The organism is Caldivirga sp. (genome assembly GCF_023256255.1).
Classification (GTDB): domain Archaea; phylum Thermoproteota; class Thermoprotei; order Thermoproteales; family Thermocladiaceae; genus Caldivirga.
Map to the genome: position 1 here is coordinate 57,672 of NZ_JAGDXD010000055.1, position 41,133 is coordinate 98,804.

Below are 41,133 nucleotides of genomic sequence, written 5' to 3' on the forward strand. Positions count from 1 at the left end.
TTGGTAAACCCACAACATGCCCACATGGTAACCCAATAACTGGTAAACCTGAGGGAGTGAGGTTATCTAGGTCCTATCCAGGTAATGTGATTATAACTAATGTGGCTGAGTCAAAAAATGTATTAAGTTTCCTAATTCAACACAAGTTAAACATTAATGATAGGTTAACGGTTATAAGGAGAAGGAAGGGAAACGTAACCATTAAGATTAATGACAAGCAAATAACTGTTGATGAATCCATAGCTTCAGGAATAATGGTAGCTGAGGTGAAGTAACCATTAGCTAACTCAAACTTAATAAATTGTAGGTAATCTTTAAATTAAGCATCAGAAGCATACAAGTGCAGTGCAGTAATGAACTATTCAATGTCTTGGAAAGCTTACTTAATTTAATGTGCAATGGCGTTGAGGTTAATGAAGCACTGAAGACAGCATTATCCAGTATTGGTAATAAGCAATGTGGCAGCATAGTAAGCGATACTGTAAACCGAATACTAAGGGGTGAGGTTGATGCATTAAATGAGCCATTATTGAACAATTACCTACTTTACTTAAGGCCAAGAATAAGTAGGGAACTTAAGGGAACCTTAACTATAATCCTTAATATGGTTAATGAAGATAATATTAATGAGGCCTTAAGCTACTTGATGAGCAATGCATGCAACTTAGTGGATTATGATAGAGTGTATGCGATTGATTTAGCTAGGTTAATGACGCTAGCTAAATACGATAAGAATATTATTAATGCAATTAAATGTAGAATTAACCTGATACTACATGCGTCATTTGCTTAATTCAGGCGCCTTATTTGTTAGAACTGCTGCCAGCGCATTAGCCTGGGATTGAGCCTTAGCTAGTATTAGGCCTATTGATTCAGCAGTAGGTATGTTGGCGTTTACTGCTAGGTTACGTGCCTCAATCACAGCCCTACTGATTAATATGCTTATAGTCTCCGGTATTAATAGTGTGGAATTGACGGCGAGGTTAAGCGCCCATGATGCTGCCTGCTTAAACATATCCTCGTAGGTCTTAACATCTATCGCCAATTCTTCACCCTTAATAATGTATTTAGCGTTTAATAATGCTGCCTTAACCCTAAGTGACTCATAAACAGGCTTAACATTAATTAGCCTAAGTAGATCAGCTAACTCAGGGGTAACTGTATCACCAGGTTTAGCAACTTGAGTGTCCCTTGCAACCCATATTTTACCATCCCTGATCTGGGTCGGTATCTTAAGCTTACTGAACCTACTTAATACAGGACCTGGATTAATACCAGTATTACCAGCTGGAACTATAATATCAGTCTGAAGCACATCACCAGGCTTAGCGTATCTTCTAACTGAGTTATCTACAATAATTCTATAAAGATCAAATGGATTCTCATTAGTGAATATGAAGCCGTTCTCGCCACTTAAGTACTTTTCAATATCAGGGTTAATTGAATCACCATAAACCCTCCTTAAGGCTATCAAAAGCAGTTTATTCCTAAAAACCTTAACAACACCATGCCCCCTTAAAACCCTCCTATATTGATGAAGCATTGATGCTGACAAACCCTTTAACTCAAATACCAGTATTACACTATGTTTCTTTATTAATTCCTCAAGCTCCTCAAGCGCCTTAACTTTCCACTCTGGATATGGCTTAACCCTAACATACTTCTGCTGCCCAACTGAACTACTAGCCATCATTCACCGTCCGAAGGATTATTATTAAAACTTTACTGCAACCCGCTTAATCTAACCCAATATGCTTAATGCTACACCACTTATGCGGCAATACTGCGTCTTAATGAACATTCATGGTTTAAACATACGTAATAATCAGTATTACTAATGATGAACAGGGAGCATAACCAAGTGCGAATTATGATGCAACTTAAAACCTCAATCCCCAGAATTAAGGTAAATTAAGATCTCGCAACGAAGTTAATCATAATAGGAGCAGGAAAACACTGCGGGAACTAAGTAGAAGTGAACCCTCCTTCATGAACTCTGCTGTTGCTGCTGAGTAACCTCTTGAGCCACCTTAATAGCCTCCATTGGAGGCTTCGCTTCAGGTTTCTTCGGATATTCAAGCACCTTAATCTTAACAACTTCAACCTTCCTAAGTGGGTACACTTTCTTAGCTACATTAAATAAATCCACCTGCACCTTACCCATTATTGAATCCCTAATTAGTGAATCAAAGTCAGTCTCCTGGCTTATCCTATCTAACCTATCCATTATTGATTTCCTTATTAAGTGCTTATGAGTCCTAGTGCACCTGTATGTGGTTATAGCTAAAACCTCCATTCTTAATTTACCACCATCTTTAGTGGTTACATCCTTAATAACCATCACCTTACTTGAGCCTCTCCTGACAAGATTCCTAACGTAGTCCCTCGTTAATTCCATTCCATTGAACTGAGTAAAGGCTCTATCACCATCAACACCACTAACCCTAAACCTCAACTTAACGTTAATGTGAGATAAATCCTTCGTTAAATCATACAGCGTCGTCTCAACATTCCTGCCTATGGCCCTAGAAGGTTCATCAACCGGAATCTCAACTATAGCCTGACCCCCTAGGAAAGCCGGCGCATAAACAGTTAGCCACTTCTTAAAGGCCCACTTCCCTAATGGTATCCTCTGCTGTGCAGCAGCCTGTTGAGCCTGAGCCATCATTAAACCTACATACTATTAGTTTAAAAACTTTACCATAAGGGCATTACTGCTCCTTCTCAATTGATATTTTCCCGCCCTGTATCTTAACGTAAACGTACTCACCGACATCCATCTTCCCACCTAACTCATCCATCTCCTCTTCAGTTAGCATTAACGTTACCCTAGGTATTGGCACCTTTCCACCAAGCATTTGACTCAACATTGGTATTGATCTAAAGACGTTCTGCATCATTTCCAGCATGTCCCTACTTAAGGCTGATGATTCACCTGAACTCGCCGCCACTAATCCAGGATTCTCCCTCTCCTCAACAATATCAATTTTAAACATCTTTCCACCAAAGGGATCCATTACCAGAGTCTTACTGACCACATAGCCCTTGAATCCAGCCATAGTTAAGCAACATTAATTCACTTAATATACTTTCCGCCGGTAAATCAATCCTTGACTATGAACTAAGTAATGCCTTAATCATCCTCTTCAATTCCATTAACTTACCTTCACCACTCATTAGTGCCTTCATTATTAATTCGCCTAATTCAGGGTCCTGAACCATGGTTCCTATTGAATTTCCTATTACATCAGGGTCCATGTAAATCATCTTCACAGTCATTCCTCCGTCGATCGTGAAGTTTACTCCAGTTATCCATGATGCGTCATCTGATACTAGGAAGGCTATGAGGTTAGCCACATCCATTGGGTTACCAACCCTACCTGCTGGGTGTTGTGCATGATCAAGGGGGTTTAATGATGGCTTCCTTGGTGGATACTGCCACTCTGAGGTATCTATCCAACCTGGCGCTATTGAAACTACCCTAATCTTATACTTCGATAGGCTAATGGCTAGAGAGTGAGTTAACGCGACTATCCCACCCTTTGATGCTGAGTATGGTTCAGTGTTAGGTTCTGATTGGAAAGCCCTAGTGGATGCAACATTAACTATGACTCCACCACCACGCTTCGCCATTTCCTGCCCAGCATACTTAGAACATAACCATACACCAGTTAGGTTAGTTGATATTACCTTATTCCACTCATCCAATGTTTGCTCAAATATTGACTTACCACCGAAGCCTATTCCAGCATTATTAATTAACACGTCAATTCCACCAAACCTCCTGACGGCTTCATTAACCATGTTCTTAACATCACCTTCAACAGATACATCAGCCTTAACAAACACTGCATCCACACCATTACTCCTAAGCCATCCTTCCCTCCATTTACCTGCCTCCTCATGAACATCAACAATCACCACCTTAGCACCCTCCAACCCTAACTTATAGGCTACAGCAGCCCCAATACCCCTAGCTCCCCCTGTTACTATAGCTACCTTGCCACTTAGCTTACCGTTACCCATAATTAATAACCCTACTATACGCCTTTTAAATTATTCAATAACATTATTGAATCCTAGGTAACGTTACTGCACCCATTGATGCTGATGATACTAGTGAGGCGTACTTAGCCAGTAACCCACTGTTGTACCTTGGCGTCGGAGGCTGCCACCTGCTTAGTCTCCTCTTAATTTCTTCCTCAGGGAGCTTCAAGTCAAGTCTCCCATTCTCAACATCTATTAGTACCGTGTCACCCTCCTCAACAATGGCTATTGGGCCACCTACAGCTGCCTCTGGAGCAACATGCCCAATCATTAATCCCCTAGTTGCCCCACTGAACCTCCCATCAGTAACTAGTGCAACATCCTGCCCTAATCCTGCTCCAACTATTGCCGCAGTAACCCTCAACATTTCAGGCATACCAGGTCCACCCTTAGGTCCCTCATACCTTATTATTACGACGTCACCAGGCTTAATCTCACCCCTCCTTATCGCCTGGAATGCTTCAACTTCACCATTGAATGGCTTAGCCTTACCCTCAAACTTCATTATGTTAGTTGCAGCAACCTTAACGACTGCACCCTCAGGGGCTAGTGAACCTTTAAGTATCCTTATGCCACCCCACGGCTTAATGGGTGTTGACGGATCCTTAACTATATGACTATGCTCAACGTTAGGTAACTTGAAGCTCTTCAAATTCTCCTCAAGGGTTTTACCAGTCACTGTAATTACTTTACCATTAAGTAAACCAGCCTTCAGTAGCTTACTCATAATTAATGGTAACCCACCCACTTGATCCAACTCAGCCGGCACATAATCGCCACCAGGCCTGAGTGCGGCTATGTAGGGTACCTTCCTAGATATCCTATCGAAGTCATCTAGTGTTAACTTTACTCCAGCTTCATAAGCTATCGCCAACAGGTGAAGTATGGCGTTAGTTGACCCTCCTACCGCCATTAAGACTGTTATGGCGTTCTCAAAGGCTTCATAAGTCATTATATCCCTTGGCTTAATCCCCAACTCAGCAACCTTCATTAGTGCTAAGCCAGTTTCACGGGCGTAAATAATCCTCCTAGCTGAGGTTGCAGGGGGAGTTGCGCTCCCCGGTAAGGCAACACCCAGAGCCTCCGTTAATGCCGCCATTGTGTTGGCGGTGAACATGCCTGCACATGTACCGTAGGTTGGATGCGCATTTAACTCAATACTATATAACTCATCCTCAGTGATCTTACCGGCTATGAAGGCACCCACAGCCTCATGAACGTCCTCAATTGTTAATTTCCTACCACCGTAGAAGCCTGGTTCAGCGGATCCACCGTAAAGGTATACTGAGGGTAGGTTTAACCTAGCCATAGCCATCAATATCCCAGGAGTCGTCTTATCACACCCCCCAATGCCAACAAACCCATCAAAGGCATGAGCATTAACCTGAGCTTCAATCGTATCAGCTATGACATCCCTACTGACTAGGCTATACCTCATGCCTTCTGTACCCATCCCAATGTTATCATTAACCACTATTGTTGGTACAGTCAACGGTGCACCACCACCAGCCTTAACACCTTCCTTAACATATGATGCCAATTGAAGAGTATGTATATTACATGGGCCAGCCTCACTCCAAGCTACTGCTACAGCCATTAAGGGCTTAGCAATATCCTCATCCGTTAAGCCAATTGACCTTAGAAAAGCCCTATGGGGAGCATTTAAGACACCATCATACCTGTCGCTACTCCTAATCTTAACCTTAATGGACACCATATATTTAACCCTAATGGGTTGTGGTTTTTATGTATTAAGGTAGTATATTTAAGCCCTATGATATGTAAAGGTAATCCCTCATGATTGTTCTTCGTTAAATTAAACCATGATTATTTACAATATGTTGGTTAACTTAAATAAGAATTAAGAATACTGATTTTAACTGATTAAAAATTCATGGGTAATGTGGTAAAATCTTGGTGGAAGCCCTTGCAAGTCATGGTTTCCAGGTTAAAGCCATTATTGAGCCTATAAGCAGAAGAAGGAACCCTATTATGAAGCCACCCATTAGGGCTGTGAAGAAGCTTATTATTGATATGATTAAGAGGACTGCACCTATTGCGTGAACCATGCTCTCATTCGTTAATCCTCCCAGCTTAGCGGATAAAACTAGGGCTACCACACCAATTATGATTCCTATGATGGATAATATGACTATGGGTATGCCTAGTAAACCAATAAATGGTATGAAGGTAAACACCGCTGAGAACACGAATTCAATAATCGCACTGACTAGGATTATTACACTACCCGCCAATGAGAATACGTACGCTCCTCGTGGTGTCTTAGACTGCATTAAGTCTCTCTTTCAGCGTCTATTTAATAAATATTCGCATACAAATATTAGTCATTTTATATTCACTTAATTCAATATTCAATGCTTCTCGTTCACTTGCTTAGATTCATTCATTATTTTAGAAGAATTCAATAGGAATCTTATCTTATACTGACCGCTGACTGAAGGTAAAGTACATTGTATACGTCTCTTCTCTTAACCACAGCGAAGGTGAATATGTGGTCTACTTGCCCATCATTAGCCACAGCCCTCACGTACTTAACCTCATCAGGGTTATTGGACTCAACACCATCAATGTTAAGTAACTTAACGTCATTAACACTTAAACCCACGTTACTCAACTGCCCCTTCACGCAGTTTATTATTGAGTCAAAAGCCACACCCTCACAGGCACCACTCATGAAGGCCTCCATCACCTTACCGTGAATTAACTGAACCCTCCTACGTAATTTCTCATCTATTTCAGTACCCATAATCTGAACTTTAGGTAGCCCCATTTTATGCTTAACTAGGCTTCAAATTAATGCCAATATGGGGATCACCATTGATCAACCCTGTATATGTATGGTCTCTTAATTTCCCCGTAATCAATGCCCCCTAGGTTCATCATCATGTACGTGTTTGGTACCTTAAAGACTTGGGCATTAAGGCATTTAAGCTCGTTGGGTTTTGCGTAGATTCTCAGGCTTTTAGCCCCATTTACCTTAATAATATGGTTAAGCAGAGTTAACGCTGATTCACAATTAATTGACGCGATTTCCTCAACATTAACTACGCCATCATCGATACCGGTTATTAGAGCGTAGGCTACAGTATCAGTACCATTAGTTAACTTAAGCGTGTTTACATTAACACCCCTAGTTAACCTTAACCAAGTAGCCTCAATCACTTGATCCCTGACGTAGTCACTATCCCTAACTAACACCCCATCAAGATCATAAGTCTCACTATTGTAGATGCGCAATAAGGCATCTGCATCAGACTCGCTGGCACTACTAATACTCCATTCCTTATTATTAATCTCCCGTAGATCAATGGCTGGTACTATACCGTACTCTCTAAGGTAAATATCCCTGAACCCAATCTTCCTGTATATTGAGTAGGCTATGCTACCGTATGTTGTGAATAGGGCTAAGGCGTCGTAATCACCCTTCAACTCATCAACAGCATATTCAAGCAGCTTGGTTGCATAACCCTTACCCCTGTATTTACTACTGGTGCACACTCCAGCAACACCACCAACCTTAATGATTTCACCATTAAGCCTGATTAAACGATTAAGAATGTAGAGTATTGATGCAACTTCACTACCATCCTTCACGATGAAGATCCAAGCAGGCTTATAGTAAGGGTACTTGGTGAACAATTCCATTAAACCTCCATTGCATGCGTACTTAACGAGACTACACGCATCGTTGAAGCATTCACAGAGTAATTTAAGTGCGAGACATTGTTCATCACTTGAAGCATCCTTAGGTGAAATCTTAAGTATCATTGGTTTCACCATTCACTAGTTAGCGTAAAAGCGTTGCTACATGTGCATTAACCAATAGAACCTACTAATGATTAAGGCTTATTCACTATTTCCCTACGCTGAGTCATGGGTACCCTTGTCCTACTCCATGAGGTTACAATAGCTATAATTATTAATGCTAAGGATGCCCTAAAGGCTATGTGGAGACTATTAATGAAAGGATCCATTAGGCTTGGGGTTAATTCTGATGCACCAACGAATATTTGAAAGGCAATACTCCTCGGTATTGCTGATGACGACACAATTATTGCAATTATGAAGCTAAGCATCATCCCAATGTTACCTATAGTCCTATTAGTCCCTGAGGCTATACCATACATGCTGGATGGCACGTCTAACATAACCATTTTGCCGTTAGATGCGAAGAACATAGCGGCCCCAACGCCGCTTATTGATGATATTAAGACTACGTAGTATAGGGGTGTTGTTAACGTGAGGAGTGTGTCATATAGTACGTAGGCTATGGCCTGGAGCGTTAAACCTATGGAGGCCACAACCCTTGTATCGAATCTATCAGCTAACCTACCACCCAAGGCCGCTGATAGTGAACCCAGTAGGTAGCCTGGTATTAGCCATAGAGAAGCCTCGAATGGGTTAAGCCCCCTCACGCCCTGCAGATACATTATTACCAGGAATAACACGGCGTAATTAGCCATGAATTGGAAGAAGTAGGATAGGCTTGATAGCGTGAACATTCTTATCCTAAATAGGTTTAAACCAATTAATGGGTACTTAGCCCTGGACTCTATAAGTAGGAATGAGGCTAAGAACACTGAGGCAATGGTTAACATTAAGCCCACGGTACTGTTATAACCAACTCCAGCATAAGTTATTCCAGCCATTGAGTAAAGCCCGAGGGATAGGCCTAGGGTTACTGAGCCGGGAATATCGAAGCCTTGCTGTGTTTTAATGCCCTTATCCTTAAGGTATATTAAACCCATTATAAAGGCGATTACAGCTATGGGTACATTAATGTAAAATATCCATCTCCAACCTATGAAGGTAGTTATCACGCCACCGATTAATATACCAGCAACTGCCCCGAAATTCCAACCCATACTAGTCGTACCGAATACAAACCCCCTCTTATTCGCTGGGAAGTAATCACTGGCTATAGCCATAGTGTTACTTGTCATTAGTGAACCACCGAGGGCTTGAATAGTCCTAAACCCTATTAATTCTACTGCATTTTGTGATAATCCGCATAATGCACTGCCAACACCGAATAGAATTATACCTAGGTTAAACATTATTGCCCTACCCTTTATGTCACCCAACTTACCTAGTTGCGTTGAGAATATTGTTACGGCTAATATGTATATTAAGATGATCCATATTAATGTGGATAAGTTAGTATGCAGAGCCGTGAGCATTACAGGTAATGCCAACACTACTATGGTACTATCTAGGGCTACCATGAATGAGGCTAACGTTAATAGAAGCAGTGCAATAAATTGAACCTTATCCATATTGATTCAGCATAGGTTAGTCTTTTAAAGGTTACTCAGTTACCTCATTAAAATTAACCTATACGTAATAATAGTCCCATGGTTCCTCATCACTCCTGAAGACTAAGCAACCATAATTATCGCACTGTATTGAGGCGTAGGGGTTACCTGTTGTCTTATCCCTCACGTCACTCATTGCTGGTAATTTAACACCTATAATGGATTCAATCTCCTTAGTAATCTCATCAACATAATCATCATTAATTACTAAGTCACTCAATCTAAGATTATGGAGCCTTACGAGTAGGGTGGATAATTTACCGTTTACCTTTTTGGCTAAGTCTAAGTCATCCAGGGTTGGCGCATCAATGGCCTTATACACTGCAGTTAACTTAACAGCATGGTAAGCGTTATTAAGGGCCCATGTTAAGTTACCGAGCAGTGTATTCTCGTACAGTAGCGCTATGTTGTTGAGTATTAGTTGCCTAAGTGTATCAATGGTCCATGTTGTTATATTGAACTTAAGCTCCAGCGGTGAGCCGCAAACAGTCTTGGAATCCCTTATTAACCATATGCATAATGGGTCACCGTAGTAGCATCTATTGGTTAATGTGTCTACATCAGTTTGAATTAATGAAATGAAGCCGTTAATTTCACTAATCCTTGAACCACCTAGCGCTAGAACATTAACATCACTGAGGTATCTGGAGAAATCCCTAGGCCTATTTACTGATCCAAATAGTAAAACCGTAGCGCCACTACTACATAATTCATTAATTATGCTACTTAACATGGGTTATTGCCCCTAATGGGTGCTAATTAAATTTACCTTAATGATGCCTACGGCTGAGCCTATTGAGTAGTTTTTAATGATGCAGTTATTTTAACGTATTATTATTTAAGTATTCAGTTTTGCTTTAAAAGATAAGGAGGTGACTCATTCATGAGGTTAACTGTCCAGAGGAGTATACCGTTTCCCCGCATAAGCCTAAGTAGGCTCATTAATTATTTAATGTACATTAAGGATAATGGAATGGCCAATGTTAATGACTTGAAGGGCTCCGGCCTAGACTTCGGTAAGGGTAAGGGGGACATAACTAGGTTCTTCGAGAAGCTTGGGATAGTGAACGTGCAGGATAATACTGTTTCGCTAACAAGCCGTGGGGAGGAATTGGTAAATAGCATTAGGGAACATGGAATCATAGCTTTCCACGAGTACTTGGCAAGCGAACTACCACAGTATAGGCTGCTGATTGAGGTTTTAAGGGATTTAGGCAAGGCCAAGGAAGATGATGTTTTAGTGGAGTTAAACAAGAGAATTACCTCAGAGTCGCCGGCGGCGTGGGTTAATAAGGTTGCATTAAGGTCTATGCTGGGTTTACTGCAAGACCTTGGAGTTTTAATCAGGGTTAATGGGGCAATAGCCTACGTAAATGATGGTTTCACAGACCCCTTAGAATGCTTAAGTAGGGTTTCGGTGCAGGTTAATGGGCAATACTTAGTTGGCGTTAGGGAATTAGGCAACTGCCTAGGTAAGATTATTAACCCATCATCATTAGCCGAATGTGGAACATTAATAACCGCCCCAGATAATACCTTACTCAGGTTCAGTAGCATGGAGTGCGTAGCTAGGTTACTGAGGACATATCAGGTTAACATTATTTAGGGTGTAGTGCAGTCCATTAATGCTAATAACAACCTTCCCGTCACTGCACGATACTGAATAATCCTTAACTTGACTTAACTTAGCCTGCATTAACTTACCATACTTAATGCTCACTAATGAACCATCACTCAACTTAATTAAATCCAAGTGATCCCTGTGAAGGGACTTAACCAAGTAGTTAACGCCACTAATGTTAACTACATCCCCCTTACTTAACCCAATTAAGTGTATTGAGATTGACCTCTTCTCAATTCTCTTATCCCCTCTATAACCCACTACCTTACTGGTTTCCTGCATGAAACTCGGTAATTCCCTATGCACGTTAAGAGCTATGGATCTTGCTAGTCTCTGATTAGTAACCTTTATGTCGAAACCACCGTTAACGTCCTCAACCTTGATAACCCTACCCCTATCCTCACCCTTAGCAAGCGTCATCCTGACTATGTCCATTACCTTTACTTTGAATTCCCCTACATCACCACCAATAAGCCTCAGTTGAATAATCGCCTCCTCCTTCTCCATTAGTTCAGCTCTGCAGGATGGGCATAGGTCTTTCTTAAACGTTAACTTAACGGTGTACTCCTCATCGTAACTACCGGGTATTAATTCGCTTGCCTTACCCTTAACCTTGATTTTAGCCTCATCTCTGAAAACCCTAATGTTCATTTCATCAACAATACCCTTAACTCTTATTTTCGATGATATTAACCTTTCAAGACCCTTAATACCCTTACTCCATCTACCGTTAATGAAGTATGCACCACATCCATAGCACATGAGTACGTTGACCTCATTTGGTGCTTCAATTATTCTATGGGTTAACCTATAGCAGTCTGGGCAAACACCTTCAATGAGTATGTCAGTCTCCCTACCGCAGACAGGGCATATTTTCCTCAGCATTACGGTTAAACTCAGGTAGCCTTAGCTTAAATAACTTTACTAAGCATTAATAATTAACTCTATCATTTAAATTAAGGCCATGATTATAATGATGATTTTATGCTGCCTTTAAGTACCTCTCATATTCCCATGGAGTTATTACGTTCCAAGTCTCCTTCCAATTGTACACTGATAAGTACTCACTCCACTCCTGGTTCTTAACATTAACGTATGCCTTAGCGGTTTCACTTGGTAGGAAGCTGAAGGCTTCGCTCTTAGCGAACTCCTCCACTGCTTCACCTAGGTTAACTGGTGTTTCAGCAACCCCCTTTAGATCGTAGGCTATGTCCGTTATTGGTGCTGGAGGCTCAATCTTATTCTTAATTCCATAAATGGCAGCCTTAATCATCGCTGTGAAGGCTAAGTATGGGTTCATGCTTGGGTCAGGGTGCCTATATTCAATCCTATTAACCCTCCTATTATAGTAAGGTATCCTAATCATCGCTGACCTATTGGCATAACCCCAGACTATCCTGGTTGGCGCCTCATGATGGGGTACAAGCCTCTTATATGAATTAACAGTTGGGGCAACTAATACACTTATTGCCTTAGCGAACTTCAATATACCTCCAATGGCGTAGCGGCACTGTTCAGTTACCTCCTCAGTGTTTGATTGAAAGAGATTAACCCCATCCCTCCATATACTAATGTGCGTGTGGGCACCACTACCGTTAATTCCCCAGAAGGGCTTAGGCATGAATGTTGAGACTAAGTTGAATTCACTGGCAACATCCCTAGCCATCAACTTGTATACAACTATCATGTCAGCTATCTTCAATGGATCATTAACTGGAATGTTTATCTCGTATTGCGACGGCGCAACCTCATGATGAACCTTGCTCCATCCAATACCTAAGGCTTCAAGGTTCTCAAGTATCTTAGATATTGGGTTAAGCAGCATGGAATTGTTCCTACCTTCAAAGTATAGGCCATCATCAGCCAACTCAGGTTTACCCCCATTCTCCTTAATAATGAAGAATTCAACCTCCACCCCCATTTTAACGTATGTATCTTCTGCAGCTAACTCCTCAAGGGTCTGCATCAGTACGTTGCGTGGGTCAAGTACATTAGGCTTACCTGAGTCGTCAAGGACGCTGAGAAAGACATCGACTATTTTTGAACTATTCCAGCTTTCAATGAACATTGACCTGAAGTCTGGTAAGGCAACGAAGTCACTCTTATTAACGGTGGCGTAAGCTTGTATTGATGAACCATCAAAGGGCATTCCATCAGTTAGTATATCCTTAGCCGCATCTATGGGCATTAACTCAGCCCTAGGCCTACCATGTATATCTATTAGTATTGGTTTTACGTACTTTACCCCCGCTGATTTCAGTATCCTCCATACGTCCAGCGGGTCCATTTTACTTAGAGTTTCCTTCACCGAACCCTGTGGCACGATACTCCTCTGGGTTCTCCTTATAAACCTTTACTGTCTAGTTAACTAAAAATCACGTTAAATATATTGCCTATTAGGATAATTTATACTTGCTATTATGGTCAGAGTGTCCAGTGTTTCACTTGGCGTTAAGTTATCCTTTTACAAGTATGGATACAGTAAACCATTCCTCATCCCGTAAACTAAGTCGGAGTATTCCACAAGTATCGAATCATGAGTTGCCGCTACTATTAATCTACCCTGTCTAGACACCACCTTAAGTAATTCACTAACCTTACGTGCATTATCCTCATCTAAACCCACAGTAGGTTCATCAATTAGGATTATTCTCCGCCCCCTAATTAATGCAATGGCTAACTCAACCCTCCTCCGCTCACCAGTGCTTAATTCAATTATTTTCCTATTACCCAATTTACTTAAACCAAGCCACTCAAGTAGGCTTTCTATGTGCATACTGTGATTGCTCATTGAAGCTAATTTAATCGATTCATCAACCGTTAAGTCATTGATAAGTACCTCACCTACAGGCAGGTAGAATACGAGGTTACTCACCTCCCTCCTATTATCCTTAACCTCAAGGCCCATTACCTTAATGGACCCCTCATAGGGAACCCTACCGGCAATAGCCTTAAGTAGGGTTGTCTTACCACTGCCACTAGGGCCATTTATCGCAACAAAGAGTGGTTTATTAATATTGAACGACACGCCTCTTAATGCCTCAACAGTATCCCCTTTACCCTTATACTTAACCTTAACGTTAATAGCCTCAAGCATTGGCTGGTATTCTCCAGCTGCTAAATAAAGCATTTAAATTTAGTGCTAGGGGCCAATACATATGAGTCAAGGGGAGGGTGAGAAGAAGCCGGAGGAGAAGCCTAAGCTACTGATACCGTCCTTCCTTAGGCCTGATGCCTACGTTAAGGAGGAGAAGAAGGGTGCTAGGGAAAGGAGACTTAGGGTTAGGAGGAGTAATGATGTTGAGGAGGGCAAGGCAATGCTTAACCCACAGGTTGCGTCAGAATTAGGCATCACTAATAGGGTTGAGTTAGTGCTTGTTGGTGGTGGATCAAGGGAGAGGAGGTACGTAATGAACGCCGTTGTTAATGATAGGGTCCCTAAAGGTGAAGTTTGGTGTAATGCGGAGGAGATGAGGAGGTACGGTATTGCAGACAACTCAATAGCCACAGTTAGGGCCCCAAGGTAAATTAAAGTAACCTAGACGCTTAATGGTGGTTTAATCACCATGACGATTCCAAGTTCACTTACTTATGGGGTTGCATACGTGCTTGTTCTTTCATCACTAATGGTGGCAGGTATTGAAGACTATAGAAGTAGGTTAATTAACGATAAGTACTGGATACCAGCTATCATAGCGGTACCATTGGTTATTTACTCAGTTGTCAGCAACACGATTATTGAAGGAGAATACATTATTGACGTTATGATTGGAATAATACTTGCAGCCTCAATATATGTGGGTAGGTTCATGGGTGAGGCTGATTCAATAGCAATACTACTCATATCACTAGCAACGCCACCACCGTTAATTCTTAATCCTGTACTCCTAATCCTTAACCTACCCATTATCTCAATTCTAATAAACTCATTTATTCCAACAATGGCCCTAATGTTAATTAACGTTTACATTAACGTTAAGAACAGTAGCAAGTGCAGTAATGACTTAAACCTGACTCAGCTAATCCTATTAAGATGCTCCAGTGTTGAGTCAATACTCAGAAAACCCCTTGCCTACTCAAGCCCAGGTAGTTCACTGATAAGGGCTGGAAGCGATGCAGAATCCTACGTTGCTAACCTACCTAAGGATGCATGGGTCTGGATGCAGTACAATTACCCTTACGTGTTTATACTGGCAATATCCTACGTAATTTACATAGTGGTTGGCAATATAATAGCTAACTACGCATTAATGCACACCTTAATATCCCCATTAATTAGCCAAAACATAATCTGAACCAGTTAACTTAGTTACTTCACTCAATATACCCAGTTCCTCCCTGGTAGCTAATGTAATAGCCTTACCTCTCCTATTGAGCCTAGCTGTCCTCCCTATTCTGTGTATGTATGTTTCAGGATCCCTAGGCACATCAAAGTTAAGTATTAAACTAACATCAATAATGTCAAGGCCTCTTGATGCTAAGTCCGTGGAAACCAATGAAACCGAATCCAATTCCCTAAACCTACTAAGTGTACTTTCCCTAGCCTCCTGTCTCATACCACCGTGTAGTAAAAGCACTCTTAAGCCATCATTACGTAACTGTCTATATAACCTATAAGCCCTCTCCCTAGTGTTAACAAATATTATCGACTTATCCCTAACCTCCCTCCTAGTTAATTCGTACTTACTCCTCCATGAGCCATCCACTAGGTAAACTAATTGATCAACCATAGGTAACTCATACTCATGACTACTCACCCTTATGAACAGTGGGTTCCTTAAAACCTTCTTAACAACACCATGAACATCACTGGGTAGTGTGGCTGTAGCGGCATGGGTCTGCTTCCTATTGCTAGTTAGGCTTGATATAGTGTACACATCCTTTATGAAACCCATGTCAAGCATCCTATCCACTTCATCAATAATGAAGTACTTAACATTACCTAGATCTATGAGCGATCTATCAGTTAGATCAAGCAACCTACCTGGAGTCGCAACTATTAGGGAAGCATCCTTAAGAGCCTTGACTTGGTTACTATACCCAACGCCACCATAGACAACGGCACTATTAAACCCCATGTACTTGTTGAAGATTAGGAATTGGCTCATAATTTGAAGCGCAAGTTCACGTGTCGGCGAGATCACCAATGTCTCATCTAGGTCACCCTTCATCATATTCATGGTTGGGAGCAGGTATGCGGCTGTCTTACCACTTCCAGTCCTAGCCTGCATCGCCACATTAAAACCACTAAGTATCTTAGGGATCACATGCTTTTGAACCTCAGTGGGTTCATTAAAACCATATTCACTTATTGCCTGCTTGAGTTCCTCCTTAAGTAAGTTGAAAACCATGATTCCTCGAACCACTTAACCTAGGTATTAATAAAACAGTCCCTTTAAACACTTTAAGGCAAGCACAATAATGTATTACTAATATATAGAGACTCCAACTAAATATATTATGATTATTTTACTCATATTGGTAAAATATACATTGTAACACCATAGAGTAATACTTATAAATAGGCTACTCTAGTATAATAACAGAGAGTTAAACTCGGGTTTTCGTTTAAAAACAAACGTTTTTATTGCTCCTCAATGAAGTTTAGGTTCATTAACCATGCTTACCTACATTAACACTACATTCCATTAGAATTACCAGCAATACTTATAAATAAGCTAAGTAAATGCCCTAAAGTAGGTGGGGATTGTGGAGGAAACAGAATAGGCTTAGGTAAGTACATTTTCAAATGCCCTAAGTGTGGGTATGAGACTCAACCTGAAGCAAGTAACTTCACATGTCCAAGGTGTGGTTCATTAATGGAAGCTATTCTGGTTGAGATACCTAAGGATATTAAACTTAGGTATAGAAGAAGACTGGGTGTCTGGTCTTATTCATCATTGTTGCCTGAACCTAAACATAGGATTACGCTTAATGAAGGTGGAACCCCATTAATAAGAATCAGTAGGGGCTTATTCGGTAAGTTTGAGGGTCTTAATCCAACTGGCTCATTTAAGGATAGGGGTATGGCTGTTGGGGTTAGTTTAGCTAAGGCAATAGGGGTTAGTAATGTTGTTGTGGCATCTACCGGTAACACTGCAGCCTCAGTGTCGGCTTATGGTGCTAGGGCTGGGTTAAGGGCTATAGTGCTCCTACCTAGCGGTAAGGTGGCTAGGGGTAAGTTAGTGCAGTCAATTATCCATGGTGCAAGCATAATGGGTGTCGAGGGTTACTTTGATGATGCGTTAATGGAGGCAATGGGCATGTTTAAGGCTGGTAAGGCATACTCCTTAAACTCAATAAACGCCTGGAGGCTTGAGGGGCAGAAGAGCATAGCCTACGAGATTTATGAGGACATTAAAGTGCCGGATAATGTAATAGTGCCTGTCGGTAATGCAGGCAACATATACGCAATATGGAAGGGATTCTGGGAGTTAATGCAAATCGGGTTAATAGATAAGATACCCAGAATGATTGGTGTTCAGGCTGAGGGTGCATCACCACTTTATGAAACCTGGAGGAGAGGCTCCAGTGAACTAATTGAGGTTAAGGAACCTAAGACTGTGGCGTCAGCAATAAGGATTGGTAAACCAGTAAACTGGCTTAAGGCTCTTAAGGCAGTTAATAATTCGAATGGAGTGATGGTCACGGTTAATGATGAAGAGATTATGATTGCTAGAAGCAAGTTAGCTAGGAGGGGTGTGTTCGTTGAACCAGCCAGTGCATCCACGTATGCTGCTTACGTTAAGTTGATTAAAAGTGGCGTGATAAGTAATGGTGAACTTACTGTACTAGTGTTAACTGGGCATGGTTTAAAGGACCCTGATTCAGTTAAGTAGCGGCTAATGCGTAACAAGGGATATTAACGTCATGGCTTCCATTAAATCGCCGCTTAATTTAATTAAACCACTTAAGTATGCTTGAACTGGGTCTATTTGCCCATTAAGTAACTTAACTAGGATCTCCCCGGGAACTTGAATTGTTAAGGTTGGGTTACTGTAAGTACCCTTATTGATTGATAATGCCCCATTATTAATCATTACATAAAATGGCTCATAATCGTTACCCTTAAATTGAAACACCTTAACACCTTTAACACTACTTAATAATCCCTCGGCCTCCTTAGCCTTGGCCTCAATTAAGGCGTATGGATCGTTACCAGTACTCATACCTAAGTATCTTAGGTCCGCTTATTAAACGTTACTTAAAATCACAATTACTCACAACGTCTAATAATCAATGTAGGCCTATTGCATGTTAATTAATGGACCCTTAACTTAAGGGTTAGAATCCTATTAATTGCTTAAATCCAAGGAGCGGCAAATGCTACCTATGCCTTACTAAGTCCTTAATGTGAATGTTCCTCTCAGCCACCGTTCTACTAATGAGTGGTAGAGGATTAATTAAAGGCCACTTATAGATTACTATATCGAGTATTTCACTCTCATCATAATTCACCGCGAAGTAACCCACTGGTCTAACATCACTCCTATTTATCATACTCTTAGCTATCTCCCTATTAACAACATCACCTATAAAGGGGTGAACAAGTATTGATCTATCGAAACCAAATGAAAGATACCTAGCTGACACCGTAAAACCCCTGTGTTCTGTTCTTCTAATGTCCAGGAAGTGGTGGGCTATTAATTCATCGTCAGTTATTATAACTAAATCAACCTGCTCATCAAACCTAACCCCACTAAGTCCCCATATCCTATAGAGCGCTTCGTTATATGAACCACTTATATACTTGCCGTAAGCCTTAATAACCTCAACGTACCCACTCATGACATCGCCATGCTCTAGGTATGGGAATGGTGAAAAACCCAGCAGCTTCATACCCATGGGTTCAACCTCATCAGCCTCCACCTCCTCGCAGATACCGTTAATCCAAGGTATCCAATTGAAGAATTCTTGTAGGTAAAGTCCATTGCTTATTCTTAATCCAACACCACTTTCCTCGAATTTTTTAACTACATCACCCGTCAATATGATTGAACCATCTAATGTTATGTAGGCTGACTTTACTAAGCCGCCTGCATTATCAACTATGCCTAGTCTTAACCATCTACACACCATGGTCCTTAAGTCCTCGGGTAATCTTGCCACAGCGTGCTGATACTGCATCATTATGTACACCAAAATGTGCTTTTAGAGTTTATGGCCATGCATCATCAGGGTAAAACGCAACCCTCATAACTTTACTCCCCTTACCCCAGGCTCTAGCCATGGCGCTTGTATTGAATGAGGACGCAATATTACCCTTAGCATCTATACCTATTACACCGACTAGCCCATTACCATACTTTTCAGTAACATAATCCACAACTCTCTTCAATGCTTCCCCTATGCTTAACCCATTCTCAACTAGGTACGCTGCCTTAATGCAAACCATGTTTCTCACTATTACCTCCCCCAGTCCTGAGGCTGAGAAGGCTGCAACCCCATTTTGAGCCCAATACCCTGCCCCAGGTATTGGTGAATCACCAACTCTGCCATCAAGCTTTAACCATACGCCACCTGTTGATGTTCCAGCAGCTAGGTTACCATCCTTATCCAACGCCACCGCCCCCACAGTATCACCTATTCCTAATTCACTAATTAGCCTAAGGTTACTACTAAAGTAACCTCTTCCACTCATGTAATCCTTAAGCGCATCCTCGTATCTCCTTGACTTAGCGTCACTGTAGAGTTTATGGCTTGGGGTGTATAATTTCCATAACCTAGCTAGTTCCGTTGCTCCATTCCCAACAATTAAGACGTGGCTTGTCTTTTCCATGACTATTCTAGCTAACTTAATTGGATTGGCTACATTCCTAACAGCAGCCACGGCACCAATCCTCATTGATTTTCCATCCATTATACCAGCGTCCACCTCCACGTTACCACTTATGGTTAAGACTGAACCCCTTCCAGCATCAAAGAGACCTGAATCCTCCATGTCTGATACTGCAGCCTCAACAGCATCCACGGCGCTTCCGTTTTGCAGTGCCTTAAGTCCATTAGCTGTTGCGTCCTCAAGCTCCTTCACATACCTAAGCCTCTCCTCATCATTACTAAATCTATATCCACCTGCACCACCGTGAATCACTATTATTGGTTCCACTTGAGGGCGGTGAAATGAACCTTATTAAATTAATTAGTCTTAGGAACCTGGTACACAGGCTCCTTAATCATTTTAAGCAGTATCATCAGTAACAGTGATATCAACCCAATGACTAAGTAACCCACCTTAATGCCGAGAGCTAACCCTATTGGAATAGTTAATACTGATGATACCCCGTAGGCTACCGCTAAAGTAGGCATGTAGAGTATTGGGCTTGAAATTGATGCAAGCAATTGAAGAATTATCGAGTAAATCATCATTGATGATGCAGCCACGGCAATTAACGTGAATTGATTATTGAAGATGTACGTCAATACTGATGATGCAGCTAACGCAATTATTGAAAGCCTCAATGAGTATGATGCCCCCCACCTCTTAACCATTAGGTGCGCTGGTATTATTGATAATGGAATTGATAATACGTATACTGAACCAAGCCAATACTTAGACAGTAGTATGGCTGAGGAAACAATGTAAGGTAGTGAGAATGACATGAATACTGCTATTATGAACATTGCTTGGTTAGTTATAGCGTATCTTAACCCGGTTCCTTTGGGTTTGAAGTAAATGGAGGATAGGGATAGGTAGAATGACAATGAGAGCATTAGTATGGTTACGGTTATGAAAAGCGCACTACTATTAAGAACGGATATTAGGACTCCTATTACTAAACCCATACCGAATAAACCTGAGTAAACGTACATTATGTAGTCTATTAAACCACTATTACTCAATATTATCCCAATCACCCCTATTAATGCCATGAAGTAGAGGCCCATTCCTAAGCCTAACAATGAATTACCAATATATGAATTGCTTAATGCATGAATGAAACTACCTATGGCACCTATTGATAAGGCTATTGAAAGTGTATTACTGGCCCCTAACCTTGAGACTAGAAGTAAGCCTATTAATTGCGATATAGTAAATGTGACGGTGAACAATACACCAGCAGTTACACTAGTTAGCCTAAGAGAAGCTAGGAAAAGTATGTATCCAGCTAGTGCAGCAATGCCGTATGCACTATACTTTAAAGTACCCACTGTGTTACTAAGAGTGATAAGTACTTAATATATTTTATGCGAGTATTAAACCTTCAATCAGTTTCATCGCACTGATTTCTCCTACGAGAAGCAATGATTCAGTGATTAGGACTCAACAATGACTAGAATCATAATAACGGTAACTTATTAAACCCTAAGCATTAAATCCTAGGTATGAATAAGCTTATGTTAGTAATAGTGGTTATTGTTGCAGTAGTTGCAGTGGGTGCATTATCATACGTTTCATTAACTCCACCGGCTAAGCCTAATCCAGAAGTTATGCTAAATAAATGGAGCAGCTCAACATATACCGCTAATTACACAATTACGTACACCGGTAGCATAAATGTCTTCGGCATAATAGGAATCTCATCATCCATGATTGGGCCAAGCATAACTTGGTCTCAAAACACATTAAACAAGGTCTTACTTATATTAAGTTTAAAGAATCAAACGAACACGCTAGTATCAATGAGTAATATTGGTAATAATGAATATAACCTATGTTTATCACTCGTAAGTGGATTAACACTAAGTTACTGTCAACATACATCAGCTTCCCAATTACCCTTAATTAACTCACTGTTGTCCTCTTCATGGAGCTTCACATCCAGGATTAACGTCAACGGCATAAGCAGTTATTGTTATGCATCCGTGTCCAACAGCAGTGAACAGTCATATAACGTGACCCTCTGCATAGCATTAAATGGGGTGCTCACTCAAGCGTACATAATCAAGCGTACCCCTTCAGGGTTCTATAGGATTACCATGACTATTAATAGTGTTAAGGTTAATCAATTCTTATCAAGCGAATTCAATAAGGCTACTGGCAGTAGTTAAGTAATGCGTATGAATGAACTATAATTCTCCATTAAACTACCAATGGGGTCAACAGGAGGTACACCCGTGAGGTTACTTAATGTGCATGTTACTGTACTATTCCTATTAAATTTTTATAAGGACCTAAAGTATTACTCTATCATGATTTTCAGGTACAGGGATTACCATAAGGTGGATAATGAGTGGGTTAAGGTCTTTGAGGACGGTTACTTTAAGCTAAGTTCAATAACTGTTAATAAACCAGCATCAACTGTAATTAATGTAACTAGCGGTGAGGGGCTATTGTTTGTGTTGAAAGGGTTGGTAAAAGTTAATGAAGTATCCATGGGTAACTTTGACGTTGCCTACATTCCTAAGGGATCAAGCATAAGAATTGAATTGAATCCAGGTACATTAGCTTACTTAGCTGAATCATGGGCTGACAATACTAGGGGATTTTACGTGAAGAAAAGGGAAGCAGTAAAACCTGTTACATCTGGTATTCCACCATATGAGAGGAACGTCTACACCATGATAGGTGAAGGTGACCCAGCGGACTCCTTTCTTATGGGCTACACTGAGGGATCCATTGGAAACTGGACCTCCTACCCACCTCATAGGCATGATGGGAAACCAGAAGCCTACATATTCTATGGTATAGATCCTGGCTTTGCTGCTCAATTCATCCTGAGTGATGATGAGGAATTAGCCTACGTTGTGCATGATTTTGACGTGGTTTTAATTAGGAAGGGTTATCACCCTAACGTGGCCTCCACCATTAATAGAGTAAACTACGCATGGGTAATAGCGGCTCCAAGAGGACAAAGGACCCTCTCGGTCAACGTGCATCCACTTTATAGTGGGTTACCAATGGGTCAAACGCACTTGAGGATGGGTAAGTAGGGTACGTTAACTGCAGTTTAAACAAACAGAGTACTTAATGTTTCTTAACCTGTCCCTTAGTACCACGTATTCAATTACCATTACTAATACTATTGATGCAACTAGGATGTAGAGTAATGATGGGTTAACCACAGAGTAGTATAGGGTTATGGCCAATAAGGCGGCACCAATGGCTATAATGGCTTTACCATACCATGCAACAACCGTAAATGCACCCACCGCCACTAGTATTAGGCTTATCACATAGTAGAGTGAGTCAATGGCGTAGGCGTACTGCATTGCATTATAGGTTAACTCAATAGGCTTAACGTAACCGCTTAAGTATGATGCGGAATAGGCCATTACAATAGTTAATAACGCTATGATAGTACTGAAGTAAAGCGCCTTATGTGGACTCTTATACCTCGGATGCGTGTTGGAGAGCCAGGCCGGTAATAATCCATCTCTAGCCATGCCGTAAAGCATCCTGGCTGTTGCGTTTAATGTGGCTAAGTAGCAGCTGAACACACTAATCATTACGCTTACAGCGAAAAGAACTAGACCTGGCTCACCTAGGTAATGCGCAATAAGGGTATAGACTGGGTTAACCCCCATTCCTGACGCCTCATTCACAAAATTTCCCACAGCATACTGCGAGTAACCAATGTTAACCAGTATGGCGTACGTCACAAGCATGTACAATACACCCATAAACACGGTAGCCCATAGTGTACTCACTGGTACATTCCTCCTCGGATCCTTAACTTCCTCAGATAACTGGGTGCTAACCTCGAAACCCATGAAGTACGTTATTGCGAACACTAAGCCCCCTGATAATGCTGATAACGCGTCCAAGGGACTTGAAGCATATGTACCATTTATTGTGAATGGTAGTGGCGAAAGCCTACTAGCATTAGTAATGAATGTTAATGCAACGAAAACAAGCAGTACTCCTACTTCAACACTTGTTAAACTAATCTCAGTCCTAATACTGGGCCTTATACCTAATACAGCTGGTACTAGTGCTAACACAACTGGTATTGGTAATAAGATAAGGGGATTAACCTGGTAACCAGTTACCGCATAAATACCCTCCACACCTAAGTATGCGAACGCTATCGCCACTGATCCAATACCCACAATACTGTAGAATATAGTGTAAACAACACCATTAAGGAAACCCACCCTGGAGTTTATTGTATTAGTTACGTATGCGTAGAAGCTTGCTGCATGCGGGTACTTGCGTGCAGTAACGAATATTGAGTAAACTATGGCTAGGACACCAAGTAGTGTTATTAACATGGCTAATGGTGCAGCAGCCTTAGCACTACTCATTATTAATGCCGCACCACCGGCTATGCTGTATGCTGGTGCTTGACCCGCAAGTGAATTATATAGTGAACCCAGGAAACCCACTGAACTCTTCTTTAACTCACGGCTAGTGGTTACGGCCATAGGGGGTGGTTAACCATACTGGGACTTATTTTTTATTAAACGTTTAGTAACTAAGAGCTGAGACTAATCCTTAGTGAAGACCATTGCTTGCATGTTAATAAATTAAAGAAGTACCTAATGCTTAATGAGTGATCAGTAACCGATGTAGGTTGCCTTAATTCTAGTGAAGAATTCAATAGCCTCCTCACCCATCTCCTTATACATATCATTCCCTGAACCCTTAACACCCCCATAGGGTACCCATGGTTCAAGGCCTATTGTTGGCTTATTGACCTTAACAACCCCAACCTTAGCGTCCTCAATAAACTTGGCTGCCTCGCTAATATCCCTAGTAACTATGCCCGCTATTAGGCCGTACTCGGTCGAGTTAACTATATCTATTGCCTCATCAAGTGTCCTATAGGTCATTACCGCTAACACTGGGCCAAATATCTCCTCCTTAGCTATCCTCATGTCTGGCGTTACACCGTCAAATATTGTAGGCGTCACGAAGTAACCATGGTCAAACTCCTCACTTCCCCTTATTGGTTGACCACCGTAAATTAACTTAGCTCCCTCACTCTTGCCTATCTCAATGTAGCTCAGTATCTTATCGTACTGTTCCTTACTGGCTAATGGACCCATGTCGACACCGTTCCTTAATCCATTACCGACAACTATCTTCTTAGTCCTCTCCACTAGCTTACCTAAAACCTCATCATGCATGTCCTCAGGGATTAGGAACCTTGAGGTTGCTGTGCAGGCTTGACCAGTTAAACCGAAGGCTGACCTAACCGTTAACTCCACTGCTAAGTTAACGTCACCATTCCTGGATAGAACCATGGCGTTCTTACCACCTAACTCAAGTTGAACCCTAATGAACCTATTCAGCCTACCAACCTTCTCATTAATCTCCTTACCAGTTTGTAAACTACCTGTGAAGGTTATTGCATCAATATCCTTATTCGTCACTAACTCATCACCAACCTCACTAGCTGACCCAGTGACCAGGTTCAGTACGCCCTCTGGTAGTCCTGCATCGTAAAAGGCCTTAACAAGCTCATAGGCTATTGTTGGTGTTATGCTTGCAGGCTTCCAAACAACAGTATTACCTGTGGCTATTGCTGGTATTATTTTCCAAGCCGGTAATGATAGTGGGAAGTTCCATGGTGTTATAACCGATATAACACCAAGTGGTTCCCTAGTAGTCATTATTATCGTGTTCTTGTCCTGTGATTGAATAACCTTACCCTGACCCCTTGTTATTAAGCCTGCGTAGAATCTTAACAAGTTGATGGTTCTAACAACCTCAAACATGCTGTCAGGAACGGTCTTACCCTCCTCTAGCGTTAATGTTTTAGCCATCTCATCAGCCCTTGACTCAATAATGTCAGCAACCTTATACAATATCCTAGCCCTCTCCACAGGCAATGTCTTACTCCACTTTATGAATGAATCCTTAGCTATGTTTATGGCTTCCCTTGCATCATCCCTCCTTAACCTAGGGAACTTAGCTATCACCTGCCTAGTATCAGCTGGATTCCTGATTTCATAGAACTCTCTATCTCGTGGAACCACATGCCTACCAATAAATACACCTCTTTCACTCATGGGAGTACACTTGATTAGTCTTTTTAAATTTTACACATATAATTAATATTACGTATAATGTATAATTGCTAATATCTAAGGTGATTCAGCTCGTCCCTTCCTAAATCACTAATCATCCTCTCATCGACCCGTCATCATCCAATACTTTAATCCCACGCAGCCTTTTAACTCATTCTTAAACCCAATACAAGGGTGAATTCATGCAGTACCGTTAAATTCCTCGGCAAACCTCAGTAATCTTATGTGCAGTGGACTTGATTAAATAGGGACCATGGTGAGCTAATTCATCACCCTCAGTGATTAGGTAATGCACTGCCTTAATACCCCTAATCCTCAAGCTATTAATCACATCCTCACTACTTCTCCTCCTAAAGGGCTTTGGATCATATATCACTAAGTCAACATCACCTGGTATCGCATTAGGAGTGAAGTACGCCCTTGGTTCATTACCGAACACATTCCTTAAACCAATAACCTTAAGTAATGAATCAATGTATGTATGAGCCCCTGCTGTGTACGGTTTCTCAAACTCTAATTCAACATATGTTCTCAGGGGTGGGCAAGCCTTAGTTAACTTAGCTAAGTTGAACATAAGTTCCAATGCTAATTCCTCCCCTCTTTCAGGCACATTAGTGATTAAGGCTACTTTCTTTACGAAATCTAGTATGCCGTACACCGTCACTGGTATTGGGATAGGGTATGTGGGTGCTATATTCTTAACTACATTAACTACGCTTCTTTGAACCCCAGTAGTCATTAGTATTAAATCTGGGTTAACATCCTTAAGTCTCTCCAGGAGGACCCCCATGTAAGTTGCTACCTTAGGTTTAAGGCGTGCCTCAGGAGGCCTATGGCAGTACACCGTTACTCCAGCGACCTTATCACCTAAGCCTAGTTCAAAGAGTGTTTCAGTTATTGCTGGGCTTAGGGACACAATCCTCTTAGGCTCATCAGGTATTGCTATGGCCTCTCCCGTGATCTCATTAAATACAATCACAGTAACCGTAATGCTAAGTTATTAAAAAGTATTATAAGGGCGCTACTTAAACCTAACCGTGGCTTACTCCGAACGAATTAAGGCCCTTTTAAGGGGGGCTAGCGAGTTTAGTAGAGTTAAGATACGTTTAAAGGATGGTTCAACATTGGAGGGTTTAATACTACCCAGGCCTGAGGTGGGTGATCCTGATGTATTACTGGTGAAGCTTGAGAATGGGTATAACGCTGGTGTTCACATTGAAAGAATACAGTCAATCGAGGTGCTTGGTAAGTATGAGCCACCTAAGGTTGAGGTACCATCATATGGTACCGTGGTGTCTACCAAGGGTACTGGGGGTAGGGTTAGGTTTGTGGCCACTGGGGGAACTATTATGTCTAGGGTTGATTACGTCACTGGGGCTGTCTACCCAAGTTTCAGCCTAGAGGACCTTTACTTAATGTACCCTGAATTAAGGGAATTAGCCTCAATTGAGATGGTTAACTTAATGTCAATATTCAGTGAGGACATGACTCCAACTAGGTGGAGTGCAATTGCTGATGAAGCATGTAAAGCATTTAATGAAGGAGTAGTAGGGGTTGTTGTACTACATGGTACAGACACAATGCACTACACTGCGGCTGCATTAGCCTTTGCCCTTAGGTCAGCCCCAGGTCCAGTGGTTCTTGTGGGTGCTCAGAGGAGTAGTGATAGGCCATCGAGTGACTCATTTGAAAACCTCTACGCAGCAACCCTAGTGGCTTCTCAGGCAAGCTTCGCTGAGTCAGTGGTTGCAATGCATGAGAACACCAGTGATGGTGTAATAGCTGTTCATAGGGGGGTGAGGGTTAGGAAGATGCATACGTCAAGGAGGGATGCCTTCATATCAATTAATCATGAGCCGATAGCTAGGGTATTAACTAAAGAGGGTAAGTTAATAATGAACACTAGTGATTATAAGGGAAGAGGACAATTGGAGTGTAGTACTAGGTTTGACGATAAGGTGGCCTTGATTAAGTATTACCCAGGCATGAGCAGTGAAATACTGGATTACCTAGTGGATAAGGGTTATCATGGTATAGTGATAGAGGGTACTGGCTTTGGTCATGTTGGTGAGTGGTTACTTAAACCAATAGCCAGAGCCATTGAGTTAGGCATACCCATTGTAATATCGAGCCAAACAATATTCGGTAGGGTTAACTTAAACGTATACAGGAGGGGGGTTGAGTTACTTAGGGCTGGTGTAATACCAAGTGAGGATATGCATCCTGAGACAGCCTTCGTTAAGTTATCATGGGTTTTAGCCAACACTTCAAGGGACATTAACGAGGTTAGGAGGCTCATGCTTACGCCACTTGCCTATGAGATTAGCCAGAGAACAAGGCCCATTGATTACATTGTTAAGCCAAGTGCGCCTAAGTACTAGATCAATTTAAAAAGCCTAGGGTAGTATTTTTGAATAGTGATGTTAAAGCCGCAGGCCACTGATTACTGATGAGGAACTTGGGCCTGATTATCAGAAATACAGCTTTCTAAATGAGTATGACATTGTAAGCGTGATGCTTCATTATTTTAACTAAGTAGTATCACTGTTCTTTCCTTAACTAAGGCACTTAACTATACCATTAATTGTATCGTTTGCTATTCTCTCCACCATTGAGTCAACGTTAATGAACCTACTCATCATTTGAAGCAACCTACCTAAACTAGCGTCAGCACTCCAATTCACCCTAGAACCACTACCACTGGGTTCAGTAACTATACTTAGCATTACCTCTATTGAACTGCCTGCAGCTCTGCCGCTCACCCTTAGCTTAATCTCATTACTTGACACCTCAGTAACTTCAATAACCGTGTCTGATGTTATCCTCCTTAATTCGGCTATTGGAACCTCATCACCCAGGTCAACCCTAAACTTAACCTTAGCCTTCGAATCATTGATTAACTCATAACTAACGACATTAGGAATACACTTAATTACTAGGCTTAGGTTCGATAATGCTCCATTAACCTCCTGAGGAGGCTTAGTTAAGTTAAATGAACCACTATAATGTAGGTTAACCATTAGGACCACCCCACTACCCTCCTGCTATTCCTTATTACCTCACTAGTTAATAATGTTAAGGCGGCAACCCTACCCCTCTCCTCATCAATACTACCCTTGAAGTCTAAGGCAAGGTTACGTAACGAATTATCCAGCTCCCTTAAGTCATCGTAAAGGTTAACGCCGAATAATGGATGACTCCTCGTCACTGATCTCCTACTTGAACCTAGTAGGATACTAACCTCATCACTAAGCTTCTCACCCACTAACCTTCCTGTGGTGAATTTACCACCAATCACTGAAACCAGGTTACTTGGCTTATCATGCCTAATTATTGCGAAGTCCCTTGCCGCCTCCCTAGTGTTAACCCCAGGCATCTTTATTAATGGCCTAACTGATGCGTAAGCCCTAACTACACCTATCCTGGAGAGAACCGGAACCATTCTTGAACCCTCTGAGGTGAGGAAGTTAACGTCATCATCAGATATTGCTAAGTTATCCGGGTCATCAACTATGACGGCTGTAGTCCCCACTATGGATGATGATGCGTAAGGTAGAAGTATGTCACCATCAGAGGGCATCCTCATTCTATTTATGACCCTCCTCGTTAACCTATGTTGGTAAACAACCATTACACCCATCGTAGGCATCATATCAACCTCAATTCTAGCCATCCTAACTACCTTATATGTCCATGGACCAGCAGCAACAACCACAACCCTCGGCTTAACCCTCCTAACGTCTCCAGTTACATGATCCTTAACAACGACTTCATCAATCACGTCACCATTTACATTGAAACCCATTACCTCAGCTCCCTGAATAATTAATGCTCCTTCCCTGTACGCGGAAACCGCTACACTGAACATGAGGTCCTTAGCGAAAACAACCTTGTCTGGTACCTCAACCACAGCCTTCACTTCAGGGTTTAAGTTAGGCTCCTCCTTAAGGGCGTCTTTAGGCTCAACTTCCCTATAATTAATGTTAGCAGCCCTTAATCCCTTAATAAACTGCTCCCTGTACTCCTCATCATCCTTATCCACGGCCACGTAGTAGCCACCCGTATCCTCAACCGCATGAGGAGCAATGCTTGCTATAATCTTATTCTCCTCAGCACACTCCACCGCTGCCTTAGGATCTGTTACCACATACCTAGCTCCACTGTGAAGTAGGCCATGCATTCTACCGCTTGTTCCGCTGCCGATAACATTTCTCTCAAGTAGCATTACACGGAAGCCCCTTAGCGATAAATCTAGGGTTGTGAATAAGCCATTAATCCCACCACCGATTACAACTACATCTGGGTTAAAGCTTGTCATTAAATCGTGCCTCAAGTTCATTTTTAAACGTTTTACTGATTAACTAAGTTCATAAGCCCACGGCACCTCCTTAGCCCACCCTAAGGCCCTCTGTACTGCAGCCTTCCAGCCCTTATATAGCCTCTCCCTAGTATTAGGGTTCATCTTGGGTTTAAATACCCTATCAAGTTTCCAATTCTGCCTAACATCATCAATACTACGCCAAAGGCCTACTGCCAAGCCAGCTAAATAGCCTACTCCTAGTGATGTTGATTCAAACACTGATGGTCTCCAAACCTCAATACCTGTTATATCTGCTTGGAATTGCATTAGGAAATTGTTCCTAGCAGCCCCTCCATCAACCTTAATTCTAGGCGACTTAACCCCAATGTCACTCATCATTGCCTCAAGAACATCCCTGGTTAGGTATGCTATTGACTCAAGCACAGCTCTAGCGATATGTTTTCTTTCAGTACCTCTTGTAATACCTATTATTAGACCACGGGCATATTGGTCCCAATAGGGTGCCCCTAAACCCACAAAGGCAGGTACGAAATAAACGCCACCAGTATCTGAAGCAGCCGAAGCCAGTGGCTCCACTTCATCGGACACTTCAATTATCTTAAGTCCATCCCTAAGCCATTGAACGGCGGCACCAGTGATGAAAATGCTTCCTTCAAGAGCGTACATAGCCTTACCCTCCTCAAGAGAGTAATAGATTGTTGTTAATAGGTTAGTCTTAGATTTTACGGGCTTTTCCCCAATATTCATTAATATGAAGTTACCTGTACCGTAGGTTGACTTAACCTCACCAACATCAAAACCAACCTGCCCAAATAAGGCTGCCTGCTGGTCACCAGCATCACCGCACACTGGTACACTAATGCCACTGAGTATTTGGGAGACCTCAGGTCCCGTATACCCATAAATGCTCTTATCACTTGATGGTCTTGGTAACGGTAGTATACCCTCAGGTATCTTACCCTCAATCTCCAGTAGTTCACTATCCCATTCAAGCTTATGGATATTAAACATCATAGTCCTAGAAGCGTTACTATAGTCAGTTACATGAGCCCCACCCCTCTCAGGGGTAAGCACATCCTTATTACCCTTAGTTAAGTTCCAGATCACCCACGTATCGATTGTGCCAAAAACCACCTCACCCTTCTGAGCCTTATCCCTAAGTCCCGGTACATTATCAAGAAGCCACCAAAGCTTCGTCCCTGAGAAGTAAGCATCAGGTATAAGCCCAGTCCTTTCTTGAATCATACCTGAATAATTTCGCTTCAAGTAATCAACTAACCGTGAAGTCCTCCTATCCTGCCAAACAATTGCATTATAGACTGGTTGCCCATTTCTAGGATCCCAGACTACTGTTGTTTCACGTTGGTTCGTAACCCCAATTGCCGCAATCCTCCTTGGATTAACCCCAGCATACTCAATGGCCTCCTTAATGACCAACTTAGTCTTCTCCCATATCTCCAATGGATTATGCTCAACCCACGCAGGCTTAGGGTAAATTTGAGTGTGCTCACGGTATGCGTAACTCATTATTGAACCATCACTTGTTACTAACGCGGCCCTAGTACCCGTAGTGCCTTGGTCAATCACTAGGACATAGTCACCCTCAACCATACTTAATCATTAGGGTTAACGGCAGTAGATTTATATGCATATTACGTATACCTTCATGCATGGAGATAGGACACTTTAAGTGGTTAAGTGAGCATAAGGCTGACTTAAACATAGCAAGTAGTGGCATGATACCGGTTAGTAAGGATGATATTGAGAAACTGGGGAAACCAGTTGATATAATGGGGGTATTAACCAGCATTTATAATGTACCTATTAAGTCAGTGGCATTAACCCATGGTACTCAGGAGGGTAATTTCGCTGCCCTATCAGCAATTAAGAGCATGGTGGATCAGGTTGTAACAGTAATACCGGAGTATGAGCCAATTAGGGTTTTGCCAAGTTTCCTTGGGCTTAAGGGGATTGAGGTTAAGGTAAGTGATGGGTTAGGTGAATTAATCAACTACGTTAAGCCTAAGACAGCATTATTCTTCTCTAATCCAAATAACCCACTGGGCGTGTACTTAAGTAAGGGTGAGATTAGGGATCTTGCTGATGAAGCTAGGAGAAAGGGATCATACCTTATTATTGACTCAATCTTCCTCGAGTTCATTACTAGTGATTTACGTGACCTACCCATAGAGAATACTGCATATACTTTCAGTACATCAAAGTTCTACACTGTTGACTCATTTAAGATTGGTTGGATTATTGGTGATGATAAAATTATCCAAAGGGCAGTTAATGTGATCAACCTAGTGAGCCCACTGGTCATGGGGCTTGAAGCAGCCTACGCCTCAATAATACTTCAGAATAGGGAATGGTTTAGGAGGAGAAACCTAAGTATAATATTACCTAACCAGGAATCCTTAATGAGAATCAGTGAATCCTTAAGCAGTATAATTAAGGTATCATACTTCAGCAACATGCCTATAGCCTACATTACCACTAAATGCAGTGTGGATAGCCTTGAATTAGCTAATGAACTATTAAGTAGGGGTGTTTTAACAGTCCCAGGTTATTACTTCGGTATCAGTAACGGCATTAGAGTGGGGTTAGGCTCAGTTAGCCACGATGTCTTCACTAAGGCTCTTAACGTAATGGCTAAGGTAATTGAGGACCTATGCATCAAGCATTTTAAATAACCCAACACTAGGTGTAGGATTTAATGCGCCTTAGAACCCACGTGATCTTCTCAATGGGCCTAATCACATTAGCTGAATCGGCACTGAGGATAAGTAATGTAGTCCTCCTCTTGGGGTCCTCCCTGGTTTTATCATACTTAATTAACTTTCTCATAGATGTACTTGGGCATGAGGAGAAGAATGGATTCACCCGTAGGACACCGCGAACACACACTATGGGTAGGTCATTTACCCTAGGCCTAATAATAAGTATATTGACGGCTATGTTCCTCTATTACATGTCACCCATAGGCATATATAAGGCATTAATCATTGCATTAATGGGTCCGGTGACTGGGTGGAGCCATATGCTACTGGATGCATTGACTGAAAACGGCATATACGTTAAGAGGAGGGGGAAGTGGACTAGGTTCGCCTTAGCCCACTTTAAGTACAATAATTCAGCACTAAACTGGTTATTCATAGTAATTGGAGTAATGTTAATCATTAAATCACTATTTTAACCGAATGCATGCTTTAAACACTATACAGTGAAGTAGGACTGGGGGTTAACCTAACGCATTTTAATTACCCCTAAGTTAATGCTCATCTTTAAAGCTTAAAATAAGTGAAATAATACTGAGCCTCCTATAATGCAGCCTTAAGATACGGTATTACTGAATATTAAAAATCACTATGAATTAGTCAATCATTAAAGGGGGAGTCAGCGTTCAAATCCCTCACTCACCAAGTCAGATCTTTGGCACTCATCATTAAGTTAATCATTTAAATAATCATGGTTGCTATTGATGCTACCTGAGGCCACCTCTGCGCAGCCTCCATAGCCACTGGACCATGAACCTCAGTACCCTTAACCTGCCCCTCCTCAGTAACTATCACTACCGCATTATCCTCAAAGGCAACCCATGTTCCATCAGGTCTTCTAAATGGTCTCCTTTGCCTAACTACAATAGCCCTAAGTATCTGCTTCCTCATTTCAGGCTTACCCTCCTGGACACTGACCACAACCATATCACCTACACTAACCCCAGGTATTCTCCTATGCACATTCTTGGAGTAGTGTCCAACCACTCCAATTACCTTAACTAACTTCGCACCACTATTATCTGCAACATTAACTAAACTATTCATGAATATTCCAGGCGTTAAATGGAACCTCCACGGCACACCAACTGTACGTGGTCCACCTCTCTTAGCCATAGTGAAACATACTAACCTGGTCTATTTAACCTTTACCCAACTAAACTAACCATGAACACTACTTGTGCCATTACTAATAAGGAACACGTAAACCGGATACGCCACCCCAGTACTATATGGGAGGATTTCAACATTCCCAAACCTGGCTATTAAAGTGTAATTACTCAAATACTGAGTGGTGACGAGGTAAACTGTACCGTTTAACCTTAATGCAGTGTTAAGAGGATAGTATGAGGCAATTACGTTGGCCCCAAACCTATCGGCTAAGTGTATGAACGTGTAAAGGCAGTAATCCGTAACATAGGTGCCATTTAAGTGATTTACAATGTATAATCCAGCCTCATAGGCATAATGCTCACCTGGAACTGTAATACAGGCTCTTGGGAAGACACCTTGAACCAGCGTCGTCTCGGGTCCAATGGTTGGGAAAACATAGTTAACAAGTGTCGACCATGACCACGATAAGTCAAGTATAATTACTATAATCAGAGTTATTAATGAAAGTAACCGGGGTCTAGTCACCAATGGGGCTAATGGTATTGGCAGTATGAGGGACCAAATCCACCATGATACAAAGCTTATGCTGGGCATTAATGCTGATGGAAGCAGTATTACCAGCATCCATGCTAATAGTGAGTATATTATGAAGTTACCCCGTCTTAATCCATGACTGGCTAGGATTATTAATGGCCAGTAATTTATGATTAACTGAATCAAGAAACCCTCAATTGCATAATACGGTGATGCAGGCTTACTTTCAACTAGACTGCTTGAAGCGGTTACGGTTCCTTTAGCTACGGTGAATTTAAGCATCGTGAAATTAGTGTAGAATCCATCAGCAATAATACCTATTAGGGCTAGACCAAGCCACCTAGGGTCCCTATCCTTAAGAGTGAAATACGTTATGAATAATAGGGCTAGTAGTGTTGCAGATACTTGATGGGCTAAAGCCGATAATACTGTTAAAACCAGTAGCAGTATCCAGTGGTGTTTACCTGACTCTACGTGGATGTGCATTACAGTCATTGTTAGTATCATTAGGAAGAGCCCAAGAAGCATCATTGCGAATTCCCAGGACAATGAGTACATGGTTGGATATAGGGTAGCCATTAATGAAGCCAATAACGCATCCCCCCTGCTAAACCCCATACGCCTTAACATTAGGTTCATGGAAACGCCGATTAAACCTAGTAAAACTGCATCATTCAACTTAAATATAAGCCAAGGTGACACAATGTGGGCAATTGGGTAAAGTATGAGGAACAGTAATGGAGGAAGCGTAGTCCAGCCGCCATACCACCAAATATGAGTGAACACAGGCTTAGTAAGTAAATCCATGAGTGCTGCCGCGTATTCAGGTGTATCGTAACCGACGAACCATGGCCATGACACGATCTCTGGAATTAAGCGAATAATAAATGGCGCTAGGAATACTATGAGGTAACTGTACTTTAGTGTAAGGTTAATTAAGTGATTAATAGCATCATGCAGTACTTCCCTCATGGTTAAGTTACTTGATTCATAATTCATTAATATTAAACCTACACTGTACGTATCAAAGCCGGCAACCATAATAATGGCTAATATTATGGACCCTGGCGGAGGCCCCCAGCTTTCTGTACCAATTAACTGGTAAAGTCCATTAGTGATTATGAAGTAGTTGAAAACTAACCCAATCCTACCTACCCATGCCAGGGAAAAACCAGTAATGGAAAGTAATGCAGCTAGACTCCACTTAACATTAAGCATGCTCAGTAACTGCGCCGTAATCCCAATTAACATTAACCAGAAGACCAAGTCAATAACCCAACTCCCCCTGCTTAACTGGAGAGCAGCAAGCAGTGGTGACGCAATTATTATTACCCATGGGATCAATTTACTAGTTATGGTACTGGAACTAGCCATAAGCTTAACTAGCCCTTAAGTTGATACTTAATATAAGGCTTACGTTCACATTCAAATAACCATACACTATTAGGTCTTAATCAATACTATAGGGATTTAACCTTACATCAGCAATAATTAATAAGGGAATAATACGTTAAACTCCATATAATCTATAGCAGGTTAGGCATTGACTTGGAGGCATTAATTCATTATAGTTTTCAGTGAAACCTTGACTCATATAGTTTCTCCTCTTAATAAACTTAAGCCTAAAGTCCTGGTAATCCCTACTATACCATATGCTTACCGCATCATTATTATTAACATTACCGAATATTAACTTCCCAATCTTAAAACAGCTACCCATGAAGCAACGTGGTATTTTATCGTCTTTAATTGGTAGATTCAGGAAGACACAGGGTGAAACTTCACCATTAACATTAATGAACATTGCCTCAGTAGGTTTCTCCGGGCATTCTGATAATTCCCAGCAATTAAGCGAGTATGCAAAGACCCTTAAGTCCAATTCTCCAGCTCTCCTCATAGTAGCGTTAACAATGCGGCTAATAATTCTTGATCCCTGCTCCATTGGATCTGTAAAAACCTTCCACTTGAACATACCCTTACTTAACACGTATGTTAGGTTATCGAGGATTACCTCCTCAATGCCTAATTCATGGCATAGTTCCATGAAGTCAACTGTTTCATGAATATTCATAGAGGTCATGATGTAGCTTGCCACAACCTTAACACTACTCCTTAATTTCCTCTTAAGATTAATAAGTCTCTTTACGTTATCAACTATAGTCTTGAAATTACACCCAACCCTTATTGAATCATGTGTCACTGGATAAGCTCCAGCGAAGGTTACTGCTATAATGTTGATTCCTGATTCTAATAATTTACCTATGAGACTATTGCTCAGCAGTAACCCATTTGTTGTAAGGCCAAAATTAATCTTGCCTTTAACAGCATCAATAATATCGGTAAGTCTTGGATGAAGAAGAGGCTCACCCCACCCCTGTAGGTGAATGTAGTCTACTGGTCCGGTACTGGTTAATTCTTCAATCACCTTACGAAGTAAGCGTGGATTCATGAAGCTTGAGACCCATTTATCCTTCAATATGGTTCTTGGACAGTAGACGCATGATGCATTACAGGTAGTTGAAATCTCCGCTTGAATGATCTTGGGATAAGAATTGTTGTTTTTAGAGTTAATTACGAATCACCAATCATTCAGGTGGGTGGAGGTAGGTTTGAGAAGAAGGCTATTGATAATCCTAAGGCTATTAGTATTATGATGATTAATGAAACCATGTAAGACACCACCATGCGTCCAGCCTTTATCTCCTTAAGGGTCTTGAACCTTGTTGTAAGTCCTATTGACATGAAGGTTAAGGCAAAGAAGAAGAACCTAAACAACTCAGTCTGTGGTGTTATTCCACCAGTCATTAATTTTGCAGCTGAGGCAGCGCCAACAGTAAACCCTACTCCCCACAGTAGTAGCCATGTTGCTAAATAACCTAGAACAAACTTAGGGAACCTGAACCATATTTGAATTGCCGGAACCCTTTCCCCAGGCTTCTTCTCAATTCTAGTTAGCCATATTACAGCAAGGATAAACGCCCAAAGGCCAATCCAAATATCAATAAATACCTTATTCATAACTGCCGTGTTTAAAATCCACCCTTTGTAGGTTGATAATCCATGTTGAGCGCTAATTAAGGCGTCAGCTAAGGCGCCGCTTGCCGCAGCTGCTCCATCAGTCTTCACGGAAAGGCCCATCCATGCACCAGCAGCGTAAGGGGCCCACTTGAGTAATGATGATGCTGCAAAGGGTAATATAACTAGTTCCACCACTGCAAATAACACAATTATTGATGATACGGTTGCTGGTATTACTGAGGGGGCACCTATGGCCGCTGCAGTAGCTATTGCAGCTGATACGCCACATATACTTACCCCTGAGGCTAATGTTGCGGCCCACTTAATGTCTAGTTTAAATACCTTATACGATAGTAAGTAGGCTATTGGCCAATATATTAGGTATGCCGCAATTATTGCTATTAATGATCTTTCAACCAAAGTTACGGCTAACGTTATATACTTTAAAGATGTAGCGCCAATAAGAGCCCCCAGTAGGACTATTGCGGTTTTAATATACCACTCAGTTCTGGCCCCAGTTTCAAAAACTGCAGGAAGCTTCCTATAAAAAACAACATTGGATATGATTAATCCAACTAAAAGCAGGTAAATTAATATACCATCTGATCCCACTGGTATTGACCAAGTTATGTGAAGCTTAGCGTACTGGTCAGGCGTGGCGTTGAAGTATGCGTAACCGAAAAGCCACCAGAGGACAAAGGTTAATGTAAACATTATTGTGAACCCAGCCATAAACCTCCTTACATTATGACCCATTAACCAAGCGGCAATTGTGAGAATAGTTAGTAGAAATAAGTAAAATAGGAGCACACTAATTACTGGATTAAGACCTACGTAAGCCTTAGTCATTGTTAATGCTTGACCAATAACCACAATACTTTTTAATGGATCCAACCATGGCGCGGCAACCCTAGGTACCCAACCCAGGATATAAGTATTATAGTATCCTGGTAGCGATAAAATGAATATTAATAATCCTATCCATAATGCCCACCAATCCTCCTTCTTCCATAAAGATGACCAGTCAATCTTCTTTACCTGAGATGACATAATTATCAACAGTGTAGTAACTAAAGCATAAATAAGGATTGTTTCACTTCATGATAATTTAACACGTGAAACAGTATTTGAATTTTAAATACTACTAATATTTAATTCATTAATATACATTAAAGATATTGCAATATCATAAATAATTCATGTTATAAGTTAACAAATCTGTAATCATAAACAACCATTACATACCACTATGAATCAATAAATATTGAACCCACCTAGTGTAAATCCGCGCATTAAACTACATTACTTAAGATAATTGTAAGTGAAATAAATGTATACTATAAGGGAAATATTATGAAAACTTGCCCTTAAGAGTAATGATTCGGATTCAACATCAATAAAAATTACGTATTTAATAATTGCATGATGGGGATCGCTAATTAGCTTGATGTTGTTGTAGTGGTTGTGGTTACTGTCTTATAGAAGGTTGCATTAAATGGTGCATAATACATTGTATTGTAGTAATAGCTTAAGTATGGGTTATATATTACACCCTTAACGTATGGCTGAACAATCATATACGTTAAACCAGTGGGTAGCCAGTAGTATGGTGCTTGTTCATACATTATCTTATATACCTCAGCATCAAGTTTTAGCTGTTCAGTTAAATTAGTTATGAATGGTAGCTCATTTGTCAACTCATTAACTAGACTATTGTTGTACCAAGCTAAGTTACCGCTAATACCACCATTAATGATGTTGGCTAATGGCCACATCTCCTGGAATAGTGGATCAGGCCAATCTGGACACCAACCTAAGTCAACTATAGCTGGTGTACCGCTTGGAGTCACCCAATTATCAGTAGCTGATGCAGTAACTAACTGCAGTGAAACTGGGACACCTATTTGGGCTAATTCACTTTGAATAATCTCAAACTGCTCCTTAGTGAACTCTGTTAATGGGGCTATTGTGACTATGTTTATGGTTGGCAACTGGCTACCGCTGGTATCGCCAACAGCTGTACCGTTAGGCAACACAACATAGTAACCATACTTATTAAGGAACTTAACAAGGTACTGCAACGCTAAAGTTAAGTTATATTGATAGACAGGTAGATTGTCTGGGTTGTAGTATGGCTTGAAGTTTGGTGCAATGGGCCCCACGTAGGTTGTGGCCCAATACATACCCAATGCGTAGTACGGCTGCAGTAATGCAGTGGCATTTAACGCATGGACTATAGCTAACCTAAAGTCAGTACTATTAGTTGGCCAGACATAGTTGTTAAAACTTAAGTAGAATACACAGCCGCTTGGCCCGAAGTTGTGTATATAGAGACTCCAGTTACCGTAGGGTATACCAGTGGCTGCTGAGTATAACTTGACTAACGCCGGCATGTTTATTGTGGATACTGTGGTTATTTGAGCTATGTTCTTAACGAAGTCTTCAATCCTATCTGTGGTGCTTAAACCATACTTAACATCAATGTACTTGATGTGGGCTGGTTGAATAATCCAAGGTATCTCATTACCTAAACCATGCTCATAGTAGTAATAGACCCAGTAATTACTATTATTCTCCAGTAGAAGCTCCTCACCAGGTGTGTAGCTCTTTACTATGTATGGTCCAGTACCAGGCATTGGTGTGGTACATAGTTGAGTGTTAGGTGAATTGGGTGCAACACCACCGTGGGAGTCAATGAAGGTTGGGTCAACTACGAAGCCCCACCACGCAGCAATATCTGTTAGGAATAGTGGGTATGGCTTCAACGTGGTTATCTCAACTTCAAATGGATTCAAGACAACTATGGCTTGGTTTGGATAACTCATAATCTTCTGTATTGTTGAGTTAGCTACATTAAAGTTGCTTAACACATTGGCTAAGGCGTAGGCGCATAGTGTGGCATTGCTTAAGTAAACATTATTACCAGTAGCATAGGCTAATGCGTTGCATGCACCCCACGGTATGAAGTAACCAGTCATGGTAGCCTCAGTGATATTATACAGTATGTTACCGTAATTGCTAATACCTGGTCCCTGACCCATGAGTATTGTCCTATATATGCTGAACCAGACAGTTGTGGCATTAACTGGGTCACCATTACTGAACCATACATGATGCCTAATGGTGAAGTACCAGTGTTGATCATCAGGAGTACTCCAGTTCTTAGCAATAACTGGAACAATCTGCATGTAGTTGCTACCATTAAAGCCAACTAAGCCTTGGAACACTACTGCGAATATTGGACCATCCTGAACATAGAATCCAGTAGCTGGGTCTAAGCAGTCTGGTGCGGCAACCTGGGATACATCAATTAATTCACTTGGGTTCGAAGTATAGAGTTTAACAGTGTATGGTGCTGTTGTTGTGGTGGTAACCACAGCAATAGCTGTAGTTGATGTTACCGTTGTTGCGGTTGATGTTGTTACTGTTGTTGCTGTGCTTGTTGTGGTAGTC

At 41.4% G+C, this 41,133-nt stretch carries 40 protein-coding genes (1 of these 40 cut by a window edge); 11 read left to right on the top strand and 29 right to left on the bottom strand.

What is annotated here, in order from left to right:
* Positions 1–275, top strand: the end of a protein-coding gene (locus Q0C29_RS08790; RefSeq protein ID WP_292000286.1) for a metal-dependent transcriptional regulator. The gene continues 370 nt to the left of window position 1, outside the view; the window shows 275 of its 645 coding nt (coding positions 371–645); its start codon lies off the left edge, out of view; its stop codon occupies positions 273–275.
* Between the two features lie 65 nt (positions 276–340).
* Positions 341–793: a hypothetical protein gene (locus Q0C29_RS08795; RefSeq protein ID WP_292000287.1), complete on the top strand. Its 453-nt coding sequence runs from the start codon at positions 341–343 to the stop codon at positions 791–793.
* Here Q0C29_RS08795 and Q0C29_RS08800 read toward each other — a convergent pair.
* From Q0C29_RS08800 to Q0C29_RS08845, 10 genes are all read right to left on the bottom strand, one after another.
* Positions 782–1,690, bottom strand: coding sequence for a 50S ribosomal protein L10 (locus Q0C29_RS08800; protein ID WP_292000288.1), 909 nt, complete (start codon positions 1,688–1,690; stop codon positions 782–784). The two genes, Q0C29_RS08795 and Q0C29_RS08800, sit on opposite strands and share 12 nt — an antisense overlap.
* Before the next feature lie 297 nt (positions 1,691–1,987).
* Positions 1,988–2,665 carry a 30S ribosomal protein S3ae gene (locus tag Q0C29_RS08805; protein ID WP_292000289.1) on the bottom strand — a complete coding sequence of 226 codons (678 nt, stop codon included), beginning with the start codon at positions 2,663–2,665 and terminating at the stop codon, positions 1,988–1,990.
* A gap of 46 nt (positions 2,666–2,711) precedes the next feature.
* Positions 2,712–3,059: an arcadin 1 gene (locus Q0C29_RS08810; protein WP_292000290.1), complete on the bottom strand. Its 348-nt coding sequence runs from the start codon at positions 3,057–3,059 to the stop codon at positions 2,712–2,714.
* 55 nt (positions 3,060–3,114) lie between these two features.
* Positions 3,115–4,026: an SDR family oxidoreductase gene (locus tag Q0C29_RS08815; protein WP_292000291.1), complete on the bottom strand. Its 912-nt coding sequence runs from the start codon at positions 4,024–4,026 to the stop codon at positions 3,115–3,117.
* A 43-nt stretch (positions 4,027–4,069) separates the two neighbouring features.
* A complete protein-coding gene (ilvD, locus tag Q0C29_RS08820; protein ID WP_292000292.1) occupies positions 4,070–5,764 on the bottom strand; it encodes a dihydroxy-acid dehydratase in 1,695 nt (564 codons plus the stop codon).
* 217 nt (positions 5,765–5,981) lie between these two features.
* On the bottom strand, positions 5,982–6,341 hold the full coding sequence (locus Q0C29_RS08825; RefSeq protein WP_292000293.1) for a hypothetical protein: 360 nt from the start codon (positions 6,339–6,341) through the stop codon (positions 5,982–5,984).
* 140 nt (positions 6,342–6,481) lie between these two features.
* Positions 6,482–6,814: a hypothetical protein gene (locus Q0C29_RS08830; protein WP_292000294.1), complete on the bottom strand. Its 333-nt coding sequence runs from the start codon at positions 6,812–6,814 to the stop codon at positions 6,482–6,484.
* 65 nt (positions 6,815–6,879) lie between these two features.
* Positions 6,880–7,836: a GNAT family N-acetyltransferase gene (locus Q0C29_RS08835; RefSeq protein WP_292000295.1), complete on the bottom strand. Its 957-nt coding sequence runs from the start codon at positions 7,834–7,836 to the stop codon at positions 6,880–6,882.
* Positions 7,837–7,907: 71 nt separating this feature from the next.
* Positions 7,908–9,344: an MFS transporter gene (locus Q0C29_RS08840; protein WP_292000296.1), complete on the bottom strand. Its 1,437-nt coding sequence runs from the start codon at positions 9,342–9,344 to the stop codon at positions 7,908–7,910.
* A 58-nt stretch (positions 9,345–9,402) separates the two neighbouring features.
* Positions 9,403–10,116 (bottom strand): hypothetical protein, encoded by a 714-nt coding sequence (locus tag Q0C29_RS08845; RefSeq protein WP_292000297.1) that lies wholly within the window; start codon positions 10,114–10,116, stop codon positions 9,403–9,405.
* Positions 10,117–10,266: 150 nt separating this feature from the next.
* On the opposite strand from Q0C29_RS08845, the gene Q0C29_RS08850 reads away from it, so the two are divergent.
* A complete protein-coding gene (locus Q0C29_RS08850; protein ID WP_292000298.1) occupies positions 10,267–10,989 on the top strand; it encodes a hypothetical protein in 723 nt (240 codons plus the stop codon).
* Here the strand turns inward: Q0C29_RS08850 and Q0C29_RS08855 are convergent.
* The 3 genes from Q0C29_RS08855 to Q0C29_RS08865 form a co-directional block, all read right to left on the bottom strand.
* Positions 10,957–11,889, bottom strand: coding sequence for a 60S ribosomal export protein NMD3 (locus tag Q0C29_RS08855; RefSeq protein WP_292000299.1), 933 nt, complete (start codon positions 11,887–11,889; stop codon positions 10,957–10,959). The two genes, Q0C29_RS08850 and Q0C29_RS08855, sit on opposite strands and share 33 nt — an antisense overlap.
* A 97-nt stretch (positions 11,890–11,986) precedes the next feature.
* Positions 11,987–13,327, bottom strand: coding sequence for a glutamine synthetase family protein (locus Q0C29_RS08860; protein ID WP_292000300.1), 1,341 nt, complete (start codon positions 13,325–13,327; stop codon positions 11,987–11,989).
* 141 nt (positions 13,328–13,468) lie between these two features.
* The gene (locus Q0C29_RS08865) at positions 13,469–14,101 is read right to left on the bottom strand and encodes an ATP-binding cassette domain-containing protein (protein WP_292000301.1); all 633 of its coding nucleotides are present in this window, start codon (positions 14,099–14,101) and stop codon (positions 13,469–13,471) included.
* Between the two features lie 61 nt (positions 14,102–14,162).
* Between Q0C29_RS08865 and Q0C29_RS08870 the strand changes: the two genes are divergently transcribed.
* The gene (locus tag Q0C29_RS08870) at positions 14,163–14,531 is read left to right on the top strand and encodes a hypothetical protein (protein ID WP_292000302.1); all 369 of its coding nucleotides are present in this window, start codon (positions 14,163–14,165) and stop codon (positions 14,529–14,531) included.
* 39 nt (positions 14,532–14,570) lie between these two features.
* The gene (locus tag Q0C29_RS08875) at positions 14,571–15,299 is read left to right on the top strand and encodes a prepilin peptidase (protein ID WP_292000303.1); all 729 of its coding nucleotides are present in this window, start codon (positions 14,571–14,573) and stop codon (positions 15,297–15,299) included.
* Here the strand turns inward: Q0C29_RS08875 and Q0C29_RS08880 are convergent.
* On the bottom strand, positions 15,276–16,370 hold the full coding sequence (locus Q0C29_RS08880) for a DEAD/DEAH box helicase (RefSeq protein ID WP_292000304.1): 1,095 nt from the start codon (positions 16,368–16,370) through the stop codon (positions 15,276–15,278). The genes Q0C29_RS08875 and Q0C29_RS08880 overlap by 24 nt on opposite strands.
* 453 nt (positions 16,371–16,823) lie before the next feature.
* Between Q0C29_RS08880 and thrC the strand changes: the two genes are divergently transcribed.
* Positions 16,824–17,843 (top strand): threonine synthase, encoded by a 1,020-nt coding sequence (gene thrC, locus Q0C29_RS08885; protein ID WP_292000305.1) that lies wholly within the window; start codon positions 16,824–16,826, stop codon positions 17,841–17,843.
* Positions 17,844–17,846: 3 nt separating this feature from the next.
* Here thrC and Q0C29_RS08890 read toward each other — a convergent pair whose 3' ends face one another.
* From Q0C29_RS08890 to Q0C29_RS08905, 4 genes are all read right to left on the bottom strand, one after another.
* Complete coding sequence (locus Q0C29_RS08890; protein WP_292000306.1) at positions 17,847–18,173, bottom strand: SCP2 sterol-binding domain-containing protein; 327 nt, start codon at positions 18,171–18,173, stop codon at positions 17,847–17,849.
* A gap of 157 nt (positions 18,174–18,330) precedes the next feature.
* The gene (locus Q0C29_RS08895; protein ID WP_292000307.1) at positions 18,331–19,131 is read right to left on the bottom strand and encodes a hypothetical protein; all 801 of its coding nucleotides are present in this window, start codon (positions 19,129–19,131) and stop codon (positions 18,331–18,333) included.
* A 31-nt stretch (positions 19,132–19,162) separates the two neighbouring features.
* Complete coding sequence (locus Q0C29_RS08900) at positions 19,163–20,110, bottom strand: isoaspartyl peptidase/L-asparaginase (RefSeq protein ID WP_292000308.1); 948 nt, start codon at positions 20,108–20,110, stop codon at positions 19,163–19,165.
* Positions 20,111–20,139: 29 nt separating this feature from the next.
* Positions 20,140–21,153 (bottom strand): hypothetical protein, encoded by a 1,014-nt coding sequence (locus Q0C29_RS08905; protein ID WP_292000309.1) that lies wholly within the window; start codon positions 21,151–21,153, stop codon positions 20,140–20,142.
* Positions 21,154–21,327: 174 nt separating this feature from the next.
* Here Q0C29_RS08905 and Q0C29_RS08910 point away from each other — a divergent pair, with 174 nt between their 5' ends.
* Both Q0C29_RS08910 and Q0C29_RS08915 read left to right on the top strand, forming a co-directional pair.
* Entirely contained in the window at positions 21,328–21,993 is a 666-nt protein-coding gene (locus Q0C29_RS08910) for a hypothetical protein (RefSeq protein WP_292000310.1), read from the top strand.
* 141 nt (positions 21,994–22,134) lie between these two features.
* Positions 22,135–22,875, top strand: a complete 741-nt coding sequence (locus tag Q0C29_RS08915; protein WP_292000311.1) for a 5-deoxy-glucuronate isomerase — start codon at positions 22,135–22,137, stop codon at positions 22,873–22,875.
* Between the two features lie 6 nt (positions 22,876–22,881).
* Here Q0C29_RS08915 and Q0C29_RS08920 read toward each other — a convergent pair whose 3' ends face one another.
* The 3 genes from Q0C29_RS08920 to Q0C29_RS08930 all read right to left on the bottom strand — a co-directional run bounded on the left by Q0C29_RS08920 (position 22,882) and on the right by Q0C29_RS08930 (position 26,896).
* Complete coding sequence (locus Q0C29_RS08920) at positions 22,882–24,309, bottom strand: APC family permease (protein ID WP_292000312.1); 1,428 nt, start codon at positions 24,307–24,309, stop codon at positions 22,882–22,884.
* A gap of 132 nt (positions 24,310–24,441) precedes the next feature.
* Positions 24,442–25,899, bottom strand: coding sequence for an aldehyde dehydrogenase family protein (locus Q0C29_RS08925; RefSeq protein ID WP_292000313.1), 1,458 nt, complete (start codon positions 25,897–25,899; stop codon positions 24,442–24,444).
* A 211-nt stretch (positions 25,900–26,110) separates the two neighbouring features.
* Complete coding sequence (locus tag Q0C29_RS08930) at positions 26,111–26,896, bottom strand: ABC transporter substrate-binding protein (RefSeq protein WP_292000314.1); 786 nt, start codon at positions 26,894–26,896, stop codon at positions 26,111–26,113.
* Positions 26,897–26,954: 58 nt separating this feature from the next.
* On the opposite strand from Q0C29_RS08930, the gene gatD reads away from it, so the two are divergent.
* Positions 26,955–28,298 carry a Glu-tRNA(Gln) amidotransferase subunit GatD gene (gene gatD, locus Q0C29_RS08935; RefSeq protein WP_292000315.1) on the top strand — a complete coding sequence of 448 codons (1,344 nt, stop codon included), beginning with the start codon at positions 26,955–26,957 and terminating at the stop codon, positions 28,296–28,298.
* A gap of 174 nt (positions 28,299–28,472) precedes the next feature.
* On the opposite strand, the gene Q0C29_RS08940 is transcribed toward gatD, so the two are convergent.
* Genes Q0C29_RS08940 through glpK form a run of 3 tightly spaced genes read right to left on the bottom strand, consistent with a single transcriptional unit; the run spans position 28,473 to position 31,849 of the window.
* Positions 28,473–28,937: an SRPBCC domain-containing protein gene (locus tag Q0C29_RS08940; RefSeq protein WP_292000316.1), complete on the bottom strand. Its 465-nt coding sequence runs from the start codon at positions 28,935–28,937 to the stop codon at positions 28,473–28,475.
* Entirely contained in the window at positions 28,937–30,235 is a 1,299-nt protein-coding gene (locus Q0C29_RS08945; protein ID WP_292000317.1) for an FAD-dependent oxidoreductase, read from the bottom strand. The genes Q0C29_RS08940 and Q0C29_RS08945 overlap by 1 nt, the downstream gene beginning before the upstream one ends.
* 39 nt (positions 30,236–30,274) lie before the next feature.
* The gene (gene glpK, locus Q0C29_RS08950) at positions 30,275–31,849 is read right to left on the bottom strand and encodes a glycerol kinase GlpK (protein WP_292000318.1); all 1,575 of its coding nucleotides are present in this window, start codon (positions 31,847–31,849) and stop codon (positions 30,275–30,277) included.
* Between the two features lie 59 nt (positions 31,850–31,908).
* On the opposite strand from glpK, the gene Q0C29_RS08955 reads away from it, so the two are divergent.
* Positions 31,909–32,931 (top strand): pyridoxal phosphate-dependent aminotransferase, encoded by a 1,023-nt coding sequence (locus Q0C29_RS08955; protein WP_292000319.1) that lies wholly within the window; start codon positions 31,909–31,911, stop codon positions 32,929–32,931.
* A gap of 23 nt (positions 32,932–32,954) precedes the next feature.
* On the top strand, positions 32,955–33,434 hold the full coding sequence (locus Q0C29_RS08960) for a DUF1286 domain-containing protein (protein WP_292000320.1): 480 nt from the start codon (positions 32,955–32,957) through the stop codon (positions 33,432–33,434).
* A gap of 262 nt (positions 33,435–33,696) precedes the next feature.
* Here the strand turns inward: Q0C29_RS08960 and Q0C29_RS08965 are convergent, their stop codons facing one another.
* The 5 genes from Q0C29_RS08965 to Q0C29_RS08985 all read right to left on the bottom strand — a co-directional run.
* A complete protein-coding gene (locus Q0C29_RS08965; protein WP_292000321.1) occupies positions 33,697–34,131 on the bottom strand; it encodes a 50S ribosomal protein L14 in 435 nt (144 codons plus the stop codon).
* Positions 34,132–34,176: 45 nt separating this feature from the next.
* Positions 34,177–36,036: a hypothetical protein gene (locus Q0C29_RS08970; RefSeq protein ID WP_292000322.1), complete on the bottom strand. Its 1,860-nt coding sequence runs from the start codon at positions 36,034–36,036 to the stop codon at positions 34,177–34,179.
* Between the two features lie 136 nt (positions 36,037–36,172).
* Positions 36,173–37,234: a radical SAM/SPASM domain-containing protein gene (locus Q0C29_RS08975; protein ID WP_367173672.1), complete on the bottom strand. Its 1,062-nt coding sequence runs from the start codon at positions 37,232–37,234 to the stop codon at positions 36,173–36,175.
* Between the two features lie 17 nt (positions 37,235–37,251).
* The gene (locus Q0C29_RS08980; protein WP_292000323.1) at positions 37,252–38,730 is read right to left on the bottom strand and encodes a putative sulfate exporter family transporter; all 1,479 of its coding nucleotides are present in this window, start codon (positions 38,728–38,730) and stop codon (positions 37,252–37,254) included.
* A 389-nt stretch (positions 38,731–39,119) separates the two neighbouring features.
* Positions 39,120–41,133, bottom strand: a 2,014-nt coding sequence (locus Q0C29_RS08985; RefSeq protein ID WP_292000324.1) for an ABC transporter substrate-binding protein, incomplete at its 5' end; no start/stop codon positions are given.

What these genes read in the sequence shown, in the direction of transcription:
- Q0C29_RS08895 (WP_292000307.1), bottom strand. Translation starts at nt 19,131, where the DNA reads ATGCAGTATCAGCACGCTGTGGCAAGATTACCCGAGGACTTAAGGACC.
- Q0C29_RS08915 (WP_292000311.1), top strand. Translation starts at nt 22,135, where the DNA reads ATGATTTTCAGGTACAGGGATTACCATAAGGTGGATAATGAGTGGGTT.
- Q0C29_RS08960 (WP_292000320.1), top strand. Translation starts at nt 32,955, where the DNA reads ATGCGCCTTAGAACCCACGTGATCTTCTCAATGGGCCTAATCACATTA.
- Q0C29_RS08890 (WP_292000306.1), bottom strand. Translation starts at nt 18,173, where the DNA reads ATGAGTACTGGTAACGATCCATACGCCTTAATTGAGGCCAAGGCTAAG.
- Q0C29_RS08920 (WP_292000312.1), bottom strand. Translation starts at nt 24,309, where the DNA reads ATGGCCGTAACCACTAGCCGTGAGTTAAAGAAGAGTTCAGTGGGTTTC.
- Q0C29_RS08875 (WP_292000303.1), top strand. Translation starts at nt 14,571, where the DNA reads ATGACGATTCCAAGTTCACTTACTTATGGGGTTGCATACGTGCTTGTT.
- Q0C29_RS08830 (WP_292000294.1), bottom strand. Translation starts at nt 6,814, where the DNA reads ATGGGTACTGAAATAGATGAGAAATTACGTAGGAGGGTTCAGTTAATT.
- Q0C29_RS08955 (WP_292000319.1), top strand. Translation starts at nt 31,909, where the DNA reads ATGGAGATAGGACACTTTAAGTGGTTAAGTGAGCATAAGGCTGACTTA.
- Q0C29_RS08845 (WP_292000297.1), bottom strand. Translation starts at nt 10,116, where the DNA reads ATGTTAAGTAGCATAATTAATGAATTATGTAGTAGTGGCGCTACGGTT.
- Q0C29_RS08850 (WP_292000298.1), top strand. Translation starts at nt 10,267, where the DNA reads ATGAGGTTAACTGTCCAGAGGAGTATACCGTTTCCCCGCATAAGCCTA.
- Q0C29_RS08815 (WP_292000291.1), bottom strand. Translation starts at nt 4,026, where the DNA reads ATGGGTAACGGTAAGCTAAGTGGCAAGGTAGCTATAGTAACAGGGGGA.
- Q0C29_RS08870 (WP_292000302.1), top strand. Translation starts at nt 14,163, where the DNA reads ATGAGTCAAGGGGAGGGTGAGAAGAAGCCGGAGGAGAAGCCTAAGCTA.
- Q0C29_RS08925 (WP_292000313.1), bottom strand. Translation starts at nt 25,899, where the DNA reads ATGAGTGAAAGAGGTGTATTTATTGGTAGGCATGTGGTTCCACGAGAT.
- Q0C29_RS08800 (WP_292000288.1), bottom strand. Translation starts at nt 1,690, where the DNA reads ATGGCTAGTAGTTCAGTTGGGCAGCAGAAGTATGTTAGGGTTAAGCCA.
- ilvD (WP_292000292.1), bottom strand. Translation starts at nt 5,764, where the DNA reads ATGGTGTCCATTAAGGTTAAGATTAGGAGTAGCGACAGGTATGATGGT.
- Q0C29_RS08855 (WP_292000299.1), bottom strand. Translation starts at nt 11,889, where the DNA reads ATGCTGAGGAAAATATGCCCTGTCTGCGGTAGGGAGACTGACATACTC.
- Q0C29_RS08805 (WP_292000289.1), bottom strand. Translation starts at nt 2,665, where the DNA reads ATGGCTCAGGCTCAACAGGCTGCTGCACAGCAGAGGATACCATTAGGG.
- Q0C29_RS08810 (WP_292000290.1), bottom strand. Translation starts at nt 3,059, where the DNA reads ATGGCTGGATTCAAGGGCTATGTGGTCAGTAAGACTCTGGTAATGGAT.
- Q0C29_RS08910 (WP_292000310.1), top strand. Translation starts at nt 21,328, where the DNA reads ATGAATAAGCTTATGTTAGTAATAGTGGTTATTGTTGCAGTAGTTGCA.
- Q0C29_RS08835 (WP_292000295.1), bottom strand. Translation starts at nt 7,836, where the DNA reads ATGATACTTAAGATTTCACCTAAGGATGCTTCAAGTGATGAACAATGT.
- thrC (WP_292000305.1), top strand. Translation starts at nt 16,824, where the DNA reads ATGGAAGCTATTCTGGTTGAGATACCTAAGGATATTAAACTTAGGTAT.
- Q0C29_RS08980 (WP_292000323.1), bottom strand. Translation starts at nt 38,730, where the DNA reads ATGTCATCTCAGGTAAAGAAGATTGACTGGTCATCTTTATGGAAGAAG.
- glpK (WP_292000318.1), bottom strand. Translation starts at nt 31,849, where the DNA reads ATGGTTGAGGGTGACTATGTCCTAGTGATTGACCAAGGCACTACGGGT.
- Q0C29_RS08940 (WP_292000316.1), bottom strand. Translation starts at nt 28,937, where the DNA reads ATGGTTAACCTACATTATAGTGGTTCATTTAACTTAACTAAGCCTCCT.
- Q0C29_RS08970 (WP_292000322.1), bottom strand. Translation starts at nt 36,036, where the DNA reads ATGGCTAGTTCCAGTACCATAACTAGTAAATTGATCCCATGGGTAATA.
- Q0C29_RS08865 (WP_292000301.1), bottom strand. Translation starts at nt 14,101, where the DNA reads ATGCTTGAGGCTATTAACGTTAAGGTTAAGTATAAGGGTAAAGGGGAT.
- Q0C29_RS08965 (WP_292000321.1), bottom strand. Translation starts at nt 34,131, where the DNA reads ATGGCTAAGAGAGGTGGACCACGTACAGTTGGTGTGCCGTGGAGGTTC.
- Q0C29_RS08825 (WP_292000293.1), bottom strand. Translation starts at nt 6,341, where the DNA reads ATGCAGTCTAAGACACCACGAGGAGCGTACGTATTCTCATTGGCGGGT.
- Q0C29_RS08840 (WP_292000296.1), bottom strand. Translation starts at nt 9,344, where the DNA reads ATGGATAAGGTTCAATTTATTGCACTGCTTCTATTAACGTTAGCCTCA.
- Q0C29_RS08945 (WP_292000317.1), bottom strand. Translation starts at nt 30,235, where the DNA reads ATGACAAGCTTTAACCCAGATGTAGTTGTAATCGGTGGTGGGATTAAT.